Origin of the sequence: Vibrio sp. 1F263 (genome assembly GCF_041439035.1) — a bacterium.
GTDB classification, from domain to species: domain Bacteria; phylum Pseudomonadota; class Gammaproteobacteria; order Enterobacterales; family Vibrionaceae; genus Vibrio; species Vibrio tasmaniensis_A.
On record NZ_JBGONI010000001.1, the window covers coordinates 115,343 to 173,013 of the forward strand.

At 44.0% G+C, this 57,671-nt stretch carries 49 protein-coding genes (2 of these 49 running past the window's edge); 20 read left to right on the plus strand and 29 right to left on the minus strand.

What is annotated here, in order from left to right; genetic code table 11:
- The 5 genes from ACED25_RS00490 to ACED25_RS00510 all read right to left on the minus strand — a co-directional run.
- Positions 1–526: the start of an ImpA family metalloprotease gene (locus ACED25_RS00490; protein ID WP_065678767.1), read on the minus strand. The gene continues 2,210 nt to the left of window position 1, outside the view; 526 of the gene's 2,736 nt are visible here — the first part of the coding sequence; it begins with the start codon at positions 524–526; the stop codon falls past the left edge of the window.
- 199 nt (positions 527–725) lie between these two features.
- Positions 726–1,403, minus strand: a complete 678-nt coding sequence (locus ACED25_RS00495; RefSeq protein WP_009846321.1) for an ABC transporter permease — start codon at positions 1,401–1,403, stop codon at positions 726–728.
- 2 nt (positions 1,404–1,405) lie between these two features.
- Positions 1,406–2,146, minus strand: a complete 741-nt coding sequence (locus ACED25_RS00500) for an ABC transporter permease (protein ID WP_012603591.1) — start codon at positions 2,144–2,146, stop codon at positions 1,406–1,408.
- A 79-nt stretch (positions 2,147–2,225) separates the two neighbouring features.
- The gene (locus ACED25_RS00505) at positions 2,226–2,996 is read right to left on the minus strand and encodes an ABC transporter substrate-binding protein (protein ID WP_009846319.1); all 771 of its coding nucleotides are present in this window, start codon (positions 2,994–2,996) and stop codon (positions 2,226–2,228) included.
- Between the two features lie 136 nt (positions 2,997–3,132).
- Positions 3,133–3,903, minus strand: a complete 771-nt coding sequence (locus ACED25_RS00510) for an ABC transporter ATP-binding protein (RefSeq protein ID WP_004736532.1) — start codon at positions 3,901–3,903, stop codon at positions 3,133–3,135.
- A gap of 791 nt (positions 3,904–4,694) precedes the next feature.
- Here ACED25_RS00510 and ACED25_RS00515 point away from each other — a divergent pair.
- The 5 genes from ACED25_RS00515 (at position 4,695) to ACED25_RS00535 (ending at position 11,649) form a co-directional block, all read left to right on the plus strand.
- Positions 4,695–6,236, plus strand: a complete 1,542-nt coding sequence (locus ACED25_RS00515; RefSeq protein WP_016767646.1) for a DUF3360 family protein — start codon at positions 4,695–4,697, stop codon at positions 6,234–6,236.
- A 307-nt stretch (positions 6,237–6,543) separates the two neighbouring features.
- On the plus strand, positions 6,544–8,820 hold the full coding sequence (gene pflB / locus ACED25_RS00520; RefSeq protein ID WP_371694409.1) for a formate C-acetyltransferase: 2,277 nt from the start codon (positions 6,544–6,546) through the stop codon (positions 8,818–8,820).
- Between the two features lie 201 nt (positions 8,821–9,021).
- Positions 9,022–10,023, plus strand: a complete 1,002-nt coding sequence (locus ACED25_RS00525; protein WP_041472762.1) for a lipid A deacylase LpxR family protein — start codon at positions 9,022–9,024, stop codon at positions 10,021–10,023.
- A gap of 163 nt (positions 10,024–10,186) precedes the next feature.
- Positions 10,187–10,927 (plus strand): pyruvate formate lyase 1-activating protein, encoded by a 741-nt coding sequence (gene pflA, locus ACED25_RS00530; protein ID WP_009846312.1) that lies wholly within the window; start codon positions 10,187–10,189, stop codon positions 10,925–10,927.
- Positions 10,928–11,148: 221 nt separating this feature from the next.
- Positions 11,149–11,649: a YfbU family protein gene (locus ACED25_RS00535; protein ID WP_009846313.1), complete on the plus strand. Its 501-nt coding sequence runs from the start codon at positions 11,149–11,151 to the stop codon at positions 11,647–11,649.
- 102 nt (positions 11,650–11,751) lie between these two features.
- On the opposite strand, the gene ACED25_RS00540 is transcribed toward ACED25_RS00535, so the two are convergent.
- Positions 11,752–12,507 (minus strand): MipA/OmpV family protein, encoded by a 756-nt coding sequence (locus ACED25_RS00540; RefSeq protein WP_371694410.1) that lies wholly within the window; start codon positions 12,505–12,507, stop codon positions 11,752–11,754.
- Between the two features lie 354 nt (positions 12,508–12,861).
- On the opposite strand from ACED25_RS00540, the gene ACED25_RS00545 reads away from it, so the two are divergent.
- The 3 genes from ACED25_RS00545 (at position 12,862) to ACED25_RS00555 (ending at position 17,784) form a co-directional block, all read left to right on the plus strand.
- Positions 12,862–14,796 carry a PrkA family serine protein kinase gene (locus ACED25_RS00545; protein WP_029222896.1) on the plus strand — a complete coding sequence of 645 codons (1,935 nt, stop codon included), beginning with the start codon at positions 12,862–12,864 and terminating at the stop codon, positions 14,794–14,796.
- 142 nt (positions 14,797–14,938) lie between these two features.
- Entirely contained in the window at positions 14,939–16,210 is a 1,272-nt protein-coding gene (locus tag ACED25_RS00550) for a YeaH/YhbH family protein (protein WP_102512516.1), read from the plus strand.
- A gap of 11 nt (positions 16,211–16,221) precedes the next feature.
- Entirely contained in the window at positions 16,222–17,784 is a 1,563-nt protein-coding gene (locus ACED25_RS00555) for a SpoVR family protein (RefSeq protein WP_371694411.1), read from the plus strand.
- A gap of 219 nt (positions 17,785–18,003) precedes the next feature.
- Here ACED25_RS00555 and sohB read toward each other — a convergent pair whose 3' ends face one another.
- Positions 18,004–19,065, minus strand: a complete 1,062-nt coding sequence (gene sohB, locus ACED25_RS00560) for a protease SohB (protein WP_009849001.1) — start codon at positions 19,063–19,065, stop codon at positions 18,004–18,006.
- 143 nt (positions 19,066–19,208) lie between these two features.
- Between sohB and ACED25_RS00565 the strand changes: the two genes are divergently transcribed.
- From ACED25_RS00565 to ACED25_RS00580, 4 genes are all read left to right on the plus strand, one after another.
- On the plus strand, positions 19,209–19,949 hold the full coding sequence (locus tag ACED25_RS00565; protein WP_004736577.1) for a YciK family oxidoreductase: 741 nt from the start codon (positions 19,209–19,211) through the stop codon (positions 19,947–19,949).
- A 155-nt stretch (positions 19,950–20,104) separates the two neighbouring features.
- Positions 20,105–20,812 carry a translesion DNA synthesis-associated protein ImuA gene (gene imuA / locus ACED25_RS00570; protein WP_017102811.1) on the plus strand — a complete coding sequence of 236 codons (708 nt, stop codon included), beginning with the start codon at positions 20,105–20,107 and terminating at the stop codon, positions 20,810–20,812.
- Positions 20,813–20,815: 3 nt separating this feature from the next.
- Positions 20,816–22,303, plus strand: coding sequence for a DNA polymerase Y family protein (locus tag ACED25_RS00575; RefSeq protein ID WP_371694412.1), 1,488 nt, complete (start codon positions 20,816–20,818; stop codon positions 22,301–22,303).
- Between the two features lie 116 nt (positions 22,304–22,419).
- A complete protein-coding gene (locus ACED25_RS00580; protein WP_371694413.1) occupies positions 22,420–25,512 on the plus strand; it encodes an error-prone DNA polymerase in 3,093 nt (1,030 codons plus the stop codon).
- 309 nt (positions 25,513–25,821) lie between these two features.
- Here ACED25_RS00580 and ACED25_RS00585 read toward each other — a convergent pair whose 3' ends face one another.
- Together ACED25_RS00585 and ACED25_RS00590 are read right to left on the minus strand one after the other, a co-directional pair.
- Complete coding sequence (locus ACED25_RS00585; RefSeq protein WP_009848992.1) at positions 25,822–26,763, minus strand: chemotaxis protein CheV; 942 nt, start codon at positions 26,761–26,763, stop codon at positions 25,822–25,824.
- Between the two features lie 167 nt (positions 26,764–26,930).
- Positions 26,931–28,148 (minus strand): ROK family protein, encoded by a 1,218-nt coding sequence (locus ACED25_RS00590; protein ID WP_017097686.1) that lies wholly within the window; start codon positions 28,146–28,148, stop codon positions 26,931–26,933.
- A 584-nt stretch (positions 28,149–28,732) separates the two neighbouring features.
- Between ACED25_RS00590 and pyk the strand changes: the two genes are divergently transcribed.
- Entirely contained in the window at positions 28,733–30,181 is a 1,449-nt protein-coding gene (gene pyk, locus ACED25_RS00595; protein ID WP_012603578.1) for a pyruvate kinase, read from the plus strand.
- Between the two features lie 179 nt (positions 30,182–30,360).
- Here pyk and ACED25_RS00600 read toward each other — a convergent pair whose 3' ends face one another.
- Together ACED25_RS00600 and ACED25_RS00605 are read right to left on the minus strand one after the other, a co-directional pair.
- On the minus strand, positions 30,361–31,563 hold the full coding sequence (locus ACED25_RS00600; RefSeq protein ID WP_269334933.1) for a patatin family protein: 1,203 nt from the start codon (positions 31,561–31,563) through the stop codon (positions 30,361–30,363).
- A 41-nt stretch (positions 31,564–31,604) separates the two neighbouring features.
- Complete coding sequence (locus ACED25_RS00605; RefSeq protein ID WP_102248935.1) at positions 31,605–31,694, minus strand: YnhF family membrane protein; 90 nt, start codon at positions 31,692–31,694, stop codon at positions 31,605–31,607.
- Positions 31,695–31,839: 145 nt separating this feature from the next.
- On the opposite strand from ACED25_RS00605, the gene ACED25_RS00610 reads away from it, so the two are divergent.
- From ACED25_RS00610 to ACED25_RS00620, 3 genes are all read left to right on the plus strand, one after another.
- Positions 31,840–32,433 (plus strand): porin family protein, encoded by a 594-nt coding sequence (locus tag ACED25_RS00610; RefSeq protein WP_135383971.1) that lies wholly within the window; start codon positions 31,840–31,842, stop codon positions 32,431–32,433.
- 503 nt (positions 32,434–32,936) lie between these two features.
- Positions 32,937–34,397 (plus strand): sodium-dependent transporter, encoded by a 1,461-nt coding sequence (locus ACED25_RS00615; RefSeq protein ID WP_017102818.1) that lies wholly within the window; start codon positions 32,937–32,939, stop codon positions 34,395–34,397.
- A 2-nt stretch (positions 34,398–34,399) separates the two neighbouring features.
- Positions 34,400–34,498, plus strand: a complete 99-nt coding sequence (locus ACED25_RS00620; RefSeq protein ID WP_009848986.1) for a methionine/alanine import family NSS transporter small subunit — start codon at positions 34,400–34,402, stop codon at positions 34,496–34,498.
- Between the two features lie 59 nt (positions 34,499–34,557).
- Here ACED25_RS00620 and ACED25_RS00625 read toward each other — a convergent pair whose 3' ends face one another.
- The 15 genes from ACED25_RS00625 to yceD all read right to left on the minus strand — a co-directional run bounded on the left by ACED25_RS00625 (position 34,558) and on the right by yceD (position 47,832).
- Positions 34,558–34,962, minus strand: coding sequence for a hypothetical protein (locus ACED25_RS00625; protein WP_371694414.1), 405 nt, complete (start codon positions 34,960–34,962; stop codon positions 34,558–34,560).
- A 391-nt stretch (positions 34,963–35,353) separates the two neighbouring features.
- On the minus strand, positions 35,354–36,784 hold the full coding sequence (gene ptsG / locus ACED25_RS00630) for a PTS glucose transporter subunit IIBC (protein WP_009848984.1): 1,431 nt from the start codon (positions 36,782–36,784) through the stop codon (positions 35,354–35,356).
- Positions 36,785–37,228: 444 nt separating this feature from the next.
- Positions 37,229–37,996 (minus strand): TatD family hydrolase, encoded by a 768-nt coding sequence (locus tag ACED25_RS00635; RefSeq protein WP_371694415.1) that lies wholly within the window; start codon positions 37,994–37,996, stop codon positions 37,229–37,231.
- The gene (locus ACED25_RS00640) at positions 37,987–38,952 is read right to left on the minus strand and encodes a DNA polymerase III subunit delta' (protein WP_371694416.1); all 966 of its coding nucleotides are present in this window, start codon (positions 38,950–38,952) and stop codon (positions 37,987–37,989) included. The genes ACED25_RS00635 and ACED25_RS00640 overlap by 10 nt, the downstream gene beginning before the upstream one ends.
- A 6-nt stretch (positions 38,953–38,958) precedes the next feature.
- On the minus strand, positions 38,959–39,591 hold the full coding sequence (gene tmk / locus ACED25_RS00645; RefSeq protein WP_012603572.1) for a dTMP kinase: 633 nt from the start codon (positions 39,589–39,591) through the stop codon (positions 38,959–38,961).
- A gap of 10 nt (positions 39,592–39,601) precedes the next feature.
- Complete coding sequence (mltG, locus tag ACED25_RS00650; RefSeq protein ID WP_012603571.1) at positions 39,602–40,618, minus strand: endolytic transglycosylase MltG; 1,017 nt, start codon at positions 40,616–40,618, stop codon at positions 39,602–39,604.
- Positions 40,615–41,493, minus strand: a complete 879-nt coding sequence (gene pabC, locus ACED25_RS00655; RefSeq protein WP_371694417.1) for an aminodeoxychorismate lyase — start codon at positions 41,491–41,493, stop codon at positions 40,615–40,617. Before pabC ends, mltG begins: the two co-directional genes overlap by 4 nt.
- Before the next feature lie 103 nt (positions 41,494–41,596).
- Entirely contained in the window at positions 41,597–42,841 is a 1,245-nt protein-coding gene (gene fabF / locus ACED25_RS00660) for a beta-ketoacyl-ACP synthase II (protein WP_004736554.1), read from the minus strand.
- A gap of 93 nt (positions 42,842–42,934) precedes the next feature.
- Complete coding sequence (gene acpP, locus ACED25_RS00665) at positions 42,935–43,168, minus strand: acyl carrier protein (protein WP_012603569.1); 234 nt, start codon at positions 43,166–43,168, stop codon at positions 42,935–42,937.
- A 166-nt stretch (positions 43,169–43,334) separates the two neighbouring features.
- Positions 43,335–44,069, minus strand: coding sequence for a 3-oxoacyl-ACP reductase FabG (gene fabG / locus ACED25_RS00670; RefSeq protein WP_029222897.1), 735 nt, complete (start codon positions 44,067–44,069; stop codon positions 43,335–43,337).
- Positions 44,070–44,094: 25 nt separating this feature from the next.
- Positions 44,095–45,018, minus strand: a complete 924-nt coding sequence (fabD, locus tag ACED25_RS00675) for an ACP S-malonyltransferase (protein WP_371694418.1) — start codon at positions 45,016–45,018, stop codon at positions 44,095–44,097.
- An 80-nt stretch (positions 45,019–45,098) separates the two neighbouring features.
- The gene (locus ACED25_RS00680) at positions 45,099–46,049 is read right to left on the minus strand and encodes a beta-ketoacyl-ACP synthase III (protein ID WP_010437276.1); all 951 of its coding nucleotides are present in this window, start codon (positions 46,047–46,049) and stop codon (positions 45,099–45,101) included.
- 5 nt (positions 46,050–46,054) lie between these two features.
- Positions 46,055–47,080 (minus strand): phosphate acyltransferase PlsX, encoded by a 1,026-nt coding sequence (plsX, locus tag ACED25_RS00685; RefSeq protein WP_012603565.1) that lies wholly within the window; start codon positions 47,078–47,080, stop codon positions 46,055–46,057.
- Between the two features lie 9 nt (positions 47,081–47,089).
- Positions 47,090–47,260: a 50S ribosomal protein L32 gene (gene rpmF / locus ACED25_RS00690; protein WP_004737376.1), complete on the minus strand. Its 171-nt coding sequence runs from the start codon at positions 47,258–47,260 to the stop codon at positions 47,090–47,092.
- A 44-nt stretch (positions 47,261–47,304) separates the two neighbouring features.
- Positions 47,305–47,832, minus strand: coding sequence for a 23S rRNA accumulation protein YceD (yceD, locus tag ACED25_RS00695; protein WP_371694419.1), 528 nt, complete (start codon positions 47,830–47,832; stop codon positions 47,305–47,307).
- A gap of 149 nt (positions 47,833–47,981) precedes the next feature.
- Here yceD and ACED25_RS00700 point away from each other — a divergent pair, with 149 nt between their 5' ends.
- Entirely contained in the window at positions 47,982–48,563 is a 582-nt protein-coding gene (locus tag ACED25_RS00700; RefSeq protein WP_017099037.1) for a nucleoside triphosphate pyrophosphatase, read from the plus strand.
- Between the two features lie 273 nt (positions 48,564–48,836).
- On the opposite strand, the gene rluC is transcribed toward ACED25_RS00700, so the two are convergent.
- Positions 48,837–49,781: a 23S rRNA pseudouridine(955/2504/2580) synthase RluC gene (rluC, locus tag ACED25_RS00705; RefSeq protein ID WP_135380496.1), complete on the minus strand. Its 945-nt coding sequence runs from the start codon at positions 49,779–49,781 to the stop codon at positions 48,837–48,839.
- Positions 49,782–50,400: 619 nt separating this feature from the next.
- Between rluC and rne the strand changes: the two genes are divergently transcribed.
- Both rne and ACED25_RS00715 read left to right on the plus strand, forming a co-directional pair.
- A complete protein-coding gene (gene rne, locus ACED25_RS00710) occupies positions 50,401–53,526 on the plus strand; it encodes a ribonuclease E (RefSeq protein WP_371694420.1) in 3,126 nt (1,041 codons plus the stop codon).
- Positions 53,527–53,787: 261 nt separating this feature from the next.
- A complete protein-coding gene (locus ACED25_RS00715; protein ID WP_009848614.1) occupies positions 53,788–55,335 on the plus strand; it encodes a SulP family inorganic anion transporter in 1,548 nt (515 codons plus the stop codon).
- A 110-nt stretch (positions 55,336–55,445) separates the two neighbouring features.
- Here ACED25_RS00715 and ACED25_RS00720 read toward each other — a convergent pair whose 3' ends face one another.
- Positions 55,446–55,895, minus strand: a complete 450-nt coding sequence (locus tag ACED25_RS00720; protein ID WP_017099041.1) for a low molecular weight protein-tyrosine-phosphatase — start codon at positions 55,893–55,895, stop codon at positions 55,446–55,448.
- 84 nt (positions 55,896–55,979) lie between these two features.
- On the opposite strand from ACED25_RS00720, the gene cobO reads away from it, so the two are divergent.
- Positions 55,980–56,585 carry a cob(I)yrinic acid a,c-diamide adenosyltransferase gene (gene cobO, locus ACED25_RS00725; RefSeq protein WP_029224060.1) on the plus strand — a complete coding sequence of 202 codons (606 nt, stop codon included), beginning with the start codon at positions 55,980–55,982 and terminating at the stop codon, positions 56,583–56,585.
- A gap of 227 nt (positions 56,586–56,812) precedes the next feature.
- On the opposite strand, the gene ACED25_RS00730 is transcribed toward cobO, so the two are convergent.
- Positions 56,813–57,671 carry the 3' portion of an AsmA family protein gene (locus ACED25_RS00730; RefSeq protein ID WP_371694421.1) on the minus strand. The gene runs 1,304 nt beyond the window's last position, so only the last 859 of its 2,163 coding nucleotides appear in the window; the start codon falls outside the window, past its right edge; it ends in the stop codon at positions 56,813–56,815.

A 57,671-nucleotide genomic window follows, 5' to 3' on the forward strand; every position in this document is an offset into this window, starting at 1 on the left:
TTGTGCCTGATGCCCAACCCACCAAGTTTTTTAACCACACATCCATTTCTGCGTTGACTGAATCCGTTGAACGTTGCTTAGTTCGAAATGGGTTACTTGCTAACGCAGCGTAACGACTACCGCTCGATGTATAACCTGCAATACCAATCGCAAGCTCTTGGTCAGTATATCCACTCTGCATCGCTTTATTGGTTTGCAGGATGACATCGTTGAAGCCGTAAGTTGGTAAGATTATCGCGGCATCGTGTGTTGGATCCCAATGAAGATTGCGCAGCGGCGTGCCGTCTGAATTTTTAGACAGAGACTGTTTAATTTGACTGTAATCGGATTTGTATTGGGCAACGAGCGCTTGGCTGGCGTCAATAAACTCATTGGCATTAGATACAAGGGATGCATCTCCGGATTCAAGCGCTTTTTGTACCGCCGTTTTACTCGGAGGTTGAGCGGAATCACTAGAACCACCACATGCAGAAAGTAGTAGAGACGACGGCAAAATTAGACACAAAGATAAGATGTTTTTTTTCATTGTTATACGACACTCAAAAAAATTGGAGCAAGTGTATCTATGGGTTCACTTAAGTCAATTGATTCGACTAATGGGTTCGTAATTTATGGAGTGAATTTAACAAATACCACTTAAACTTATTGGTACCCGAACAATTGAATTGAAATTAAAAACGGCGCTACAAGAGCGCCGTTTGTCTAAGAAAATCTGTATCGTAGAGTTAACTTAACGGCCTTAGGTAAGCAAGGAAACGCTTCTCTGCGAATTTGAAAATCGCAATGATGATAAACGTTAGCGCCATGTAGAATAGACCTGCAGTTAGGAAAGACTCGAATGGAGCGTAGTAGCGAGAGTTGACCAAACGTGCAGCACCAGTTAGATCCATAATGGTTACGATACCTGCTACCGCTGAACCATGAAGCATAAAGATAACTTCGTTACTGTAAGCCGGTAATGCACGACGTAGAGCACTTGGTAAAATGATGCGGCGGTATGTCTTGGGTGTGCTCATACCATACGCTTTTGCTGCTTCAACTTCACCTTTCGGTAAGCCATTAATAGCACCACGAATGATCTCTGCAGTATATGCTGATGTGTTTAGAATAAACGCAACTAAAGCACAGAACCACGCGTTTTCCCATAGTGTATCTTTTACTGGGAAGAATTGGTCCATACCGTAGTAAATCAGGTACAACTGCACCAATAACGGCGTACCACGGAAGAAATAAATGAACGACCAAGCTGGTGCATTAATCATCATATTTGGACTGTTACGAGCGATAGCTAATGGTATGGCTACGAATAAGCCAACAATCAAAGCGACACAAACCATCCAAGCCGTTGTCCACAAACCACCAAGGTAAATCGGCAGGCTTTCAATTATCAATGAAAAGTCCATAACTACCTCGCGTGGATACTGAATTTACGTTCAACCAACTTAAGTAAGCCCGTCGAAACACTGGTGAAGAATAAGAAGATGATTGCTACCGTCATATAGAAGGTAAATGGCATTTTGGTTGAGCCCGCCGCCAGAGCGCTAACACGTACCATGTCTTCAAGGCCAATAATAGAAACCAGCGCGGTAGTTTTTAGTAAAACCAACCAGTTATTACCAAACCCCGGCAATGCGTGACGAATCATTTGCGGTAATAGAATACGACGGAATGCTAAAACAGGGCCCATGCCATAGGCCTTTGCCGCTTCCATCTCACCGCTGTCGACAGCCATTATCGCACCACGGAAGGTTTCTGCCATGTACGCGCCGAAGATGAATCCAATGGTTAAGACGCCAGCAATGAATGGGCTGACATCAATATAATCAGGTAGGTAAGCGGTCCATTCGTGGTTAGGGTCACTTGATGTGAACCACTCATTGAGCCACTCATTGATGGAATACAAACTGTTGTTTAAAAGGATTTGTCCACCAAAGAAAATTAGCATCATCAATACGAGATCGGGTATACCTCGAATAACGGTTGTGTAGAGGGTTGCAATTGCACGAGCCCAGCGATAAGGCGCGAGTTTAGCTAAGGCACCTAGCATACCAAGAACCATAGCTAAAATTAGCGACAGTAAGGCAACTTCGATTGTAAGCACCGCCCCTTTCAGGATCGACGCTTCATATCCTTGTAAATCAAACATAATGAATTCCAACAGAACTGCGAAAAAGTTGGTAAGACAGGGAGAGGTGAGCCTCTCCCTTAAGAAGTGACGCTAGAGATTACTTACCGTATACGTCGTAGTTGAAGTATTTAGCAGCGATATCTTGGTAGATGCCTTTTTCACGTAGTGAAAGGATTGCAGCATCTAATTGCTTAGTCAGATCTTTGTCTTGCTTACGTAGAGCAATACCAAAACCTTCACCGAACCATTTAGGATCAGTTAGTGATGGACCAACAAACTCGTAGTCTTCACCACCCGCTTTGTTTAGTACACCTTCTTCTAGAGCAGATGCATCACCCAGTACAGCAGCAACACGACCGTTAGCTAGATCAAGGTAAGCTTCGTCAAATGAACCGTAACGAACGATTTCTACTGTGTCGCCGTAGTTATCTGTTAGGTACTTGTCGTGAGTTGTTGCACGTTGAACGGCAATTTTTTGACCACTTAGATCATCAAAGTTAAGGCCTGCACCTTTTTTAGCGATGAACTTGTTCGGGATAAGTGCGTATTTACCTGTGAAATCGATCTTTTTCTTGCGCTCTTCCGTGATAGACATTGCCGCAATGATCGCATCATATTTACGAGCAAGCAGAGAAGGAATAATACCATCCCAATCTTGTGCAACGATCTTACACTTCACCTGCATTTCAGTACAAAGCGCGTTAGCCATATCGACATCGAAGCCTTTCAGCGAACCGTCAGCTTCTGTCCAGCTAAATGGAGGGTAAGCACCTTCAATACCGAAACGTACTGTTTTCCATTCTTTTGCTTGAGCTACGCCCGTTGCAGCAGTTGCAGCAAGTGCCGCGACTAATAACCACTTTTTCATATCCCTACTCCTGTGATTTAGGTTTTTATGTTTTGCTAATTTTAATATTGTGTTTGTTGTTACTTATTAACTTACTTGTTGTGTTTCATTGTTAACACTGTCGCCATTTACCTTAGCAACAGCATTTCAATTCTGATTAGTAAATCGATGAGATAAATTGTTGTAATCGCTCAGATTCAGGCTCAGTAAACAGTTTAGCTGGATCGCCCTGTTCTTCCACCAAGCCTTGATGTAAGAACATCACATGATTTGATACGTCACGAGCAAAAGCCATTTCATGTGTTACCACAAGCATGGTTCTTCCTTCTTCTGCTAGATCGCGCATTACACCAAGTACTTCCCCTACTAACTCAGGATCAAGTGCCGATGTTGGTTCATCAAAAAGCATCACTTCAGGATCTACCGCTAATGCTCTTGCAATCGCCGCACGCTGTTGTTGTCCGCCAGATAAATGACCTGGGTAGTAGTCTTTGCGTTCATATAGCCCTACTTTCTTCAGTAGCAGCTCAGCATTTTCAATCGCTTGTGCTTTAGGTACACCTAAGACGTGAACAGGCGCTTCGATAACATTTTCGAGAACGGTCAGATGAGACCACAGGTTGAAACCCTGAAAAACCATTGCTAAGCGAGAACGGATTCGCTGTACTTGTTTTTCATTGGCAGGAACAGAAACACCTTGGCGGTTATTTTTCATTTGAATTAATTCACCATTAACCCAAATCTCGCCAGCAGTAGGTGTCTCTAAAAGGTTGATACATCTAAGGAAAGTACTTTTACCCGACCCTGAAGATCCGATAATCGATACTACATCGCCTTTATGCGCAGAAAGTGAAATTCCCTTTAAAACTTCATTTTGACCAAACGTTTTGTGTAAATCCTTTATGTCCAGCGCTGGTACATCTTTCATGCGCTTTCTCTCCCAAGTTTGTGAAAATGCAAGGTACTCCGACCTTTTCATGCGATACAAACTAGCACCACACGAAACAACATGCAACAAATTATTAACCTAATAATTGAGAATAAATAGCGATTAACTCTGACTTATTATGCAATGAATAGCGTTTTAGTCTCAATTTACTGAATGAAATGTATCAACAAGCTGGAATTGCGACTCTGGCATTGTTTAAATAAAGTTAATCAAAATGAGATTCTCGTAGCTTGATGCCTCACAAGAAAAACACGTTTTGTGAACTTAAAAACGGCGCTTCCAACAAAATTTAATACCCGCAGTAGTACACCAAACTCACTATACGAGAACGTTATTAGAAGGTCGTTGAGTGGTTAAAACTTCATAGGCAACTAAGAGACCAGTTACTAATAGTGAAACCACTCAGTAAGTAAGAGGTATCCGGCTGATGCTATGTAGAGCAAGACATGAAGAAGATAGCTAACGTCAATTTGTGAAAACTAATTACACAATTCATCAACGGTACGTTAATGAATCGCTTCGTTTTGTAGCTTTCTTTCACATAAACTCATAAAGTGATCAAGATCAATCACCCTAAAGGGTAAGCTTGTTAGACTCAGCAGCAAAGAATAAGGCATTAAAAATGCCAAACATTTCTTTTAACTTAGCTGCATAAAGCACATCAAAACCGTGCAACATAATATTAATAAGTTATAACTAAGAAATAACGCAATTACGCGAAATTTTATAATTCAATTTTAGAATTACTAACATAAAAATATGAGGAATCTATGTCAGACGTTGTGAATAATGCGAACTCTGAAGTAGAAGAGAAAAGCTATAAAGAGCTACACCGCCCTGCTTCTGAATTTGAGAGCCGCTCAGATTACTTAGATCACGAACTTCAAATCATGAAGCCTCGTCGTTTTGGCCTAAACCTTCCAGGCCGTGATTTCCGTTTTGAACTTGAAGATCTTGTTCCTGCACTTGCTGGTACCATCGGTATCATCGCGATGTACTCTGCAGTAATGATGTCTTGGGCTGATGGCCTAACTCAAGCTTGGGATCACGTAAACCTAGGTAAAGACTTCGCGATTGAAGTTGCTCGTGTAGAAATGCTGATTCCTGCACTGCTGTTCTGTATCCTTGCTTCTGGTTTCTTCAACCCGAAAGCAAACCTTGCCGGTAACCACGGCCCAATGATTCCTCTTATTGGTACCATCGCTCTCGCTGGTGCTCACCCTCTTGCATTGGCTATCCTTATCGGTGTCTTCGGTCTAATCCTAAGTTTCCTAAAAGGCGGCTCCAAGCTGGTTAACCTGACTTCGGAAGGTACCGCTGGTGGCTTGCTCATTTTCTTAGGCCTAACGGGTACCATGAGCCAAATTAACTCGATTCAAGCATGGGCGGTTGGTCTTCAATCTTCTACTGTTGAAGCGGGTAGCATGGGTTACGTCGGTCTAATCGTTCTTGCTATTACTATTGCTATCTATGCTTTCTTAGCAAAAGTGAACAAGCGTTGGTTAGCTATCCCAGTTTGTGCATTCACAGGCCTTGCTATTGCATTAGCATTGGGCGCTGGTTTCGATATCGTATTCGAAACTGAAATGGGTATCCCAAACCTAAACCCAGTTTACTGGTGGGGTTCGACTTCTGAAGGTTGGATGCTTGGCTTGCCAAACGTTGAACACTTCATCGCTTCTCTACCATTTGCAATCCTAGCGGTAGCGATGTGGTCACCTGACTTCCTAGGTCACCGTATCTTCCAAGAACTAAACTACCCTAAACGTTCTGAAAAAGTTCTGATGGACGTTGATGACACTATGACTATGTGTTCAGTTCGTCAAATGGTGGGTACTGCGGTTGGTGGTGGTAACATCACTTCTTCTTGGGGTACTTACATGATCCCAGCAGCAATCGCGAAACGTCCAATTCCTGGCGGCGCAATCTTGCTTGGTTCTCTATGTATTATTGTTGCGATTCTTGGTTTCCCAATGGACGTTGCAGTATGGCCACCAGTGATGCGTGTTGCGCTACTTGTAGGTGTATCTCTACCTCTACTTGAAGCGGGTATGCAAATGGTTAAGGATTCAAAGGATTCTCAAGCAGCTGGTATCTGTATCTTCGGTTCAGCGGTTGTTAACCCTGTATTAGCATGGGCTCTGACTATGCTTCTTGATAACAACGGTCTAATTGGTGATAAAGAGCGTGCGAAGCGTCTATCATTTGTAGACAAGATTGTAATCCCTGTTGGCGTTTTAGTTATCTGTTTAGTAGCAATGCTTGCAGTTGGTATGCTAGAAAGTCAATATGGCCTAAAAGCTTGGCTATAATGCTCATTACTACACAAAAGTAGTATTGGGATTAAAAAAAAGTTTGGGTGGCAACCCCTGTCACTCAAATTTTTTCAACTTTTTTTGGCATTTATTGATTTAGTTTAAGGTTTGCAGAAATTTTTTAGCGTAGTCTTGAATACATAGAGTAAAGACAACATATAAAAGGTAGTGACAATATATATAACCATATGACGCTCATATGCTCATATATATTGTTATTAATAAGAGTGTACTACCCTTACGAGGGGCGCTGGCTCAACAGTGTTAATGTACGTATTTTTTCTACTAAAAAGGTAGGTATGTCATGGCAGAGCAATTTGCTAAAGCTTGGGAAGATTTTGCTGCAGGTGAGTGGCAAAGCGAAGTAAACGTTCGTGATTTCATTCAAAAGAACTACACGCCATATGAAGGCGACGAGTCTTTCCTAGTTTCTGAGGGTACTGAAGCAACTAACAAGCTTTGGTCTTCGGTAATGGAAGGTATCAAGCAGGAAAACGCAACTAAAGCACCTGTAGATTTCGATACTTCTGTTATCTCTACCATTACTGCTCACGATGCAGGTTACATTGAGAAAGATCTTGAGACTATCGTTGGTCTACAAACTGAGAAGCCACTAAAACGTGCAATCATCCCTAACGGTGGTGTACGTATGGTTGAAGGTTCTTGTAAAGCATACGGTGAAACTCTTGACCCAATGGTTTCAAAAATCTACTCAGAATACCGCAAAACACACAATGCTGGCGTTTTCGATATCTACACTCCTGATATCCTAAAATGTCGTAAGTCTGGTGTTCTGACTGGTCTTCCTGATGCTTACGGCCGTGGTCGTATCATTGGTGACTACCGTCGTGTTGCACTTTACGGTATCAAATTCCTAATGAAAGACAAAGCTGCTCAATTCGCTTCTCTACAAGAGCGTTTCGAGAACGGCGAAGATCTTGCTGCTACAATGCAATTGCGTGAAGAGATCTCTGAGCAACATCGTGCTCTAGGTCAAATCAAGCAAATGGCTGAGAAATACGGTTTCGATATCTCTGAGCCAGCTCAAACTGCTCAAGAAGCTATTCAGTGGACTTACTTCGGCTACCTAGCTGCTGTTAAATCTCAAAACGGTGCTGCAATGTCTCTAGGTCGTACTTCGACTTTCCTAGACATCTACATCGAGCGTGATATCGCTGCTGGCAAAATCACAGAAGACCAAGCACAAGAGATGATCGACCACTTCGTAATGAAGCTGCGTATGGTTCGTTTCCTACGTACTCCTGAGTACGATGAGCTATTCTCTGGCGACCCAATCTGGGCTACAGAGTCTATGGGGGGTATGGGTGTTGATGGTCGTACGCTAGTAACGCGTTCGAACTTCCGTTTCCTTAACTCTCTATACACTATGGGTCCTTCTCCAGAGCCAAACATCACAGTTCTTTGGTCTGAGCAACTACCTGACGGCTTCAAGCGTTTCTGTGCGAAGGTATCTATCGATACTTCTTCTATCCAGTACGAAAATGATGACCTAATGCGTCCTGACCTTGGTTCTGATGATTACGCAATCGCTTGTTGTGTATCACCAATGATCGTTGGTAAGCAAATGCAGTTCTTCGGCGCTCGTGCTAACCTTGCAAAAACTATGCTTTACGCAATCAACGGCGGCGTTGATGAGAAGCTTAAAATGCAAGTTGGCCCAGTTGGCGACAAGATCACTGACGAAGTACTTAACTACGATGACGTAATGGGTCGCCTAGACACATTCATGGATTGGTTAGCTAAGCAATACGTGACAGCTCTAAACAGCATTCACTTCATGCACGACAAGTACAGCTACGAAGCGTCTCTAATGGCTCTTCATGACCGTGACGTTCGTCGTACTATGGCTTGTGGTATCGCTGGTCTGTCTGTTGCTGCTGACTCACTGTCTGCAATCAAATTCGCGACTGTTAAACCAATCCGCGACGAAGATGGCATTGCAACTGACTTCGAAATCGAAGGCGATTACCCTAAATACGGTAACAACGACTCTCGTGTAGATGACATTGCTTGTGAACTAGTTTCTACGTTCATGAACAAGATCCGTAAGCTTAAGACTTACCGTGATTCAATCCCTACACAGTCAGTTCTTACTATCACGTCTAACGTGGTTTACGGTAAGAAAACAGGTAACACTCCAGACGGTCGTCGTGCTGGCGCTCCTTTCGCTCCTGGTGCAAACCCAATGCACGGTCGTGATGAGAAAGGTGCTGTAGCTTCACTAACGTCTGTAGGTAAACTACCGTTTGCTGATGCTCAAGATGGTATCTCTTACACTTTCTCTATCGTGCCAAACGCGCTAGGTAAAGAAGAAGATAGCCAACGTGCTAACCTTGCAGGCCTAATGGATGGTTACTTCCACCACGAAGCTGGCATTGAAGGTGGTCAACACCTTAACGTGAACGTTCTTAACCGTGAAACTCTAGAAGACGCAGTTAAGCACCCTGAGAAATACCCTCAGCTAACGATTCGTGTTTCTGGTTACGCTGTACGCTTTAACTCTCTGACTACAGAGCAGCAAGCTGACGTAATCGCACGTACATTTACTGAGTCTCTATAAGCTCACGCTCAATAGACAGTAAAAACTATTAGCCTCGCCAATGTGCGGGGCTTTTTTATATCTACTCTAAATCTCATCAATACCCCCTCCCCCAAGAAAGATTAGATTGGCCACAAAAAGCACACTCGCATTCACTTTTTTTCTACAAATCCACTCAAACTACGGTACTATTTCTGTTCATCATTTTAGAGTAACCGCTACATGAAATACCTTCGTTATTTACCACTGATTCTCCTCTCTTGTTCATCACTGGCATCTGAACGCTCTACGTTAACTTTTGCGTTAGACAACGATGGTATCTTTGGTGTCGACCAAGACTATACCAACGGTTTATTTCTGGGTTACACATCGTCAAGTATTACGCCATACGCTTGGGTAAAACCATTGAGCCTTTCCTATTGGGGCGCAAGCTCTTTAGATAAGTGGGAAATCACCATTGGTCACAAGATGTACACGCCTTCTGACATTGAATTAGAAAAACCATCAGCCAATGATCGTCCATACGCAGGTTACCTACATACAGAATTCAACTACATCAGCTTGAACCCACAACAAGCCCAGCGTTTTAACATCACGTTTGGTACTACAGGCGAGCGAGCACTTTCCGAAGACGCTCAAAAACTGGTTCACTCAATCACTAAATCAGACGAACCTATGGGTTGGAAGTATCAAGTTGATGATGAGTACGCAGGTAGCCTTGGTTACTTAAGTCATTTCAACCTAATGCGTAATCAAGCATTAGCGAATACTGACTTCGAGATATCTAACGTATCAGAGATCAACGTTGGTAATTTTAGAAGCGACATTTCTACTGGATTTATGTTCCGTTGGGGTACTGACTTGGGCGGCAACTTTGGCGCAGCGAACATCAGCACAGAAAACCCATTCAAAGCAGGCATGATAGGTGCTTCAAATACAGGTTGGTTTACTTACGCAGGTCTTGAAGGGCGTTACCGATTTAATGACCTGACTGTCGAAGGGGATCGTTCCGGTGTTAATGATTATGCAAAGAAAAATGACCAAGATCCTGCGATCTACGATGTCACTTTAGAGAACATTCAAGCGACAGCGATACTTGGTGTTGCTTGGTATAACCAATACGTTGGTGCATCTTTCGCACTTACCGCAAAAACACCCGATTACCAAGAAGCAACAAAGTCAGTGTACGGTACTGGTGGCATCACTATGTTTGCTTTCTTCTAGCCATAGAAAAGGCTTTCACCGCCTGCTTTTCAAGTTAAATAAAGGCAATCATCTTCACAGGTGATTGCCTTTATTTTTAAAGACCTAGTTACCATTTGACCCTATTTTATGTACCGTTTTTGTAATAAAATAAACGGTATAAATTCCTATACGAGAATAGCTCATGTCTACAACTGGTCGCATTCACTCATTCGAATCTTGTGGTACTGTCGATGGCCCTGGTATCCGCTTTATTGTGTTTCTTCAAGGCTGCTTAATGCGTTGTATGTACTGCCATAATCGCGATACATGGGATCTTCATGACGGAAAGGAAGTAACGGTCGAAGAGATCATTAACGAAGCAAAATCATACCGTCATTTCATGAAAGCCTCTGGCGGCGGTATCACCTGTTCAGGTGGCGAAGCGATGCTACAACCTGAGTTTGTTCGTGATTTTTTCCGCGCGGCTCAAGCTGAAGGCATCCACACTTGTCTTGATACTAATGGCTATATTCGTAAACACACTGAAGTGGTCGATGAAGTACTAGAAGCCTCTGATCTGGTAATGCTGGATCTTAAACATATGCGAGATGAAATTCACCACGATTTCATTGGTGTATCAAACCGACGTACTCTGGATTTTGCACGCTACCTACACAAAATAGGTAAGAAGACGTGGATTCGTTATGTGATTGTTCCTGGCTACACAGATACGCCAGAAGATGCGCATCTTCTGGGTGAATTCATTAAGGACATGGATAACATCGAAAAAGTAGAACTGCTTCCATACCACAAGCTAGGTGCTCATAAGTGGGAAGCATTGGGTCACGACTACCCTCTTGAAGGTACAAATCCGCCAAGCAAAGAAAAAATGGACGAGATTGTTGCTATCCTCAGTCAATACCATTCAAACGTAAAATACTAATTTAGACTTACGTTAATAGTGATTTCAAACGCCTCAATTTCAATTGGGGCGTTTTCTTTTTTGGTTAAAACAATCCTTTCACTTTTCTTTACAACTTTTGTTTATCAATTCAAAAAATCATATTAAATCCGTGTTGAGATCATGTTTCCACTCTTAGGAATGCTGTTACTCTTACTGCAACAAAATAATATAACATTTAGTTTTTTAGTGAGGTTCCTCCCATGGAAATGACCAATGCTCAGCGTCTAATTCTATCAAATCAATACTACCTAATGTCTCAAATGGATCCTGAGAACTCAGCTAAATACCAGCGTCTACAAACGATTGTAGAACGTGGTTACGAACTCCAAATGCGTGAGCTTAACAAAGAATTTGGTTGTTTAACTGAAGCAGAATGTCGCGAAATTATCGACATTATGGAGATGTACCATGCCATGCAAGAGTCGAATAAAATGCTTGCAGATCAAGAGCGTGCGGAAGTCGACCAACGTCGTCTACAATTCCTAGGTTTCGATATCGCTTCTGAAGCACAAATCGTACATTACGTGCGTTTCCTTGTTGACTCTGAAGGACTTTACCCTCAATTTGACAAAGCAGATCACCACTTCAATAGCCAAATGCCAATGTTAGAAAAGTACCGTCGCATGCTAACAACGTGGCGTAACTGCCCTCGTCAGTACCACCTATGTGCGACAGAGCTATCTCAAATATTTAGTGCTTAGAAGATTAGCTTTAAGTGGGCTTATAAAATTTCAAAAAAGGGGTTACTCATCATGAGTAACCCCTTTTTTAATATTCATATATGAAGCGATAAGCCGAAGCAACTAGAAGACGTAGGCAACACCGACGTTTGCGGCCATGTTGATGCCACTTTCAAGTATTGGGCTGTTCTCAATATCACCTTCAAGGTTGGTATAACGAACGCCACCAGTGACTCGGATATTTGGCGTCACATGCAAGTAACCACCTAAACCAATAAAGTACTGACCATCCCAGTCTGCATCGAACTCGTTCAAATTAGTTCTCGACGCTTCTGCTGAACTCACCCCGTACAGGTGGTTATTCAGGCGCTCACTGTTATAAGCATAACCAATAGAGGGTGTAATCGCCCACCCATTGCGACGAATCGGCAAACGCCATGCGGCTTCCGCATAGATACCATTATGCCTAAACCCTAAGTCAGATCCTGCTGTCGCTTCAAACATCCCGACCAAGGTGATCACTTGGTAGCTAATGCCACCTAATACTGATGCTTTACGCTCATCTAACTTTTGAATATCAACGTTATCAGAATCACCCGGCTTCAATGTCCTCGAATCATAAACCGCTCGAAACACAATATTCTGTGGTGAACCTGCAGGTAGCAAGCGATAACCCGCACTGAATCCACGCATGAAAAAATGCTCACCTTCATAACCAATCATGGGAATCACCGTACGATTTGACGGCGTCTCTTTATAGACAGCAGGAGAATAAGAGGCGGCAACGCCCAGTGACCACTGCGATATTTTTGCATGCGTTGCTGTCGAAGCCAGTAACGCCACACTGATAGCCACTATTTTTAACCCATTATTCTTCACTATATTTACCTATTTATTGAGCAACTTTGGATAACGCTGCGCATTATATGGTACTTCATTCCAAAAAATCAATAGAGCTCAGTTATACATCTAACACACATAAATCCAGTGTGAGTATTGTTAAGCGACCTAAAATCACAAAACAAATGGTTAGATCCGCTCGAATGTAAAATAATTCGATTCCACACGCCTCAAGTTGCCTATTGCGCTCGCTACGTTTTTCACACGCAAAATTGTAAATAAATACATAATTGTTAAGCAAAATTGTCGAAGCGGGTCTAACCTTAAAATGTAGGGAGAGCCTATTTTTCAATCGCTCGTCAGTTTTGACTGGTTAACAAGGGGAATGTGACTATGAGTATTTTTGACCACTATCAATCACGTTATGAAGCAGCCAAGGAAGAAGAGCTGACATTGCAAGAGTTCTTAGGGCTGTGTAAAGACGATAAAAGTGCTTACGCGAATGCTGCCGAGCGCTTATTACTCGCCATTGGCGAACCGGAGGTCATTGACACTGCTCAAGACCCTCAACTAAGTCGTATTTTCTCGAACCGTGTCATCTCACGCTACAGTGAATTTAAAGATTTCTACGGCATGGAAGACGCGATTGAACAGATTGTTTCTTATCTAAAACATGCAGCGCAAGGTTTAGAAGAACGTAAGCAAATCCTTTATCTACTTGGCCCTGTGGGCGGTGGTAAATCATCCCTTGCTGAAAAACTCAAGGCACTGATGCAAAAGCTACCAATCTATGTGCTGTCTGCCGATGGTGAGCGAAGCCCAGTGAATGATCACCCCTTCTGTCTATTTGACGTAAACGAAGATGGCGATCTTTTGAAACAAGAGTACGGAATAGAGAAACGTTACATACGCTCTATCATGTCACCTTGGGCAGCGAAACGCCTCCATGACTTCGGTGGTGACATCTCCAAATTCAAAGTCATCAAACTGCGCCCTTCTATTCTCGACCAAGTTGCAATTGCGAAGACAGAGCCTGGTGATGAGAACAACCAAGATATCTCGTCTCTGGTTGGTAAAGTCGATATTCGTAAGCTTGAGCACTTCTCTCAAGATGATCCCGATGCCTACAGTTACTCTGGTGCACTGTGTAAAGCAAACCAAGGTGTGATGGAATTCGTAGAGATGTTCAAGGCGCCAATCAAAGTCTTGCACCCACTTCTAACGGCAACACAAGAAGGTAACTTCAACGGTACCGAAGGGCTTTCTGCACTGCCATTTGACGGTATGATTCTGGCTCACTCTAATGAATCTGAGTGGCAGACCTTCCGTAACAACAAAAACAACGAAGCCTTCCTCGACCGTGTGTACATTGTAAAAGTCCCTTACTGTCTGCGCGTCTCTGAAGAAGTTAAGATCTACCAAAAACTGCTTGAGCACAGTGAGCTGTCCAAAGCCCCTTGTTCGCCAAGCACACTCGATCTGCTATCGCAATTCAGCATCCTATCGAGACTGAAAGAGCCAGAAAACTCTTCTCTGTTCTCAAAAATGCGGGTTTACGATGGTGAAACTCTAAAAGACACCGATCCAAAAGCGAAGAGCTACCAAGAGTACCGAGATTATGCGGGTGTTGACGAAGGCATGTCTGGGCTATCAACGCGTTTCGCCTTTAAGATCCTGTCTCGTGTGTTTAACTTCGACCAAGCCGAAGTAGCCGCAAACCCAGTGCACCTGTTCTATGTGATTGAACAGCAAATCGAACGTGAGCAATTCCCTCAAGAGACCGCCGAGAAGTATCTAGAGTTTTTGAAAGGATACCTAGTGCCACGCTACGTAGAGTTCATCGGTAAAGAAATTCAAACCGCTTACCTAGAGTCTTACTCTGAGTACGGTCAGAATATCTTCGACCGCTATGTCACCTACGCGGACTTCTGGATTCAAGACCAAGAGTACCGCGATCCAGAAACAGGACAGCTATTTGACCGTGCTTCTCTGAATGGTGAACTAGAGAAAATCGAGAAAACAGCTGGGATAAGTAACCCTAAAGACTTCCGAAATGAGATTGTGAACTTTGTGCTTCGTGCCAAAGCCAACAATAACGGTCAAAACCCAGTTTGGACAAGCTACGAGAAACTGCGCACTGTGATTGAGAAGAAAATGTTCTCTAACACAGAAGAGCTACTTCCTGTTATTTCGTTCAATGCTAAGACCTCAACGGATGATCAGAAAAAACACGACGACTTCGTTGCTCGTATGATGGAAAAAGGCTACACCGAGAAACAAGTGAGACTGCTATCTGAGTGGTACCTAAGAGTTCGTAAATCCTCATAACCAAACTGTATTGAGCTGCTCAATTGGGCAGCTCGTACAAACCAATAACTTTATACCCTAACGAACGAATAGCTTTAGTAAACCAATAACTCTTACAACCTATAAAAAGTAGGATCGCGACATCAGCTGAGAGGGAGTTCTTATGGCACAATTTATCGATCGGAGGCTCAATGGCAAGAATAAGAGTGCTGTGAACAGACAGCGTTTCTTACGACGCCATAAAGAGCAAATCAAAGAATCTGTGGCCGATGCAGTCAACCGACGCTCAATCACCAATACTGAAACCGGTGAAGACGTCACTATTCCCCATAAAGACATCAAAGAGCCAAGCTTTCACCAAGGTCAAGGCGGCGTAAGAGAACGCGTTCACCCAGGTAATGACCAGTTCATCACGGGCGATAAAATTGAACGTCCTAAAGGTGGCGGTCAAGGTGGTGGCGCAGGCCAGGGTGACGCAAGCCCTGATGGCGAAGGCCAAGATGAATTTACATTCCAAATTTCAAAAGATGAATATCTTGATATTCTCTTTGAAGATTTAGCTCTTCCTAATCTAGAGAAGAATCAGGTCAACAAAATCACCGAATGGAAGACACATCGCTCTGGTTATCAAAGCGCGGGGATTCCTTCCAACATCGCAATCGTTCGTTCACTGCAACAATCTCTGGCTCGTAGAACCGCGATGACAGCAGGTAAAAAGCGCGAGCTCAACCTACTGATGGAGCAACTTGACCAAGTAAAAATGACAGAACCAGCACAACCTTTCGAAGAGAGTCGCTTAAAAGAAGAGATTGCTGAGTTACGTAAAAAAATTGAAAGCGTGCCGTTCATTGACACCTTCGACCTGCGTTTTAAAAATTATGAGAAGCGCCCTATTCCATCTAGCCAAGCCGTTATGTTCTGTCTAATGGATGTATCTGGCTCAATGGATCAAGCTACCAAGGACATCGCAAAACGCTTCTACGTACTGCTTTACTTATTCCTCAATCGCACATACGAAAACGTCGATGTTGTGTTTATTCGTCACCATACTCAGGCTAAAGAAGTTGACGAACATGAGTTTTTCTATTCACAAGAAACCGGTGGCACCATCGTTTCCAGTGCACTGAAACTGATGAAGGAAATTGTCGCAGACCGCTACCCTGCTAATGAGTGGAACATTTATGCAGCACAAGCTTCTGATGGAGATAACTGGGCGGATGACTCACCTCGCTGTAAAGAACTGTTGGTCAATACGCTATTGCCGACTTGCCAATATTACTCTTACATCGAGATTACGCGCCGTTCACACCAAACGCTTTGGCACGAGTACGAGAAGCTAGAAGCGAGCTTCGATAACTTCGCCATGAAGAACATTAAAACGGTGGATGATATTTTTCCTGTGTTTAGAGAACTGTTCCAGAAAGAGACTGCGTAAGGGAGTTTGCCATGACAGCGAAATCAAACGTTGCAGAGAAAGACAAATCTGCACAGAAGAAAAACGACAAGATGCTGCCTGATGGTCCAGATTGGACGTTCAACCTCTTGGAACAATATCACGTAGAAATTAAGCGTGTGGCGCAGCATTACCGTTTAGACACTTACCCGAACCAGATTGAAGTGATTACCTCTGAGCAGATGATGGATGCTTACTCCAGCATTGGTATGCCCATCAATTACAACCACTGGTCTTTTGGTAAGAAGTTCATCCAGACAGAGCAAAACTACAAACACGGCCAAATGGGCTTAGCGTACGAAATCGTGATCAACTCAGATCCGTGTATCGCTTACTTAATGGAAGAGAACACGGTCACGATGCAAGCGTTGGTAATGGCGCATGCCTGTTACGGCCATAACTCGTTCTTTAAGGGTAATTACCTGTTCCAAACCTGGACTGATGCAAGCTCGATTATCGACTATCTATTATTCGCGAAAAAATACATTACCGATTGCGAAGAAAAATACGGTGTAGCTGAAGTCGAGAAACTTCTCGATTCTTGTCATGCTCTCATGAACTACGGCGTAGACAGATACAAACGCCCTGAGAAGATTTCCATAGCTGAAGAGACAGCAAGGCAAGAAGAACGTGAAGCGTATCTGCAATCTCAAGTCAATGAGCTGTGGAGAACTGTGCCTAAAAATCAAGACAAGGAAAAAGAGACCAAAATTCGCTTTCCTAGCGAACCTCAAGAAAACATTCTCTACTTTATCGAGAAGAACGCCCCACTGCTTGAACCTTGGCAACGTGAGTGTGTTCGTATTGTTCGCAAGGTAAGCCAATACTTCTATCCTCAGAAACAAACTCAAGTAATGAATGAGGGCTGGGCAACCTTCTGGCATTACACCATTCTTAACCACCTTTACGACGAAGGCTTGGTGAGTGATAAGTTCATCTTAGAATTCCTACACAGCCACACCAGTGTGGTTGCTCAACCCGCCTACAACAGCCCTTATTTCAGTGGGATAAACCCTTATGCGCTTGGCTTTGCGATGTTTAGAGACATCCGACGTATCTGTGAAGAACCAACCGATGAAGACAAAGAGTGGTTCCCTGAGTTAGCCGGAAGTGATTGGTTAGAAGCGGTGCACTTTGCCATGCACAATTTCAAAGATGAAAGCTTCATCAGCCAATACCTCTCACCAAAGATCATTCGAGACTTTAAACTATTTTCTGTGCTCGACGACGACCGCAAAAACACCATTGAGATAAGCGCTATTCACGATGACCCAGGCTATCGCTTGATTCGTGAAAAGCTTGCGGCGCAATACAACCTAAGTAACCTTGAGCCGAATATTCAGGTGTTTAACGTCGATGTTCGTGGTGATCGCTCGATGACACTGCAGTATGTGCCTCACGGCCGTATACCGCTTGATAAAGGCTACGACGAAGTGATGAAACATCTCTATCGCTTATGGGGCTTTGATGTAATTTTGGAAGAGCTCAAAGGTACGGGTCATAGAGAGATTCTGACTACTTGTCCAAAACGTAATGATTATGGAGCCAAGATTTAATATCAATCACAGTAAGTCAGTGCTTGGTATAAAACTCCGCTCCCCCTACAACATAGTGGTCACCCGCTCGGAAGTGGAGCAATAAAAAAGCGCATAAGTCTGATGACTTATGCGCTTTCTTTTTAAGGCTCAAACGTCTTCAATAGACGCAAGGCACTAAACCTAGATACTAGATACTAGATACTAGATACTAGATACTAGAGCTAAAACTAAATAAGCTTAAACAATCGGCTTTTGGCCGCGTTCAATCAGCTTCATCAGCACGCTGTCTGCAGATTTACCTGCCACGCCCGCTAGTTTGTCTGACAGCTTTTTCTTCTGTACGTAGTGAATCGCTAGAACCGTTTTGTCCTTACATGCCGCTACGACTAAATCATCAGAAGTGCTGATCTCATCCACCAGCCCAAGCTCATGTGCTTGTGTACCAAACCAGTGCTCACCCGTTGCTACTTTTTCAAGATCGAGTGCTGGACGATGGTCACGGATGAAGTCTTTGAATAGGCCATGTGTCTCTTCGAGCTCTTCTTTAAACTTCTCGCGTGCTTTATCGCTGTTCTCACCAAACATAGTAAGCGTGCGTTTGTACTCACCTGCCGTTAGCTGTTCGAATTCAATGTCGTGCTTTTTAAGCAGTTTGTTGAAGTTTGGCAGTTGAGCGATAACACCAATAGAACCAACAATAGCAAACGGTGCAGATACGATTTTGTCTGCGATACATGCCATCATGTAACCGCCACTTGCTGCGACTTTATCTACCGAGATAGTCAGAGGCAGACCTGCCGCTTTGATACGGTCAAGTTGAGAAGACGCCAGACCATAGCCGTGAACCATGCCACCGCCAGACTCAAGCTTAAGCAATACTTCATCACCTTCACGAGCAACAGCCAGAACCGCCGTTACCTCTTCACGTAATGAAGCCACTTCTTTCGCATCAATGCTGCCATTAAAATCAAGAACGAATAGATGTGGTTCACGCTTGCTATCAAGCTCACCCTCTTTCGCTGCTTTTTTCACTTCTTTGCCACGTGATTTTACTTTTTCTTTTTCCGCTTTCTTTTCTGCTTTATCACGGGCTTTGATGAAAGCATCATCGTGTAGATGGTGCTCTAATTGTTCAATCGTCTGTTTATGGTGCTCAGATAGGTTCGTGATTTCCAGCTCACCTTTAATCGCGCTTGATTTTCCACCCACCGATTTAGCAATCACTAAAATTGCAATGATGGCGATTACAACGGTCGCAATCTTGGCTAAAAACAAGCCGTAGTCCAACAAAAATTCCAATGTCATATCCCCTAATGTATGAATTAGTGTATTGTAACCATCTTGTCACGATTACCAAGAATTTCTCATCATTCCTGCGTTTATCTGTGTGATTAAACACCAATGGAATGACGAACATAATAAAAGAAAGAAGGATAAGCACAGTGGATTACCCAATCTCTACAGATGCCCTCAAAGATAAAGTAATTTTGGTTACAGGTGCCGGTGCTGGCATTGGTCGCCAAGCCGCACTAAGCTTCGCTCAACATGGTGCAACTGTCATTCTGTTAGGCCGCAATGTTAAAAACCTTGAATTCATTTACGATGAAATCGAAAGTGCTGGTTACCCTCAGGCTGCGATCATTCCGCTAGACCTCAAAGGAGCAACAAAGCAGAACTACATTGATATGGCTGAAACCATTGAATCACAGTTCGGTCGTTTAGACGGCCTACTGCATAACGCAGGTGTGCTTGGCACGTTAAGCCCATTTGATCAAATCGATGAAGAAACATTTGATGGCGTTATGCAAATCAACGTTAAAGCTGAATTTCTAATGACTCAAGCATTACTGCCTGTCATTAAAAAAGCTGAAGCCGGTCGTATCGTATTCACCTCTTCTACAGTTGGTCACTCTGGCCGTGCGTTCTGGGGCACTTACGCGATTTCTAAGTTTGCGACTGAAGGCATGATGCAAATCCTAGCGGACGAGCTTGAAGACACCAACATCCGTGTAAACGCGATCAACCCTGGCGGCACTCAAACACGCATGCGTGCAAAAGCGTACCCAGGTGAAGATGCGAACAAGCTAAAAACGCCACTCGACATCATCCCGTTGTATCTACACTTAATGAACCCAAGTGTGACAGACATTAATGGCCAATGTATCGATGCTCAACCTAAGTAACTGATATCATTAATCAATAGTAAAAAGTCGCTTCCATAGCGGCTTTTTTTGTATCTAAATCAATCAACTAACACTTACTTCCGCTAATTTTCATCATTTCTCTTTGCATCTTTTTCATTGTTAAATATACTGTATAAATACACAGGTATTTAATTATGCATGAACTAATAAAAAACTTACAAGACCGCCAGCTAATCTGGACAGGGTTACAATCAACAGCGCAAGGAAGTACTACTTCAACAGGCTATCCTCAACTGGATAAACAGCTTGATGGTGGCTTTCCGACGCATGGTGTTATTGAGGTTGAATCGCAACAAGGGATCGGCGAACTTCGCCTGCTTACACCCTATTTAGCTCAACAAAACTCACAAAAATTGGCCATCTTCATTAACCCACCGGGGAAGATCTGTGCCGAATTTTTTAGCAGCCAAGGTATTGAACTAGAGAACATCCTCGTTATCCAACCTCAGCGCGATCTCGATGCATTGTGGGCAGCAGAGCAGTGCCTTAAAAGCGGCGCCTGTCACTCGGTATTGCTATGGGGAGCCGATCTAGAAATACACCAAACCAAGCGTCTGCAAGCAGCAAGCGAAACCGGTAAGTGTCTGCAATTTCACTTTAAGGCCACCAGCCATAATCAGTTATCTCTACCCGTTTCTCTAAGCATGAAGCTATCTTCTCACGCCCAAGGGTTAAAGGTTGAGGTCACAAAAAGGAAAGGCAGCTGGTCATATGGCAGCTTTATTCTAGACATGAGCCAAAATTGGCCGTTACTCACTGAAAAAATTATCCTTCAAAACAGTTCACATAGTGCTTTATCAAATAACACCGTGCTGGCTTTTCCTATTGCGAAACAAGGCTAGCGTATGTTATGGCTTTATCTGCACTTTCCATCTCTGCAGTTGGATACCTTGTTTAATTCTGAGCTATCTAACTCCGAGAAAGTTCACTTTAATGAAGAGTTACACGAGCAACCTATTATCATCGTGGATGAAAAAGATCACCGTGTGCTGCAAGCTAACCAAGCTGCGCTGCAATCGGGAATTTCACTTGGTATGGGGCTAGGGTCTGCGGCGGCGCTGTGTCACAACTTACACGTCCACCCTTACAGTATTGAGCTAGAAAAAAGTAAGCTCAAAGAGATCGCTCAATGGGCGTATTTGGTCACTTCTGACATGGCTTTACTACCACAGAATGGTTTGTTGATTAAGGCATCTAATATGCTGTCACTTTACGATGGGCTAGATAACTACTGGCATGAGCTCAAAAGCCACTTAGAAACGCTCAATATCCAGTTCAGCTTCGCGACGGGTTACTCGCCACTTTCTGCAATCCTTTTGGGTAAGCAATCCATCAACCAAGTCACTAATAATGTTGAGCAAATAAAAGCATGGGTCAATCAACAAGCATTAAGTTCCAGCGAGCTGCCAACTAAGCAAGTGGAACGTCTGAACCGTGTCGGCATTAACTTAGTGGATGACCTATTGAAACTGCCTTTGCAAGAGGTCGCACGTCGCTTTGATATCGATTTGGTGAATTATGTCGGTCGCCTTAACGGTCAGTTCAAGCACCCGATTGATTTCTACCATCCACCGGAGAATTTTCAGCAATATCTCGAGCTATTGTTTGATATTGAAAACATCCTGTTTATCGAAAAGCCGTTACTGAAATTATTAAATCAACTCGAGTGTTTTTTGAAGCTACGCGACCGAGTTGCTTTCGAGTTAACGCTGACTTTGCATCTGAGAGATAAAGACGACCACCCTGTCTCTTTCTATTCAGCACAAGGCGATTACCTTGCTGCAAAGTGGGCGAACCTGACTCATCTAACCTTAGAATCACTGAAGATCACGGCACCGATTCAGGGGCTGACCCTTTCCGTAATTCGTCATGGAGAACCGCAAATGGCCTACCGTGATCTTTTTGATGGTAATACAGGAACACTTGCCGCGTTAGATTTGCTCTCATTACTTCAAGCCAAGTTAGGACAAGCTTGTATTCAGACTCCCAAAATACAGCATGACCCAAGACCAGAGAAGGCCAACCAATATTCACTACCAACACTGGGGAATACGGTAAAAAAGGGACAAATTCCCCAAGAGGTCACGCAACAAACTGCGACAACTCCCAACATCAGCCAACAACGACTCCGACCGAGTATTTTATTGCCAGAACCAGAAGCCTTAACCGAGAGTATCACTTTATCTCAAGGCCCTGAGCGCATTGTTTCTGGATGGTGGGATGGCGAGAAAATCATTCGTGACTACTTTATTGCTCATAGTGAAAACGGCCGATGGCTATGGGTATTCAGAACGCCCGATAAGCAATGGTTTTTGCACGGCTTATTTAGCTAGTCTGTAAGAAAGTAAGTCAGTAAGACAATTTAGTCGCTCACTCCGTACGACTTACTGACGATTTCAACGCCCCTTTTCAATCATGTTCACTCGCAATGGTTAAGTGAGATTACGTTATGTCTCTGCAATACTCAGAGCTTTTCTGCCAAAGTAATTACTCCTTTCTTGAAGGAGCTTCGCATGCGGAAGAGCTTGTTTTACAGGCCGACTTCTTACGTTACAAAGCACTCGCGGTTACTGATGAGTGCTCAGTCGCGGGCATCGTTAAGGTTCACTCAGCAATCAAGCAACATAAACTGTCGCTCAAGCAAATTGTCGGGAGCATGTTTTGGTTAAATGAAGAGTGCCAAGTGGTTTTGCTATGCCCAAATAGAGAGGCCTATGCCGAGCTGTGTCGTATTATTACCAACGCGAGACGTCGTAGCAGTAAGGGACATTATCAGCTCTCTGAGTGGGATATCATGTCGGCTAAGCACTGCTTCATTCTTTGGCTTCCTCAACAGAAAAATGAAGACGCACATTGGGGGCAATGGCTTTCTCAACACCACTCCGGTCGATTATGGATTGGCTTACAACGACACCTAGAACAAACCGACCAGCAGTACACGGATTACTGTGTTGAGCTGTCACAACATCACCAACTGCCGATTACTGCCTGTGGTGGCGTGCTGATGCACAACGCGAATCGCTTACCCTTGCAGCATTCACTCACTGCGATCAAATACCAACGTCCCATTACTGAAGTGGGCAGTCACTTACTCGCCAATGCCGAGCGCTGTTTACGCAGCATCAATAAGATCTCTCATATATTCAAAGCTGAGTGGCTAGAAGAGAGCAACCGAATCGCTGAGCTGTGTGAATTTGATTTAGCCAGCTTGCGCTACGAATACCCAAGCGAGCTGATCCCTCAAGGTGAGACACCCATGAGCTACCTACGCATGTTAGTCGAAAAGGGAAAACGAGCTCGCTTCCCGCAAGGTGTACCTAATGACATTCAACAAATCATAGATAAAGAATTGAGGCTAATTGACGCGCTTGACTACCCTTTCTTTTTTCTCACCATTCACGACATCGTCATGTTTGCCAAAAGCCAAGGCATTCTTTACCAAGGTCGAGGTTCAGCGGCCAATTCCGTGGTCTGTTACTGCCTAGAGATCACCTCTGTCGACCCAAGACAAATCTCAGTGCTATTTGAACGCTTCATCAGTAAAGAGCGCGATGAGCCGCCCGATATTGATGTCGATTTTGAGCACGAGCGCCGTGAAGAAGTCTTCCAATACATCTACAAAAAATACGGTAGAGAACGTGCAGCACTTGCCGCAACTGTCATTTCATATCGCTTTAAAAGCGCGGTCAGAGATGTCGGCAAAGCTTTAGGGCTACAAGAAACTCAGCTTGATTACTTTATAAAGAACACCAATCGCAGGGACAAAAGCTTAGGTTGGCAGGCTCAGCTCACTCAATTGGGGCTACAGCCTGATTCTTTGAAGGGACAGCAGTTTATCCATTTGGTTAATGAGATCATCGGCTTTCCACGTCACCTGTCTCAGCATGTTGGCGGCTTCGTGATCTCTTCTGGGCCTTTGTATGAATTGGTTCCCGTCGAAAATGCGGCTATGCACGATCGAACCATAATTCAATGGGATAAGGATGATCTTGAAACATTGGGGCTGCTGAAAGTTGATGTACTCGCGTTAGGTATGCTCTCTGCGATTCGTAAATGTTTCGACCTGATCAAACGCATTCACGGGCGATCACTGACCATTGCTGAGATCACCCGCCTTAAGGATGACCCTCAGGTTTACGGCATGATTCAGCGAGCAGACACCGTCGGGATCTTCCAAATAGAGTCACGCGCGCAAATGAGCATGCTGCCAAGGCTCAAACCAAGGACTTATTACGACTTGGTGATTCAAATTGCTATCGTACGTCCTGGGCCTATTCAAGGCGATATGGTTCACCCATTCTTAAAGCGCCGAGATGGTATTGAGCCAATCAGTTATCCATCTAAAGACGTGGAGTCGGTACTGTCGCGCACTTTGGGTGTGCCGATATTCCAAGAACAAGTGATTAAGCTCGCGATGGTTGCCGCAGGATTCACAGGTGGAGAGGCGGATCAGCTCAGACGCGCGATGGCCGCTTGGAAGAAAAATGGCAACGTCTTTAAGTTTAAAAACAAACTCATCGAGGGAATGCAAAAGCGTGGCTATGAGACAGAATTTGCTGAGCAGATCTTTAAACAGATATGCGGCTTTGGCGAATACGGTTTTCCTGAAAGTCACTCGGCTTCGTTTGCGGTGTTAGCGTATTGCTCAGCTTGGTTGAAATGCTACTACCCAGAATGCTTCTATGCTTCCTTGCTCAATAGCCAACCTATGGGGTTTTATAGCCCATCACAGTTGGTACAAGACGCACAACGACACAATGTGGTAGTTCTTCCGGTCTGTGTGAACGCCTCACAAGACAACCACACTGTCATCGCTCATCAGAATGGTTTAGCGATTCGCTTAGGGCTGCGACAAATCAAAGGATTCAGCGAACATGGGATTCAAAGCGTGCTCGCCAATCGGCCACAATCCGGTTATCGCCACCCTAGCCAGGTGAAACAGTTATCGATGAATAAGAAAGATATCGAGCTACTGGCATCGGCCAATGCGCTACATAACGTATCGGGAGACCGCTTCCAGACTCGCTGGGCAATCATGGACTCCGCTTCTGATTTACCTCTGTTTAGCCAAGTCTATGACGATGTTGGGGATGGACATGACGAACATGCACTGCACAAACCCAATGAGATGCAAGATCTACTCGAAGACTTCACCAGTGTCGGAATTTCATTGAACAAACACCCAATCACTTTGCTAGAAGAAGCGGGACGATTAGGTCGATTCACACACATGAAAGATTTAATACAGCAAAGACACAAATCTATGGTCACGGTTGTTGGATTGGTCACTGGAAAACAAGCTCCCGGAACCGCGGCAGGTGTTACCTTTGTCACATTAGAGGATAACACGGGCAATATTAATGTCGTGGTATGGGGAGCAACCGCGCGCGCTCAACAGCAAGCTTATCTGACAGCCAAAGCGTTAAAAGTACAAGGAATATTAGAAAAGGAAGGCGAAGTTGTGCATGTTATAGCGGGTAAACTCATCGATATTACCGATGACATTATTGGTTTGAACACCAAATCCCGAGATTTTCATTAACGAATCAAGTTGCCCTCCAAGAAACGCTAGAAACGAAAAAGAGAAGCATCCGCTTCCCTTAAATTCAAGTTGTTGAGTTATACCTCAACGTCCGCTTCCGTACGTCTTTTCTTAAATTCCCTATACAGTAATAAGCTCAAAGTCATGACGACTTTAGACGTTAACCATATCATTCAGAGGAACTACCTTAGATTGTGCATGAAAAGTTACGTTAGTAGTTGAGCATATTTTGTTAAAAAACATGCTGTATCAAATACTAGCAAACGTTTTCACCAAGGTCATTCGAAACAAACCGTACAGCTGCATTAATTACAAAATCTGACGCATTCGCTCTTGAGTTACTTCAACTAAGAGGTCTGGTTGGAATTTAGAAATAAAGCGATTACACCCTACTTTCTCAACCATGGCTTCATTGAAACTACCACTTAATGAAGTATTTAGCGTAATAAACAAGTCATGCATTCGAGGATCAGTTCGAACTTCATGAGTCAGTTTGTAGCCATCCATTTCTGGCATTTCGGCATCGGTGATCATCAACAGTATTTCTTGATTGATGTCTTTGCCTTCATCACACCACTTCTTAAGTAAAGTCAGTGCTTCTAAGCCGTCACAACATTCGATAATGTTCAAACCAAGTTGCGACAAGGTGCCTTTGATCTGGTTGCGTGCTGTTGAAGAGTCATCCACGATAAGCACATTACGGCCAACCATTTCATTCGCTAACTGCTGATCTAGAACACCGTCAGAAATCGACACATCGTAGTCGATGATCTCCGCTAACACCTTTTCAACATCGATGATCTCAACGATTTTGTGCTGCTCTTCTTCTTGGATATGCGTGATAGCAGTTAAATAGTTTGCTCGACCCGTAGTCTTTGGTGGCGGTTGGATTTCTGTCCATGTCGTATTCACGATATTGCGAACTTGTCCAACCAAGAAGCCTTGTACGGTTCGGTTGTATTCGGTAATGATCAAGTTGTTTTCTTGAGTCTCATCACGTGATGGTGGGAAACCAATCGCACTGCGTAAGTCAATCACAGGTACAGATTCACCACGTAAAGAAGCAACACCCGTAATATGATGGTGAGAGCCTGGCAAGCGAGTGAGTACAGGCACTTTTAAGACTTCTTTCACTTTAAATACGTTAATCGCAAATAGTTGGCGACTATTTAAGCTAAATAACAAGAGTTCCAGACGGTTTTCACCGACGAGTTTAGTTCTCTGATCAACAGAATTTAAAACGCCAGACATACAACACCTTAGTGACAAATAATAACTGTGGCTACAATAGCCTAATTCGATAGGTTAAAGCAAAGCGCAAATACACAGATGCTTAAACTAAGTACAACAAATGCTGTTATACATAGTTTAAGTGCATGGAAAGGGTTAAAGGAAGGCTAAAAACGATAAAAAAAGGGTTAGCCTTCAATCACTTTCATTAACAATTGGCCATCATATAAAGCTTGTTTAACAAGCGCAGCACCTGGCATGGTGGCTTGTTTATAGAATCGAGATTCCACCAGCTCTAAATCTTGATGGTAAACCGATAAACTCTGCTCTTCGATACACTTTTGAATCGCAGGATACAACACGCTTTTAGCCTGATTGATAACACCACCTATCAAAATTTTCTCAGGATTGAACAGGTTGATCACAATCGCTATCGCGGCACCTAAGTAACGACCTAACTGCTCAATCACTTCAACAGCCAGTGGATCACCATCAGCAGCAGCAGCGCAGATCTGTTCAATTGTGACATCTTCAAACGCCGTTAGTGATGATGCCTCGCCATTAGCCAGTCTTTCTTTGACTTGCTCACGGAGAGCCTGTGAACTCGCAACCGTTTCTAAACAGCCATGATTACCACAATGACAAAGCTTGCCTTGTCTATCGATCTGAATATGACCCAGCTCACCGATGTTACCGTGGCGACCTTGCAATACTCGGCCGTCGAGAATGATCCCTGCGCCTACTCCGTGGTGAATCGAGATCAAAACGGAGTTATCGTTATCTTGAGAGTGACCAAACAGCTTCTCTGCTAATGCCCACGCTCGGGTATCATTGGCAATAAAGACAGGTAGACCTGTTTCTTTGTAGATCTCAGGACCCAACGCTAAGTTTTTAACGTTGTAGTGTGGCATCTGCAACACAATCCCCTGCTCAGAATTCACAAGCCCCGGTAGCGTAACCGCAATACTTGTTACCCTATCGAGTTGCTCGGCATAAGTTTGGAAAAACTCATCAATTTCATGCAGAAGACGCGCAAGTACATCGTCTTGGTCACGTTCATGAATATCAATCTTAGTATCGATAAGTACATCGCCGCCCAATTCATGGAGCGCGATCGTTAAGTATCCGCGACCAAGACGCATCGACAGAAACTGCCAACCTTCGTTATTGGTTTGCAGACCGACAGCAGGACGCCCACGAGTCGTGGCTTCTTGAACCGTCGTTTCGTGAATAAGGTGAGCTTCAATGAGTTCACGGGTAATTTTAGTAATACTCGCCGGGGCCAACTCACTTTGCTTGGACAGATCGATACGAGAAATAGGACCTTTAAGGTCAATTAGTTTATATACACGACCAGCATTGACCTGTTTGATATGATCAATATGGCCCGGTTGAGCCATGTACATTTTACGCTCCAGAAATCATCAACGCGGTAATTTTTTTACTTTGCGAAGTAATTGTGAAGTCACTTGGTATATCGCCGTGACCCGTATCACGTATATACATGAATCTTTGTGTATCTAGTCAAATAGTTCGAGAAAAATTAGTACCTACATCGATAAATTGAGACTTAATTTTCTTAATGAAACATCGTTATTGAGTCCTGAATACAATAATTGGATACAAATAAAGAAATATCCTTCTAGCTCCCAATAAATAATCAATTAATGCATATACTTAATTAAGGCGCGTTGACCTTTCGTGGTTAAACTTTGTTCGAGATAAAAGCGTTTTAATCGCGGCGAGGGAGAAGTAGCCTAGTCATTCTAAGCAAATCTCCCTCAACAAAGAGTAAAACGCTTTTAGCCGAACCCTTCGGGCAGCGTTTGCTGGTCATTTCTACTACGTTATCGGCTTCTCATGTAGGCTAACTACACATCAAAGCCTCTGCCTTGTATAAATACCCAGCAACTCGCTGCAAAAATCAGCTCGAAAGATCAACACGCCCTAGTCTTTTAATAGATTACTTGGCCTCACTCTAGGAGTATTCATGACAGCCGAATTAAGAAAAACGAAAATCGTCACAACGCTAGGCCCTTCTACTGATAAAGGTAACGTGCTTGAAGAGATCATCAAAGCCGGTGCCAATGTCGTCCGTATGAACTTCTCTCACGGCACTAGCGACGACCATATACAACGTGCAGAAAATGTCCGAGCAATAGCCAAAAAACTTGGCACTCAGATCGCTATTCTCGGTGACTTACAAGGTCCCAAGATTCGAGTGTCAACATTCAAAGATGGCAAAATCCAACTTGCCGTTGGTGACCAATTTACTCTCGACAGTAGCCTTGGTTTAGGCGAAGGCAACCAACAAGCGGTCGGTCTTGATTATAAAGAATTACCTAACGACGTTTCAGCTAACGACATCCTGTTGCTCGACGATGGTCGTGTGCAGCTAAAAGTAACCGAAGTGGAAGGTTGTCGCGTTCATACCGAAGTCATCATTGGCGGCCCTCTCTCGAATAATAAAGGCATAAACAAGAAAGGCGGCGGCCTTTCCGCAGAAGCGCTGACAGAAAAAGACAAACGCGACATCGTCACCGCCGCACAAATCAAAGTGGATTACCTCGCGGTGTCTTTCCCACGCAATGGCGAAGACATGCACTACGCTCGTCAGCTCGCACGAGAAGCAGGTTTAGAAGCTCACCTTGTAGCAAAAGTAGAGCGAGCAGAGACGGTAGCCACTGTTGAGAACATGGATGACATCATAATGGCCTCAGATGTGGTCATGGTGGCTCGTGGTGACCTCGGAGTCGAAATTGGCGACCCTGAATTGGTCGGAGTACAAAAACAGCTTATACGCCGTGCTAGAGCGCTTAACCGAACGGTGATCACCGCAACCCAAATGATGGAATCGATGATTTCAGCGCCAATGCCAACCCGTGCCGAAGTCATGGACGTTGCCAATGCGGTACTTGATGGAACAGATGCGGTCATGCTTTCAGGTGAAACAGCTGCAGGTGATTACCCGGTCGAAACCGTAAAATCGATGGCTGAAGTGTGTATTGGTGCTGAGAAAATGGCGGGGATTAACAACCAATCCAATTACCGAATTGATCGCACCTTTGTGACCGCCGAAGAAACCGTTTCAATGGCGACTATCTACTCGGCAAACCATATGGAAGGTATTAAAGGCGTAGTCACTCTCACAGAATCAGGCCGTACTGCACTGATGATGTCTCGCCTAAGTGCTGACATGCCTATCTACGCACTATCTCGTAACGAAGGAACACTTAATCGCTGCACCTTGTACCGAGGTGTAACACCTATCTACTTCGAGACAGAAGCCAAAGACAGTTTTGACATTGCCCTATCTACGCTCACCTGCCTAAAAGAGCAAGAGCATCTTAAGTTTGGCGATCTCGTTATCGTCACTCAAGGCGACATTATGGATGTGGCGGGATCAACCAACTGTATGAGAATCTTGCCTGTCACCTAATGTTTGCCCGTAAGGCGAAACGATTTGCCTAATCTCGAGACAAAAAAGGGTTATCGAACCAAGTTCAATAACCCTTTTTCATTTCAGAACACGACTCACTAACGATCGGCTTAAACAGCACGATCAGCTCACAGCATGCTAACTCATCAACTTCAAATATTACTCATCAACCTCAAGCATTACTTCTCAGCAGCAATGGTTGCCAACTGTGGCATGTGTGAACTGCGGGCATTTTTCGTAGAGGTATAAATTTCAACAAATCGGTAACCGGCTTCTAAACCCAATTCATAATCGTGCAGTAAATCTTCTTTATTACTCATTAATGAATTGGATTTCAGCGGCTTACTCGGGGCAATTTGCACTACAAACGCATCGTCTGGTGGGGAGTTCAAAAAATCCTGAGTCAATGAGTAAGTTTGGTAATGCACCATCAGCATATCTGCTAAGCCGGAATCAAACTTATCACCAATTAAATGACTTAATCTATAGATGTCATCCGCCCCGAATAACCATCGACCACCATTCAGTAAATCCAAATGTGACCTGTCGCGCTTCTGTTCTTTTGAGCTGAGAATTTGTTGTTGAAAGAACGAGCTCCAATCGGTTTTCCACTGTTCCACTTTTTGTTGCCAATGGCCTTGAACACTGTCAAAAGATTCGCGGAACCATTCCAGCTCTTCGGCTGATATCGGTTTGGGTGTTTTTAATCGCGTACTGTTAGCTTGAACCTCGACCTCTTCCTCTAACGCTGGCTCAGTTCGGATCACAACAATGGAACGGGCTTGTCTACGCCACGCTTCTTGAACCGGAATGCAAGCTGATACACCACCATCTACATAAGCATTGTCGCCAATAAAGATTTCATCATTGTATAAGCGAGGGATCGCACAGGTTGCAATCATCACTTTGTACCAATCTTCACCCAATACTGGGAAGTAGTGATCTCGTAAGTCTTTAGAATCCGTGACGGCTGCATAGAAATGGCGTTCGCCTAGCGTTTGTCGTCCTAAATCCAAATCAAGCTTATATGGGTAAGCCATGATTTGTTCTAAGGCCCATTCTAATCCAAGGTTCTTTCTGTGTCGTATATAAGAAAAGAGATTGAAGAATTCAGGTGATGTTGTGAGGTCGAGAAGGAAAGAACGGCCAAGGCCTTTATCGCGGCACAGATAAGCACACAAATTAAGAGCACCTGCAGAGGTACCAAAAAACTCGTCGAAGGGATCAAAATTTGAAAGAAGAAAGGCATCCAGCACTCCAGAAGTAAAAATACTTCTCTGTCCGCCACCTTGGGCGACCAGTGCTGTTTTTCCAGCAATAAACTTAGCGTAATAATCTAAGTCTATTGCTGTATCAATATTGGTTATAATCCCACTATTCATTATTCCCTGAGTATAAAAACCCAGCCTCGCAATAGATGGTATTAACTACCAATTGCAATAAAGCCAAATGAGAGAATGATTGCGTAGATGACAACCGTTATTTGTAGGGCATTTTTCAGATTATGGTCCATAGACACCTCTGTCTTATTATTAATTTGTCGAGTCTCTATTTAAGTACTATCAGGTGTGTGAAGTATCTTCAAGAATCGTCGAAATTAGTCGCACAATATTGATGTAACCATCACAATTAGTAAGTGTAAGGATAAGGATATACTCATGAATAACAAAGCAAATATATTGGCACTGATTACGCTTCTCTCCGTTTCGAGCGTACATGCCTCGCCGGAGATCATCATTACTCCGATGGTGGGCTATACAGGCGGTGGCAGTGTCGAAGACCAGGACGGTAAAACCTATGATATGAAAGGGTCTGAAAACTACACCTTTGCGATTGAAACGCCATTTGAAAAAGGACGCATCGGCTTTTTCTATTCTAATCAAAGCTCTGAATTAGAAACGCTCAACCTAAGCTCCTCCATCCAATACCTGCACTTTCAAAGTAGCATTTACTACCCAGCTTCTTCTGTGTTGTCTGGTTATTTGGGGTTAGGCCTTGGTGCTTCTTACGTCGATGTAGACTGGGCAAAAGATAAGTATGGGTTCTCAACCTCTATCTTTGGTGGTTTAGAGTACAAATTTAGTGACCGATTAGCGCTAAACACACAACTACGTTGGCTAGGTACCGTTGTCGATAACGACACCTCCGGTGTTTGTAACATCCCAAGTAACGGCCAAGAGTGCATCATCCGCTTTGATACCGACTGGATGAACCAATTCCAAGCCAATGTCGGACTGAGTTTTACTTTCTAAGTATCGATGACCATAAGCATCTCATACCAATAGAACCTCCGAATAGTTGGTCAGTTCAACTATAGAGTGTATGAATTTCAGTCATACGCTCTACTTTTAAATAAAGTCACATAACCTAATAAAACAGAAAAAATTAGACACATAAACCAACAAGAAAACCCCAAACCAATTCATACCTCTAAAATAACCATCATTTAACATCTTAAAGACCAAAAGCCCACAGTTATTAAACATACCTAATCTATTGCTTTAACCATTCTAACTAGGTAGGCTCATTAGCACGCATCAGCTGAATATTTCAGGTTATGCAAACACACATCAAACAATTAAGAATTATCCGCTGAGTTCTCCAATCGCTAACAACATAATAATCTAAACTTTTGCTTAATCACGGAAGATAAAGTAAACAGTCAAACCGTTTGCCTGTTTTAACTATCATCTCCTTACCAAGCACAGCGTGACGAGAAGCTTCATACCTCAGGGAAGTTGTAAAGGAGTTAAATATGAAGCGAGAACAGTGGGGATCCCGAGCAGGATTTATCCTTGCCGCAGTAGGATCTGCTATTGGTTTAGGAAACATTTGGCGTTTTCCATATATGGCTTATGAAAATGGCGGCGGTGCTTTTTTCATTCCATATCTATTTGCCATGCTTACGGCTGGTATCCCATTTATGATCCTAGAGTTCAGTATGGGTCAAAAATATCGTGGCTCTGCACCTGCAACCTTAGCGCGCATCAACTCAAAATTTGAGTGGCTTGGTTGGTTCCAAGTGGGTGTAGCGGCTGTCATCGCGGTCTACTATGTTGCCGTTATCGGTTGGGCAATTTCATACTTCGGTATGTCATTCAATCAAAGCTGGGGAACAGACACTAACGCATTCTTCTTCAGTGAATATCTAGCTCTAGGTGATAACTCACCGACGAACCTAGGTAGCATCCAATGGGGCATCGCTGGCGCAATGTTACTCGCTTGGGCAATCACTTATGCAGCTATCGTGGGTGGTGTTAAAGCTGGTATCGAACGTGCTTCTAAAGTAATGATGCCAGTGTTGTTCATAATGGTGATTTTGCTTATCGGACGCATGGTTTTCCTTCCTGGTGCTCTAGATGGTGTGAACTACATGTTCGAACCTGATTTCAGCAAGATCTGGGACGTAAAAGTATGGGCTGCTGCTTATGGACAAATCTTCTTCACGCTAAGTATCGGTTTTGCGATCATGCTGGCTTACTCAAGCTACCTGCCTGAAAAATCAGATATCACGAACAACGCGTTCATGACGGTTCTTATCAACTGTGGTTTCTCAATTCTTGCGGGTATTATGATTTTCTCTGTTCTTGGCTACATGGCTCAAGAACAAGGTAAACCATTAACTGAAGTAGTATCCGCAGGCGTTGGCCTTGCGTTTGTTACGCTACCTGCTGCGATTAATTTACTTCCAGCACCGTATATTCTGGGTCCACTATTCTTCTTTGCACTTGTTGTGGCTGGTTTAAGCTCTCATATCTCAATTATGGAAGCAGTAACATCTGCAATTATGGACAAGCTGAACTGGAGCCGTAAAAAAGCAGCAAGTATTGTTATTGGCGTTGGTGTTGTGGTGTCTATGGCATTTGCAACTAACGGCGGCCTACTTCTACTAGACCTAGTCGATCACTTCGCTAACAACGTCGGCATCATGGTAGGCGGATTCATTGAAATCCTTCTAATGGCATGGCTACTAAACAAAGTTAGCGATGTACGTACGTACGTCAATGAGATTTCAGATTTCTCTATTGGCGTATGGTTTAACGTATGTTTACGCTTCGTCACTCCAGTTATGCTTGCAATCATTCTTGCAACAAAACTAAGCGCATTGTTTACAGACGGTTACGGTGGCTACGACCTGACTCTTGGTTGGGCAATGATCGCAGGATTACTAGCGATTGGCATTATCATAAATATGACAAGTAAGAAGGAAGCATAATCATGACAACGAGTGCGATTATTATGATGGTTCTTGGTCTTGGTATCACTTGGGGTGGTGCTGCAATTTGCATAAAGCGTGCAATGGACAAACAGAAATAACCTTATTTAAACCATTCAAAAATGCCAGCGACTAAGCTGGCATTTTTTTGTCTCATCACCTAGAACTTGTAAGTGATACCTAGCGCACCACCCACTTGTAACTCAACACCTTTATACATGTCGAGTTCAGGGTGAACTTGAGCGTAAGCATTCCAACCTTCGTAGAAATTCACTTTCACGCCTAACGGCAAGCGTAAGCCAAAGTCGTCATTCCATTCAGTCCAAGCACCCGCACCGACATACCAACTCAACGGAGCTTCAGTCTCAAACTGACCACGCTTCAAAATGTAGTCAAATGCAGCACCGTCGTTGCCAATCGTGGCACGGTATTTCTGATCAAATTCGACAACGACACTCAGGTCTTGGTCAATGGCTAATCCAACTTCCAAATCTGGTGCTTCAGAAGCATGCACAAACGCGGCTCCGCTGCAGCACATAAGGCCGATCAAATAACGATGTTTCATAATATTCTCAGACTGTTTTTAAAAATGGTAGTGTACTGGGTTCACAAAGAGAGGTGTCATCGCTAGGTAAAAGCGAACTGGCGCTCAAGGTTCGGTATTGGCCTTCAACACATAGAGTTGAGTAGAACTAGTTGAGTAAGAAGAGCTTATACCAATCACAGTAAGTAAGTGTTCAGGAATAGCGCAGGAAAAAACCTTGAGAACAAGGCATAATTTTTTGATAAGTAGTTGTTCTACAATCAAAAATTCTAACGAAGTTATCGAGATTTTTAACAAGCTAGGATGACCAGTTATTTACTACGATTGGTATTAAACGTGAGGATATTTTGCATATTGCAGAAAACAAAAAAGGAGGCCGTAAGGCCTCCTTTCAATTTATTGAATCAGCGAATTAACCGTTGTTACGGATCCACTCATCCATGTCTGTCTTAAGGTTGTCAGACTTAGTACCGAAGATAGCTTGTACGCCACCAGCAACTACAACAACACCTGCAGCGCCTAGTTTCTTCAGTTTGTCTTGGTCAACAAGAGCGGTATCAGCTACTGCAACACGTAGACGAGTAATACAAGCGTCAAGACCAGTGATGTTCGCTTTACCACCGAATGCAGCAACTAGCTCACCAGCAAGTTCAGAACCTGTAGCAACTACTTCTTCTTCAGATTCGTCTTCACGGCCCGGAGTTTTAAGGTCAAGTGCTTTAATCACAGTGCGGAATACGATGTAGTAAATTGCAGCGTAAGCAACACCACATACAACCATTAGACCCATCTTAGACGCATTGCCAGATAGAACTAGGAAGTCGATTAGACCGTGTGAGAAAGATGTACCGTGTACAAAACCTAGAGTGTTCGCAAGAACGTATGCAGAACCAGCTAATAGAGCGTGGATTGCGTACAGTACAGGAGCAACGAATAGGAATGAGAATTCGATTGGTTCAGTGATACCCGTTAGGAATGAAGTCAACGCAGCAGAAGCCATGATGCCCATTACTTTAGCGCGGTTTTCAGGTTTAGCTGAATGTGCAATCGCGATTGCAGCAGCAGGTAGACCGAACATCTTGAACATGTAACCACCAGCTAGCTGACCGAAGCCATTGCCCGCTGCACGAGATGCGTCATCAGCAACTAGGTAACAAGTAAGAACACCGTTTTGAGTTTCGCCAGCAGCGTTTACACAAGTACCAGCTTCGAAGAAGAAAGGTACGTTCCAAACGTGGTGAAGACCAAATGGAATCAGAGAACGCTCAACGATACCGTAGATACCAAACGCCACTTGTGGGTTTTGGTGAGCAGCCCAATCAGAGAACGCAGAGATAGCGCCGCCAACTGGTGGCCATACTACAGATAGTAGGATTGCTAGACCAATCGCAGAGAAACCTGTGATGATTGGCACAGCACGCTTACCAGCGAAGAAGCCAAGGTACTCAGGTAGTTGAATACGGAAGAAACGGTTGAATGCCCAAGCAGCAACACCACCGACTAGGATACCACCTAGTACACCAGTGTCGATTTTATCAACGCCCATTACACCAGCCATTACGCCTAGTGTAGCAGTCATGATGCCGTAACCAACGATAGCAGCTAGACCAGCTACACCGTCGTTATTAGTAAAGCCAAGTGCTACGCCTACTGCGAACAGTAGTGCCATTTGACCGAATACTGAACCACCCGCTTGTTCCATTAAGTTTGAAACGATTTCTGGAATGAAAGGAAGGTCTGCTGCACCGACACCTAGCAAAATACCCGCAACTGGTAAAACTGATACTGGTAGCATCAGAGACTTACCAACTTTCTGCAGGCTAGCAAAAAGGTTCTTAAACATGTTTATGCTCCTGATAAAGATAAAATAATTATATGGGTCCTAACGGCACACCCCCGTAGCCTATATGTTAGCACCCAGTGAAAATGTAACCATGTATTGCATTATATTTTCTGCCGCTAAATATATATTGATGGGGAACTAACTTTCTAGTCACTTACGAAATTTAGTTTCAAAACACGTCTTGGATCACATGTCAAACATAGAAATGCAATGCTTTACAAGCCACTAACTAGCTGAAAAATAAATAAATTATAATCCATCCCTATTATTTTACTGAGTAAATAAAATAGAGGGTAATGTTATTTTTAGTAACAAAATTACAAATGTTGTAATTCACGCTCTCAAGTTCAACATATTCCGTAAACATTAAAAAAAAACGCATTTTTGGTGATCAAAAACACAAAAAGGGAGCTTTCGCTCCCTTTTGTTTGTTTAGTTAGATTTCTATCGCAAAAAAAGTTTTTGGTAATTTTTGGTCGTTTGTTCAGCAACCTCTTTCATTGATACCCCTTTTAACTGGGCGATATAAGCCGCAACTTCGACTACATATGCAGGCTGATTCTCTTTACCACGATATGGAATTGGCGCCAAATATGGCGAATCCGTTTCGATCAGCAACCTATCTAGAGGTAGTTTTTTCACAACGTCTTTAAGTTCTGTGGCTTGTTTAAAGGTCACAATACCTGAGATCGAGATATAGAAACCTAATTCCATTGCCGCTTCAGCGAACGCTTGATCTTCAGTAAAGCAGTGAATCACACCACCACACTTCTCTGCTCCGCCATCGCGTAAAATAGCTAACGTATCTTCACGCGCGTTACGCGTGTGGATGATCAAAGGTTTATTAAGCTCAACAGCCAACTCAACGTGCTGCTTGAACCTGAGCTGTTGTAGCTCTGCAGTCTCTGGTTGGTAATGATAATCTAGGCCAGTTTCACCAATCGCCACCACTTTAGGGTTGCTCGCGTACTCACGCATTCTTTCTAAACAGAAGTCGCTCTCTACGTCGAGAGGGTGAACGCCACACGAAGCCTTAACATTATCAAACGGCGAGATCATCTCGATCATATTTTCAAACGAATCCAGCGTCACACCGACAGAAAGCAGTTGGTCAACGTTGGCTGCTTTCGCCTTATTAACCACGTCTTCTACGCTGGTGTGTAAATCTTGGTAATCCAGTTTGTCTAAATGACAATGGGAATCTACGAACATGTTTCCTCGCAAGTGGCTATCAGCCAATTCATTATGAGTAGCTCCGTATTGAGCCCAGGGTGTTGCTTTAACTGCTCAATCAATATCAGTAGTTTATTCGACGCTGCATAAGCACTTTGATAAGACATCACCTCACACAGTGCTTTCGCACTCGGAATGATAGCCTGATTAGCTAAACCAAAATGCAGCTTTTGTACATCTGACAATAAATGCCAAAGCCAGCTAAGTTGAATCAAAGGGTCTTTGCTAAGCTCTGTAGAGAACTTCAGCATGTCGGGTTGAGTGCCTTTTATCACATTCACAAAGCCATCGAGCGCTTTTGTTGAAGCTTCGACGCCACCTTGATCATACATTGCTTTCGCTTTCAGGGGGGCGTTGTCGTTCAATGTCAGTATGTACTGAGGAACCGTTTTACCAACTTCTCCATTTAACCATGCCGATCCTGCATCTAATTGTGGACACACCACATTAAATTGCTGGCAACGGCTAAGAACAGTTGGCATTAAGCGATTACTGTTGCGCGTTGAAAGGATGAAAATACAATTACTCGCAGGTTCTTCCAGTGTTTTCAACAGCGCATTAGACGCCGATTCATTCATCGCTTCAGCCGGACTCAGCAAGATGACACGCAGGCCACCTAACTGGGACGATTGTTGAGCCCAGCGGTTACTCGCACGCACTTGGTCAACCGTAATCGATTTACCTTCTTTCTCAGGTTCAATCACATGGAAATCTGGGTGACTCCCCGACTTCATCAGTTCACAACTGTGGCAAAATCCGCACGCTTCACTTTCGTAATTAACACACATCAATGCATCGGTAAGTTGGCTAACCAGCGCTTCCACACCAAGCCCTTCCGGCGCATTAACGATCACAGAGTTAGGAAAACGTTCTGCATCGAGACTTTTTTTCCACTCACTCCATACCGGTGTGAGCCAAGAATAAACTTCAGCCATGACTACCTACTGTTTATTGAGCCAAGCACTGAGCGCGACTTTAATATCAGCGGCTACTTGCTCAATTTCTTGCTGCGCATTAATCACGAGTACAGAATCGTCTTGCCCTGCAATTTCTAAGTAACGCTCACGCGTGCGATCGAAAAATGAGATGTCCATCTTTTCAATTCTATCAAGCTCACCACGACCTCTAGCGCGTTCAAGCCCGACTCTAGGGTCTAGGTCCAAATATAGTGTTAAATCTGGCTTAAAGCCGCCTAGCGTGGTTGCTTTCAGTGATTCCATAGTGCTACGAGCGATCTGACGACCACCACCTTGGTATGCTTGAGAAGACATATCATGGCGATCACCCAACACCCATTTACCACTGTCTAGTGCAGGCTTGATGACGTTTTCTACTAATTGAACACGCGCTGCGTACATCAGCAGCAACTCAGTCATGTCTTGAAGCTTCTCGCCCTCGTGTTCTTCTTTGACCAACGAGCGCATCTTCTCGGCAAGCACGGTACCACCGGGTTCACGAGTATTAACGATGTCAGCGACACCAGCTGTTTTCAATGTCTCAACGATGGCATTGATTGCTGTACTTTTGCCAGCACCTTCAAGGCCTTCAACCACGATAAATTTCGACTGATTCATAATTCTTTCTTTATTTGTTTTTTCTTAATTGCTTTAAGTAAGCTCGTACTGCACGGTTATGCTCAGTCAAACTCTTTGAAAATACGTGACCGCCGGTTCCACTCGCAACAAAATAAAGGTAGTTGCTCTTCTCTGGATTCAGAGCCGCGTTGATAGACGCTTTACCCGCCATCGCGATCGGTGTTGGCGGTAAACCGCTCATTGTATAGGTGTTGTACGGCGTTGGTGTGCGTAGATCTTTCTTACGAATATTGCCTTTGTAGCTATCGCCCATGCCGTAGATAACCGTTGGGTCAGTTTGCAAACGCATACGCTTGTTCAAGCGGTTAACGAATACAGAAGACACACGCTCACGCTCAGAAGCGACAGCAGTCTCTTTCTCGATGATAGACGCAAGAATTAAAGCTTCATAAGGCGATTTAAGAGGCAGTTTATCGGCTCTATTTTCCCACTCATCATTGACCACGTTCATTAGATCTCGGTGGGCACGTTTCAACAAATCTAAATCCGTTGTGCCATAGGTGTAGTGGTATGTTTCCGCTAAGAAAAGGCCTTCTAGCTTTTCATTTTCAATACCAAGCTTTTGTGCGATCTCTTTTTCAGAGACATCATTCAACGTCTGCTGAATGAATTCGTTGTCTTTTAGCTGAACAAGCCACTCGTCAAAACGACTGCCTTCTACAAAGGTAATGGTAAATTGGTGCTCCTTCCCTTCTACAAGCACTTGTAGCGCCTGCTCTAAGGTTAAACCCGGTTCAAGCAGGAATGTACCCGCTTTTACGTCTACAAGCTCAGGATGTAACTTACGGATTAATTTCTCATAAGGAGAAGCCTCGAAAAGCCCCTCGTTAATCAACTGGGCTAGAACGCGGTTAAAGCTGCTACCTGAAGCAACAGTCACGACTTGTGGTTTTTCTAATTGAATAACTTGTTTCAGGTTATCTTGCGCTTGGTTGTAAACATAAAAACCAGCAGCCGCGGCTGCGATTAGGCACAAGATAATAAAAATAAATAACTTTTTGATCACGAGTTTAGTTGTCCTTGAAGGCTACGAGTAACGGTTCCAATGTTGAATTGGGTATCACTAATACGGGTAACTGGGGCAACCCCTAAAATGGAGTTGGTCATGAAAACCTCATCAGCTTGCATGAGTTGAGATAAGCAGTAGTCACTAATAGTAACGGAAAGTTCAGCTTGATTCAGTGCGGTTAACACTTGCTTACGCATAACCCCTGCAACGCCACTTTTCGTCAGTTGAGGAGTGTGAATCGTCTGCCCTTTTCGCCAAAACAGATTAGCCATGGTGGTTTCAATCACGTTACCTGATATATCCAGAACCACACCATCCACTTCACCGGCCTGATCCATTTCATCTTTCATCAAGATTTGCTCAAGGCGATTATTGTGCTTATGACCGGCCAATAATGGGCTCAAACCCAGTGCTTGTTGGCAGATACCGAGTTCTACACCGGAATCTTGCCACGCGAAATAATGACTTGGGTAATCAAATGTACTGATAGTTATCGTTGGCTTGGCGATATTCTTGGTACTGTAGCCACGACCGCCTGCCCCACGGCTAACGTGCAGCTTGAGCCCTGCTTTTTCATTATGAGGCTTGTTTTTGTCTTGAAGATTCGTTGAACCATCAAGGCTCTTTGTACCAGGAAACGCATTGTGTTGGATATGTTCAAGTGCATTATCGAGCCAAAGGTTAACCGTATTCCAATCAAGTTCGGAAATGCGTAACGCTTTAAGACAATCATCAACACGACGCTGATGATCGTGAAAATATTGAATCTGGCCATCTTGAACAAGCATGGTAGTAAAACAGCCGTCTCCATACTGAAACGAGCGATCTAAGATATCGACAGTTTGCTGACTTTCTCCATCAACCCAAAACATGTTTTTCCCCATAAAAAGAAACGGCTCAATGCTAAAGCATCGAGCCGTTTAAAAACAGTTCTAATTATGACTATCTACGATGTTTGACTCTTATATAAGATGATTAAATCTTTTTGAAGATCAAACAGCCGTTAGTACCACCGAAACCGAATGAGTTACATGCAGCATATTCCATACCGCTAACTTTACGCGCAGTGTGAGGTACTAAGTCAATATCTAAGCCTTCTTCAGGATCATCTAAATTGATTGTTGGTGGAACAATTTGATCAATTAGAGACATCGCAGTGATGATCGCTTCAGCAGAACCCGCAGCACCTAGAAGGTGGCCAGTCATTGATTTCGTAGAAGAAACCAAGACTTGCTTGCTGCCTGCTTCGCCAAGAGCACGCTTGATGCCCTTAACTTCCGCTACGTCACCTGCAGGAGTCGAAGTTCCGTGTGCATTAACATAACCGATTTGTTCACCAGTAATGCCAGCATCACGCATAGCCGCTTCCATTGCTAGTGCACCACCAGAGCCATCTTCACTTGGAGATGTCATGTGGTAAGCGTCACCCGACATACCGAAGCCAACTAGCTCACAGTAAATCTTAGCGCCACGAGCTTTAGCATGTTCATACTCTTCAAGAACCATCATGCCAGCACCGTCACCAAGAACGAAGCCGTCACGGCCTTTGTCCCATGGACGAGAAGCTTTTTGAGGCTCATCGTTACGAGTAGACAGTGCTTTAGCCGCACCAAAACCGCCCATACCTAGTGGTGTCGATGCTTTTTCAGCACCACCCGCTAGCATTGCGTCAGCATCGCCGTATGCAATCATACGAGCCGCGTGGCCAATGTTATGTAGGCCAGTCGTACATGCTGTAGAGATCGCGATGTTTGGACCGCGTAGGCCACGCATGATAGACATGTGACCCGCAATCATATTCACGATCGTCGACGGTACGAAGAACGGGCTGATTTTACGAGGGCCTTTTTCAGTTAGAGCCTTGTGACCGGCTTCGATCAAACCAAGACCACCAATACCAGAACCGATAGCAACGCCTACACGAGGAGCGTTTTCTTCAGTAATAGTTAGGGCTGAATCATCTAAAGCTTGAATACCTGCTGCGACGCCGTACTGGATGAACAAGTCCATCTTACGAGCATCTTTTTTAGTCATATACTCTTCGCAGTTAAAGTCTTTAACTAGACCTGCAAAACGAGTTGAGAAATTGGTTGCGTCAAAATGATCGATATTAACGATACCACTTTGACCAGCTAGCAGGGCTTTCCAAGAAGATTCTACAGTGTTGCCTACCGGCGACAACATACCCATGCCAGTGACAACTACACGACGCTTGGACACGATATTACACTCCGGGGATTGAGGTGATTTAAGATGAGGATAGATGAGTTAGATAAAACACAGGCGGTCGAGGTGACCGCCTGGGAGAGATTATTACTGAGCGCTAGTTACGTAGTCGATAGCAGCTTGAACAGTAGTAATTTTCTCAGCTTCGTCATCTGGAATCTCAGTGTCGAATTCTTCTTCTAGAGCCATTACTAGCTCAACTGTGTCTAGAGAATCTGCACCTAGGTCATCAACGAAAGAAGCTTCGTTTTTAACTTCAGCTTCGTCTACACCTAGCTGTTCAACAATGATTTTCTTTACGCGTTCTTCGAGGTTGCTCATTTTTTCTTTTCCTTTACAGAGTTCGCTTTATGCGATGTTTTCCGTAGTTTATTCAATCTATTGAAAGTTGCAAGGTCAACTTTTCTGGTCAAACCACAATTTTCACGATTTTAACCGAAATTACGTATGATCTTGACTTAAATCATGCACAAATGTTGCACATAATTTACACCATGTACATACCGCCATTGACGTGAAGTGTTTCACCTGTGATATAAGCTGCCGCAGGTGACGCCAAAAATACCACAGCTTCAGCGATTTCGCGAGGGTCACCTAGTCGACCTGCTGGTACATTCGCCAAAGTTACTGCACGTTGGTCATCATTTAGCGCTTTAGTCATGTCAGTTTCGATGAAACCAGGTGCTACAGTGTTCACTGTAATACCACGAGACGCAACTTCACGAGCCATTGATTTAGTAAAACCAATTACGCCTGCTTTTGCAGCTGCGTAGTTAGCTTGACCAGCGTTACCCATAGTACCGACTACAGAACCAACGTTTACGATACGTCCTTGACGCTTCTTCATCATGCCACGCAATACAGCTTTAGACATGCGGAAGATAGGCGTTAGGTTAGTATCGATGATGTCATTCCATTCATCGTCTTTCATACGCATAAGTAGGTTATCACGAGTGATACCTGCGTTGTTAACCAGAATGTCAATCGCACCGAATTCATCGTTGATGGTTTTCAGTGTAGCTGCAATTGAGTCAACATCCGTTACATTAAGAGCAAGACCTTTACCGTTCTCACCTAGGTACTCACTGATTGCAGCAGCGCCGCCTTCAGACGTAGCAGTACCGATAACTTTAGCACCACGCTCAACTAAAAGTTCAGCGATTGCACGACCGATACCACGGCTTGCGCCTGTAACTAGTGCAACTTTGCCTTCTAAATTCATCATAACTTCTCTATTAAGTGTTTATTTACTTAGCAGCTTCTAGTGATGCAGTGTCATTAACTGCAGCAGCTGTCATAGTTTTTACGATTCGTTTTGTTAGACCGGTAAGAACTTTACCTGGGCCTAATTCTAGTAGCTTCTCTACGCCTTGCTCATTCATAGCTTGTACACCTTCAGTCCAACGAACTGGGCTGTACAGCTGGCGAACAAGTGCGCTTTTGATTTTTTCCGGGTCTGTTTCAGCAATAACATCAACGTTATTGATAACAGGCAGTGCCGGCGTGTTGAACTCTAGAGCTTCTAGAGCAACCGCTAGCTTGTCTGCTGCAGGCTTCATAAGGGCACAGTGAGACGGCACAGATACTGGTAAAGGAAGTGCACGTTTAGCGCCCGCTTCTTTACATAGTGCACCAGCGCGCTCTACTGCTGCTTTGTTACCCGCGATAACAACTTGGCCAGGTGAATTGAAGTTAACTGGAGACACAACTTCGTCTTGTGCCGCTTCTTCACACGCTTTAGCAATCGCTTCATCATCTAGACCGATGATTGCGTACATTGCACCAACGCCCGCAGGAACCGCTTCTTGCATCAGTTGACCACGTAGCTCAACTAGCTTGATCGCTTCTTTAAAGTCGATAACACCCGCACACACTAGTGCAGAGTATTCGCCTAGGCTGTGGCCGGCTAGGTTTGCAGGTTGCTCTAGACCAAGCTCTTGCCATACACGCCAGATTGCAACAGACGCTGTTAGTAGAGCCGGTTGAGTACGGAAAGTTTCATTTAGATTTTCTACTGGACCATCTTGAACCAATGCCCATAGATCGTAACCAAGTGCTTCTGAAGCTTCAGCAAATGTCTTTTTAACAACATCATACTGTTCGCCTAGGTCAGCAAGCATACCGATAGCTTGAGAGCCTTGGCCTGGGAATACGATAGCAAATTTGCTCATAGTAATTTTCCTTTAAGCAAAGCAAAAAATTGAATAAGGCACATAAGTTATGTGCCTTGTTTGTTGATTATCGCTTGGGGTTAGAATTTAACTAACGCAGAACCCCAAGTGAAGCCGCCACCAAACGCTTCAAGTAGAAGCGTTTGACCACGTTTAATTCGCCCGTCGCGAACAGCCTCATCAAGGGCCGTTGGTACGGTAGCTGCCGACGTATTGCCGTGCTTATCAAGAGTAATCACAACTTGATCAAGCGACATCGTCAGCTTTTTAGCGGTTGCCGAGATAATACGGTAGTTCGCTTGATGTGGAACTAACCAATCAAGCTCTGACTTATCCATATTGTTCGCCGCTAATGTGTCTTTCACTAGCTTAGAAAGCTGAGTTACCGCCACTTTAAATACTTCGTTGCCCGCCATGTGCAACCATTTGTCCGCATCACCGCCACGCTCTGGAACTTCTAGGCTTAGAAGCTCACCATATTTACCATCAGAGTAAATGTGAGTAGACAAAATACCTGGCTCTTCGCTTGCGCCAACAACCACCGCACCTGCAGCATCACCAAATAAGATGATAGTAGAGCGGTCAGTCGGATCACAGGTTTTTGACAGTGCATCCGCACCGATTACCAAAACGTTCTTACACATGCCAGTCTTGATGTGTTGATCAGCAACAGACAGTGCGTAGACAAAACCAGAACACGCCGCAGCCAAATCAAACGCAGGGCAGCCTTTGATACCAAGCTTGCCTTGTACCTGACATGCCGAAGACGGAAATGTGTGGCTACTGCTGGTTGTCGCAACGATGATTAAATCAATATCTTCTTTGTCGATACCTGCCATCTCAATGGCATTCTCAGCAGCGTAAAACGCCATATCCGCAACAGTTTCGTTTTCCGCTGAAATACGACGCTCTTTAATACCTGTTCTAGCAACGATCCACTCATCGCTAGTCTCTACCATTTTCTCTAAGTCTGCGTTAGTACGCACCTGAGATGGCAAGTAGCTGCCAGTACCTAAAATTTTGCTATACATGAAGACTAATAATGCCTCTCGAGTAAAACCGCTTCCAAACGATCGCTAATGCGACTGGGGACTTGTCGTTTGACCTCGTGTACTGCCTCACCAATCGCGTTGACGACTGCAGACACATCAGCACTTCCATGGCTTTTAATGACAATGCCGCGCAATCCTAACAAACTTGCGCCGTTATACTGGTCGGGGTTCAAGGTTTTTAATTCAGTAAATAGCTCAGAAAACAACATTCTGGCGATCCAACCCTTTATTGTTGAAGCCATCATGCGCGTTTTTAGCTTATCAATAAAGAGCTGAGCCGTACCTTCACACGTTTTTAAGCAGACATTGCCCACAAAACCATCACATACGACGACATCAGCCGCATCTTGAAGTAATTGATTACCTTCAATATAGCCTATGAAGTTCACAGACTGAGTATTCGACAACATTTCAGCGCATCGTTTTACAAGGTCATTGCCTTTGATTTCTTCAGCGCCGATATTCAAGATAGCGACACGAGGCACGCGACCTAAATGTTGTTCTGCTAATGCACTGCCCATTACGGCAAACTGAAACAGTGAATCCGCGTCACTAGAAACGTTCGCTCCTAAATCGAGCATCCATGTACGGTTGCCAGAAGCGGTAGGCAAAGCTGAAACCAATGCAGGCCTATCAATACCAGGAAGGAGTTTGAGTCGGAAACGAGATAACGCCATCAGTGCGCCGGTATTGCCACCACTCACACAAGCATCAGCTTGTGACTCGGCAACCAGATCGATAGCAGCACGCATAGAGCTACCCTGACTGTTGCGTAGGGCCAGTGAAGGTTTTTCAGAATTGGAAATGACTCGATCACAATGCTGGATACTCAAACGAGAATCAGGCATTCGACCTAATGAAGATAATTGAGATGTGATCGCGTTTCGATCACCTATTAGAATGACTTTTAGCTCTGGGAAATACGACAGTGCCTGCACGGCGGCAGGCACTGTAACACGAGGACCGAAGTCCCCGCCCATTGCATCAAGCGCAACGGTTAGATTTTGCAAAGGTCAACCTTACTTGTTGATAACCTTTTTGCCGCGGTAGAAACCTTCGGCAGTCACGTTGTGACGTAGGTGAGTTTCACCTGAAGTTGCGTCTACAGAAAGTGCAGCTGTAGTTAGCGCATCGTGTGAACGACGCATGCCACGCATTGAACGTGATTTCTTGCTCTTTTGTACGGCCATTGACCCTACTCCTATGTAAATTCTTAAAGATACTTACTAATAAGTTACTTCTTTAAGTTTTTTAAAACATCAAATGGATTCGGCTTTTTATCTTCCTCAATTTCTTCAGGAAGTTCACCAAACACCAAGTTATTTGAGTTAACGCTACATTTCGCATCGTCGTGCATTGCTATTTGTGGCAATCCAAGGATGAACTCGTCTTCAACTAATTGAATCAGGTCTAACTCACCGTACTCGTTCAGATCTACCAAATCGTACTCTTCCGGTGCTTCCTCTTCACTTTTCTCGCTGTAAACAGGAGTATAAGTAAATTGGACATCGCACTCATGTGCGAAAACCTCATTACAACGTTGACACTCTAAATCGACTTCGACGTTAGCTTTACCAGAGATAACGACTAATCGTTGTTCATCAAGCCCAAATGACATTGAGACTTGCGCGTCACGTTTTACGCCTTCAGTTGTTTCGGTTAAACGCTTTAAAAGACTGATTTGAATGATACCATCCATATCGAGTCGTTTTTGAGCCGTTCTTGCCGGATCAACTGTACGCGGTATTTTTTCCTTTTGCATAGGGCGCGAATCTTATCTTCCAAATCGTGTTTAGTCAAAGGAAATGGCAAAAAAAATGTACTTTCCTACCTTTCCTGTTCAGAGCATTATGAATAGCAGGCTAAGTTACGTTATCCTGAACTAAATGCTTACACGAATTGTAAATTAAAATGAGAAATTACCAACTAGTTTTAGCTTCTACATCTCCATTTAGGCAAGAGATCCTCAAAAAACTACAGTTAGACTTTGTCACAGCGAAGCCTGACTGCGATGAAACGCCACTTCCAGAAGAGACTCCTCAACAATTGGTAATGCGTCTTGCTGAAACCAAAGCCAAGTCTTGTGCTGTCGAACAACCAAGCCTAGTGATTGGTTCCGATCAAGTATGTGTGATTGACGAAGAAATCATTGGCAAACCTCATACTCGTGAGAAAGCGATTGAGCAATTGTCTCGTCAAAGTGGTAAGAGCATCACTTTCTATACTGGGATAACGGTATGGAACAGCGAGACCAATAAAGCTGACACGCGTCTCGACACCTTTGTTGTGCATTTCCGCGATTTAACTGAGCAACAGATCATTTCTTATGTTGAGAAAGAGCAGCCTTATTACTGCGCGGGCAGTTTTATGTGCGAAGGGTTAGGTATTGCATTGTTTAAACAGATGGAAGGTAAAGACCCAAACACGCTGATCGGCTTACCTCTGATCGATTTAGTCGATATGCTTGAGGCACAAGGAATGAACGTGTTGTAAGCGATACTTACCACTCTATTGGAAATTCCCTCCCCCTTCCTTCGTCAGTCTAGGGAATGACGATGATATCTATATTATCCAATCAGATCATGATGTAGAGCCTGACTTTGAAAAATCGTCATCCTCAAGAGCAAAGAAGGTGGAAGGAAGAAGGAAGAAGGAGCGAGTTGGGGATCTTCTGCAACATATGAAAACAAAAAAAGGTTGACGATATTCGTCAACCTTTTCCATTTGATGCATCGATACTCAATTCACGAAATATCTCGTATATTCTTAAAGCTTACGTAAACCAGTTAAGGCTTTCTCTAGCCTTCTTTCCATTGGCGCCGAGATATCCATCTTCTCTTCGCTACCCGGGTGGGTAAACTTGATGTTGGCTGCATGTAAGAACAGACGATTCAGTCCTACTTTACCCGTATAAGCATCGAAACGACGATCACCGTAACGATCATCCCAAGCTATTGGATGACCAGTATACTGAGCGTGCACACGGATTTGGTGTGTACGGCCTGTAATTGGGCTAGCTTGAATCAACGTCGCCTCTTGGAATTTCTCTAAAACCTTAAAGCGGGTTTCAGAAAGTTTACCATTCGGGTTCACTCGAACAATGCTATTCACTTCATTTTTTAACAACGGTGCGTTGACGACTTTACAGCTGTTCTTCCATTCGCCCATCACTAGAGCGAAATAGTATTTTTGAACCGTTTTTTCACGGAACTGTGCTTGAAGGTGTCTTAGCGCCGAGCGCTTCTTAGCAACAAGCAAAATGCCAGACGTATCTCTATCAATACGGTGCACTAACTCAAGAAAACGAGCATCAGGGCGAAGAGCACGCAATGCTTCAATCGCGCCAAACTTCAAGCCGCTGCCACCATGAACCGCAGTACCTGATGGTTTATTGAGAATCAGCATGTGATCATCTTCATAGATGATGCACTGTTCCAATTCCGAAACCTTATTGAGTTTCGTGCTTGGCACGTTCTCTTCTGTTTTCTCTTCAATAGTGACTGGCGGGATACGAACTAAATCACCTGCTTTTAGTTTGTATTCAGCCTTGATGCGTTTTTTGTTTACGCGGACTTCGCCTTTACGCACGATTCGATAAATCATGCTTTTCGGGATGTTTTTTAATTGGTTGCGTAAGAAGTTATCAATACGCTGACCAGCCATATCTTCGTCAATGTCGACAAATTGGACTTGGGTTCTAATTTCGCTCATTAGGCCATTGTATCACTGTCACTTTTGATAATTGAGATTTTCTTAACCCTATTCTGAACTTATTTATCTATAATCCCTGCCGATCTATCCCTAAAAGGTCATTGAAGTTCTATATTTCTTTGATTCTTCGAACAAAAAAGCACCAAGCTTCCTGCAAATTAAAATATCAATTGATAAATTATTTATAGACAGTGAGTTAGAGCTATCAAAACCCAAACAAAAACTGTTTTTTTTACCGCATTACGACAAAGCAGATTGCTGTGTTTACCGACCGCTGCTATAGTTCACAGCTGCTATCAATGGATTGACTAATATTTAAACAGCTAACCATTCATAAGCAAGTAAATGAGTAGATGACTCAGATTAGACAGTGCTGCAATCGGCGTAAGACACGGTCAACTGAGTTCCTTATCGCTCTACTCACGTACACTCATGTTGAGTATTCACCGCCACATCGCGGATCATAGGCTAACTCCCTATGATGACTGACGTGCCCCAGAGCATCCCTACTCCAGCCGGGAGGCTGCACCGATAAAGCCATGGGATCTGGCACCATGAGAAACGAACTAAAGCGATAAGACCAATGATGAAAATAAGAAAAGACAATGAGAATTTCTAAATGAAAAGAATGTTAATTAACGCAACTCAAAAAGAAGAGTTGCGTGTCGCTTTGGTTGATGGCCAGCGACTGTTCGATCTAGATATCGAAAGTCCAGGTCACGAATCAAAGAAAGCGAATATCTACAAAGGACGTATTACCCGTATTGAACCAAGCCTAGAAGCGGCATTTGTTGATTACGGCGCAGAACGTCACGGTTTCCTCCCTCTTAAAGAAATTGCCCGCGAATACTTCCCTGAAGGTTATACATACCAAGGCCGTCCTAGCATTAAAGAAGTGCTAAGAGAAGGACAAGAAGTAATCGTACAAGTTGAGAAAGAAGAACGTGGTAGCAAAGGCGCTGCACTGACAACTTTCATCTCTTTGGCGGGTAGTTACTTAGTTCTTATGCCAAATAACCCTCGCGCTGGCGGTATTTCTCGTCGTATCGAAGGTGATGAACGCACTCAACTGAAAGCAGCATTAAGCACTCTTGAGCTTCCTCAAGGTATGGGCTTAATTGTGCGTACAGCGGGTGTAGGCAAAAGTGCAGAAGAGCTAGAGTGGGACTTGAACGTTCTATTGAATCACTGGGGCGCTATCAAGCAAGCTTCTGATTCAAATGCAGCTCCTTTCCTTATTCACCAAGAAAGTAACGTTATCGTTCGTGCGATTCGTGACTATCTACGTCGTGATATTGGCGAGATTCTAATCGACAGCAATACTATTTTTGAACGTGCACAAGCGCACATTCAATTAATACGCCCAGATTTCATGAATCGCGTTAAGAAATACGATGGTGAAGTACCACTATTCAGCCATTACCAGATTGAAAGCCAGATCGAATCTGCTTTCCAACGTGAAGTTCGTCTTCCATCTGGTGGTTCTATCGTAATCGACCCAACAGAAGCTCTGACTTCTATCGATATCAACTCTGCTCGTGCAACAAAGGGCGGCGATATCGAAGAAACAGCACTTAACACTAACCTAGAAGCAGCCGATGAAATTGCACGTCAATTACGTCTACGTGACCTAGGTGGTCTTGTTGTTATCGACTTTATCGATATGACTCCGGTTCGCCACCAACGCGAAGTAGAAAGTCGTCTACGTGATGCCGTTCGTTTAGATCGCGCACGTGTTCAGATTGGTCGTATTTCTCGCTTTGGTCTTCTAGAGATGTCTCGTCAACGTTTGAGTCCATCACTAGCAGAAGCAAGCCACCACATTTGTCCTCGCTGTACAGGTACTGGTGTTGTTCGTGATAACGAATCTCTAGCACTATCTGTTCTACGTCTGATCGAAGAAGAAGCTCTAAAAGACAACACTGCGCAAGTTCTTGCTGTAGTCCCTGTTCCTATCGCTTCTTACCTATTGAACGAAAAACGTCGCTCAGTAAACCACATCGAGAAGAACCAAGAAGTTAAGATCACTGTAGTTCCTAACTCTGACATGGAAACACCGCACTTTGAGGTTATCCGTGTTCGTGAAGGTGAAGAGTTCGACCTACTGTCTTACTTGCTGCCTACCAAGCTAGAAGCTCTAAAAGAAGCAGAAAGCAAAGAGCCTGCAGAACAGACTATTCGTCCTAAGAAGATCGAAGAGCCAGCTCTTAAAGGCTTCGCAGCTCCTGCTCAATCAGCACCGACTCCAGCTCCAGCACCTAAAGCTGTAGAAGAGAAAAAAGCTGAATCAGCAGCGACTCAAGAACCAGGTTTAGTTGGTCGTTTCTTCAAAGCTATCGGTAGCTTCTTATTTGGCTCTTCAACTCAAGAAGAGAAAAAAGAAGAAGAGAAGCAAGAAGAGAAACCTAAGAACAATCGCAACAACGGCAACCGTCAACGCCGTGATCGTAACGATAACCGTCGTCGTAACCAACGTGGTGACCGTGGTGAACAACGTGGTGAGCGTGGTGACAATCGTAACGAAAACCGTGACAACAAACGCCGTCGTAAACCAGTTCGTGATGAGAAACCTGAAGAGCAGAAAGAAACTGCTCCACAGCAAAATCGCCAGCCTCGTAAGCCTAAGCAAGACCGTCGCAATAAGTCACGTGATGAGCAGAAGCAACGCGAAGAGCTAGCACCATCTAAATTAGCAGAAGAAGGTCTACAGCTAGCGGCAGAAGCTCAAGCTGATAAACTAGAAGCGCCTAAGGCTAAGCCAGAAGCGAAAGCAGCTAAGATTAAAGAGCGTCGTCAGCGTCGTAAACTGAACAAACAAGTTCGTATTAAAGACCAACAAGCTGAAGCTTCAGAAAACTCGTCAAATGAGTCTGCTGTTGCTAAAGAACAGTCTATTGCGAAAGAACAATCAGTAGCTCAAGAGCAAAAAGTTGCGGAACAAGTAGAAGCAACTCAAGCAAACGCTGATGAACAAACAGAACAGGAAGAGCCGAAGCAACGTCGCAACCGTCGTTCTCCACGTCACCTACGTGCAAGTGGTCAACGTCGTCGTCGCGGTCGTGATCGTCGTCCTAACCCATTCCGCCTACGTAAAGGTGGTGTAGCTTCTCCAGAGATGGCTATGGGTAAAGTGATGCCTCGCTTCATTCCAAAACCTCACCATAATCAGGCAAAACCTGAAGTGGCTGAAGTTCAAGTAGCTGTTGAAACTCAAGTTGCTGTACAAGAGCAAAACGTAGCTCAAGAGACGGCACCACAAAGTAACACAGCTATGGCTGGCGGCTTTGCATGTCCTGAACTTGCGATGGGTAAAGTCATTATCCGCCGTGAAGAAGCTGAAACTGTCGTTGAAACTCAGGTAACTGAAGCTCCTGCGGTAGTTGAAACTGAGAAAGTTGAAACTCCAGTGATTGCTGAAACTGCGAAAGTTGAATCGCCTGTTGTAGCAGAAGCTGTGCAAGTAGAAGCAACACAAGTTGTTGAAGCTGAAGCACCTAAAGCTGAAAGTGTAAAAGTAGAAGAAGCTCCTGTGGTAAAAGTAGAAGCTCCTAAAGCGGCACCAAAGGCAGCGGTTGCTAAAAAACAAGCAGGTTCACCAATGACTAAAGCTCCTGGTCCTCAAGAGATCAAAGAGATTCAAGTTGTTGCGGCTCCATTCCGTACTGAGCGTTTTGTATCGAAAGGTGCAGGTAGCCAAGCAGCGTCAAATAAAGCCGGCGCAGGCATGACTAAACCTCAATACTAATGAGCTTCGCAGAGTAATCTGCAGAGAACTATCTAAGGGCGACTTATTCATAAGTCGCCCTTTTTTTATATCCACAGTTCCGATTAGTTATAATAGATATATTACTCAAAATAGGGTTCAACCTTGAACTTAATCACATTTTTGGGTAGCATTCGCGCACTTATATTTTCGACACTTAGCTATTGCCGCTCTTTTTCATCACTGTTTGGCTACGCAATACACTCGTGTCGGTAAACCCATTTTAAGCATAGCTGAGCAAACATGTTCGAATTCCCACAATTTTCAAAGCACTCTGTAAAAAATGATGTGCTTTCAGGTCTTACCGTAGCCTTAGCTCTGGTACCTGAAGCCGTAGCATTCGCCTTCGTTGCAGGCGTTGACCCAATGGTTGGTCTTTACGCAGCATTCATCGTAGGTTTAATTACTTCTGTCTTCGGCGGTCGTCCAGGTATGATTTCTGGTGCAACAGGCGCAATGGCTGTAGTAATGGTGAGCCTAGTAGCAACCCACGGCGTTCAATACCTCTTTGCGGCAGTTATGCTAGCCGGCCTTCTGCAAATTGCAGCGGGTGTATTCAAGCTAGGTAAATTTATCCGTATCGTTCCACACCCAGTAATGATTGGTTTCGTGAACGGTTTGGCTATTGTTATCTTCCTTGCTCAGCTTGGTCAATTTAAAGCGCCAGACGTAACAGGTGCCTTAACTTGGTTACCAAGCGGTCAAATGACACTAATGCTAGGTCTAGTAGCCCTTACAATGGCTATCATCCACTTCCTACCTAAGCTAACAACAGCAGTACCATCTTCATTGGTTGCTATTGTTACAGTAACAGCTTTGGTTGTAGGCCTTGATCTTGAAACTCGCACTGTTGTTGATTTCCTACGCACTATGTCTGGTGACGAAGCTGCAACACTAGCGGGCTCTCTACCAACATTCTCTATTCCAGCAGTACCGTTTAGCCTAGAAACGCTATACATCATCCTGCCTTACGCAGTGATTCTTGCTGCGATTGGTCTAATCGAATCACTACTAACGCTAACCGTACTAGACGAAATGACAAACACTCGTGGTCAATCTAACCGAGAATGTGTTGGTCAAGGTATGGCGAACGTGACGTGTTCAGTATTTGGCGCGATGGGTGGTTGTGCGATGATCGGTCAATCGATGATCAACGTAAACTCAGGTGGTCGTGGTCGTCTTTCAGGTATCGTAGCGGCAGTTGCACTACTGATGTTCATCCTGTTCGGCTCTGCACTGATTGAAATGATTCCTCTAGCAGCACTTGTGGGCGTAATGTTCATGGTTGTTATCGGTACGTTTGAATGGGCAACCTTCAAGTTGGCACGTCGCGTTCCTAAGCAAGACTTCTTCGTTATCGTTCTTGTAACTGTAGTTACAGTACTAACTGACCTTGCGGTAGCAGTTGGTGTGGGTGTTGTTGCTTCTGCACTAATGTTTGCATGGCAACATGCTAAGCACATCTACGCAGACACATCGGTTAACGCTGAAGGCTCTAAAGAGTACAAAGTTAACGGTCCAATCTTCTTTGGTTCAACCGCTAACTTCCTTGAGTTGTTTGACTCATACAACGATCCACAAGATGTTATCGTTGATTTCGCAAACTCACGCGTCACTGACCACTCTGCTATTGAAGCGATCGACACGATTGCTGACCGTTACGCGGCACTAGGTAAAACTCTTCACCTTCGCCACCTAAGCCAAGACTGTGTTGCTATGCTGCACAAAGCCGGTAGCTTAGTTGAAGCGAACGTTGCAGAAGACCCAATCTACAAAGTAATGTCTAAGTAAGCTTAGTCATAGCTTAAAGCTAGATTTAGAAAGGCCGACATTCAATGTCGGCCTTTTTTATATCGATGAACCTTGATACTTTATCGCCCACCAAGAACACAGCCTCTACACTATATTGAACGCAGTATCGCTTCGCTCGACTCTTCGATTAAATCCAACACTAATTCAAAGCCATTCCCCTCACCATAATAAGGATCGGGAATTTCTTGATATTGTGACTCTCCAAAACTCAAAAATAACGCGAGCTTGTATTGGAGGTGAACTGGACACTGGCTCACTAAGTCATCTAAATTCGCCTTGTCTGCCGCAAGTATCAGGTCAAACTCTTCGAAGTCATTATCTACCACTTTACGAGAAGTAATCCCTTTAAAGCTGTAGCCTCGCTTCTCTCCTGCTGATTTTGAACGTGAGTCTGGCGCGTTGCCTTGATGAAAGCCAATTGTCCCAGCGGAGTCGACCGTTACATTAATATCCATCTGCTGAGCTTTCTTTCTCAGCACCGCTTCACCTGTTGGTGAACGACAAATATTCCCCATACAAACCACGAGTATCTTTTTCATCCATAATCACCTGTTCTTCCGATGGTTTTTGCTATCGTTAAGTTAGGCTATGATAGGCGTAATCACAACTTAAAAGGATTTGTTATGTCGACCGAAGACAACAAAGAACAACGCCACAAAGCAAGACAGCAGAAAGTAAAAGAGCAAGTCGATGCACGTGTTGCAGCAGCGCAAGAAGTGAAAGGACTGTTATTGGTTATTACTGGTAACGGGAAAGGGAAATCGACATCAGGTTTCGGTACGATTACACGTGCAGTCGGTCACGGTAAGAAATGTGCCGTTGCTCAGTTTGTAAAGGGAACCTGGGATAACGGTGAAAAGAACGTTCTTCAAAAACTCGATGTAGAGTTCCAAGTGATGGGTACAGGCTTTACTTGGGAAACTCAAAATAAGGCGAAAGATATTGAAGCCGCACAGCGCGTATGGAAAGAGTGCCAACGCATGCTAGCTGATGAGTCGATTGATGTAATTCTGTTTGATGAGCTGACGTACATGGTGAGCTATGGCTACATTGAATTGGATGAAGTGGTAGAAGCTCTGAATAACCGCCCTAAAATGCAATCAGTGATCATCACAGGCCGTGGAGCGCATCGAACTTTAACGGACATGGCCGATACCGTGTCTGAAGTTCGTAACGTTAAACACGCTTTTGAATCTGGTGTTAAAGCTCTGCAAGGCGTTGACTGGTAATTGCATTCAACCAGAGATCCCCGACTCGGTCATTCTTCCCTCTCGAGGATGACGACCACTAGACTGTCACGCCCTTGAACAAGGCACTAATACCTATCGTCATTCCCTAATGCGAGGGGCGAGCTTCATAGGGAATCTCTCTTGGGTATTATCGGCAGCCAAACAAAAGCGCCATTCCTCGTAATAAGGAATGGCGCTATTTATATGCTATTTATTTAAAATGGCGATTAGTTAAACAAGCCTTTGAGTAAACCATTGACTGCATCTCTAGTTTTCTCATCTTTGATCTTGTCACCGTATTTTTCTTCAAGTTTCTTAATACCGCGATCAATCTCTTTTTCAGCTTTCTGTTTCAACACATCATCAAAAACAAGCCCAAATTTCGGGTCAGCCCACTGGCCGGTTACCTTAATTGGAATCGTCACATCTTTGAGATCATCAATGCTCTTACCACCCTGGCCTTCAAGCGAACCAACAATTGACGTGCGAACCAGGAAGTCGACCGTTTCATTGATGAAGTTTGCTTTACCTTGACCTGTCACGCGTAAAAGAGGCGACTGTGCCGATAAGTCGTTCGTTGAAACCCAACCTTTATCAACCTTGAGTGTTGCTTTCATTGCACTAAAATCTGTCTTTTGAGACTCATCTTTGCTTTCGACTTTTTCGCCTTTGATCTTAGCGTAGTTTTCTCTAATCAGTTGCGCGATGTTGATGCCATTAACCGCACCATCTTCAAAGTTAATCGCAATAGTACCTACCAAGTTCTTCTTGATTCCTGTTGGCGTCAAGCTCTTACCTTTAACGTTAACATCGATATTACCGGTACCTTCCAGCGTATCGTTGTTCGCTACGTCAACCAGTAACGGTTGTACTTTTACGCCTTTAATCTTTTTCTTAGCCGTGTAAGTCGCAGGCGTCTTGCGTGCATCTAATCGTGCTGTTGCCGAGATAGAGCCTTGGTAAAGATTCGAGGTAAACGATGTCAGATCTGCGATACCACGGTTAACTGAGAACGCAGTTTTCACGTTCTGCATTTTTGCGTTGTTCGCCTTGAACTTATCGATTGTGATATTACCTTTCACATCG

Excerpts from the sequence above, each read along its gene's own strand:
- ACED25_RS00495 (WP_009846321.1), bottom strand. The coding sequence starts at position 1,403 with ATGGACTTTTCATTGATAATTGAAAGCCTGCCGATTTACCTTGGTGGT.
- ACED25_RS00500 (WP_012603591.1), bottom strand. The coding sequence starts at position 2,146 with ATGTTTGATTTACAAGGATATGAAGCGTCGATCCTGAAAGGGGCGGTG.
- ACED25_RS00505 (WP_009846319.1), bottom strand. The coding sequence starts at position 2,996 with ATGAAAAAGTGGTTATTAGTCGCGGCACTTGCTGCAACTGCTGCAACG.
- ACED25_RS00510 (WP_004736532.1), bottom strand. The coding sequence starts at position 3,903 with ATGAAAGATGTACCAGCGCTGGACATAAAGGATTTACACAAAACGTTT.
- ACED25_RS00515 (WP_016767646.1), top strand. The coding sequence starts at position 4,695 with ATGTCAGACGTTGTGAATAATGCGAACTCTGAAGTAGAAGAGAAAAGC.
- pflB (WP_371694409.1), top strand. The coding sequence starts at position 6,544 with ATGGCAGAGCAATTTGCTAAAGCTTGGGAAGATTTTGCTGCAGGTGAG.
- ACED25_RS00525 (WP_041472762.1), top strand. The coding sequence starts at position 9,022 with ATGAAATACCTTCGTTATTTACCACTGATTCTCCTCTCTTGTTCATCA.
- pflA (WP_009846312.1), top strand. The coding sequence starts at position 10,187 with ATGTCTACAACTGGTCGCATTCACTCATTCGAATCTTGTGGTACTGTC.
- ACED25_RS00535 (WP_009846313.1), top strand. The coding sequence starts at position 11,149 with ATGGAAATGACCAATGCTCAGCGTCTAATTCTATCAAATCAATACTAC.
- ACED25_RS00545 (WP_029222896.1), top strand. The coding sequence starts at position 12,862 with ATGAGTATTTTTGACCACTATCAATCACGTTATGAAGCAGCCAAGGAA.
- ACED25_RS00550 (WP_102512516.1), top strand. The coding sequence starts at position 14,939 with ATGGCACAATTTATCGATCGGAGGCTCAATGGCAAGAATAAGAGTGCT.
- ACED25_RS00555 (WP_371694411.1), top strand. The coding sequence starts at position 16,222 with ATGACAGCGAAATCAAACGTTGCAGAGAAAGACAAATCTGCACAGAAG.
- imuA (WP_017102811.1), top strand. The coding sequence starts at position 20,105 with ATGCATGAACTAATAAAAAACTTACAAGACCGCCAGCTAATCTGGACA.
- ACED25_RS00575 (WP_371694412.1), top strand. The coding sequence starts at position 20,816 with ATGTTATGGCTTTATCTGCACTTTCCATCTCTGCAGTTGGATACCTTG.
- ACED25_RS00580 (WP_371694413.1), top strand. The coding sequence starts at position 22,420 with ATGTCTCTGCAATACTCAGAGCTTTTCTGCCAAAGTAATTACTCCTTT.
- ACED25_RS00585 (WP_009848992.1), bottom strand. The coding sequence starts at position 26,763 with ATGTCTGGCGTTTTAAATTCTGTTGATCAGAGAACTAAACTCGTCGGT.
- ACED25_RS00590 (WP_017097686.1), bottom strand. The coding sequence starts at position 28,148 with ATGTACATGGCTCAACCGGGCCATATTGATCATATCAAACAGGTCAAT.
- pyk (WP_012603578.1), top strand. The coding sequence starts at position 28,733 with ATGACAGCCGAATTAAGAAAAACGAAAATCGTCACAACGCTAGGCCCT.
- ACED25_RS00600 (WP_269334933.1), bottom strand. The coding sequence starts at position 31,563 with ATGAATAGTGGGATTATAACCAATATTGATACAGCAATAGACTTAGAT.
- ACED25_RS00605 (WP_102248935.1), bottom strand. The coding sequence starts at position 31,694 with ATGGACCATAATCTGAAAAATGCCCTACAAATAACGGTTGTCATCTAC.
- ACED25_RS00610 (WP_135383971.1), top strand. The coding sequence starts at position 31,840 with ATGAATAACAAAGCAAATATATTGGCACTGATTACGCTTCTCTCCGTT.
- ACED25_RS00615 (WP_017102818.1), top strand. The coding sequence starts at position 32,937 with ATGAAGCGAGAACAGTGGGGATCCCGAGCAGGATTTATCCTTGCCGCA.
- ACED25_RS00620 (WP_009848986.1), top strand. The coding sequence starts at position 34,400 with ATGACAACGAGTGCGATTATTATGATGGTTCTTGGTCTTGGTATCACT.
- ACED25_RS00625 (WP_371694414.1), bottom strand. The coding sequence starts at position 34,962 with ATGAAACATCGTTATTTGATCGGCCTTATGTGCTGCAGCGGAGCCGCG.
- ptsG (WP_009848984.1), bottom strand. The coding sequence starts at position 36,784 with ATGTTTAAGAACCTTTTTGCTAGCCTGCAGAAAGTTGGTAAGTCTCTG.
- ACED25_RS00635 (WP_371694415.1), bottom strand. The coding sequence starts at position 37,996 with ATGTTCGTAGATTCCCATTGTCATTTAGACAAACTGGATTACCAAGAT.
- ACED25_RS00640 (WP_371694416.1), bottom strand. The coding sequence starts at position 38,952 with ATGGCTGAAGTTTATTCTTGGCTCACACCGGTATGGAGTGAGTGGAAA.
- tmk (WP_012603572.1), bottom strand. The coding sequence starts at position 39,591 with ATGAATCAGTCGAAATTTATCGTGGTTGAAGGCCTTGAAGGTGCTGGC.
- pabC (WP_371694417.1), bottom strand. The coding sequence starts at position 41,493 with ATGTTTTGGGTTGATGGAGAAAGTCAGCAAACTGTCGATATCTTAGAT.
- acpP (WP_012603569.1), bottom strand. The coding sequence starts at position 43,168 with ATGAGCAACCTCGAAGAACGCGTAAAGAAAATCATTGTTGAACAGCTA.
- fabG (WP_029222897.1), bottom strand. The coding sequence starts at position 44,069 with ATGAATTTAGAAGGCAAAGTTGCACTAGTTACAGGCGCAAGCCGTGGT.
- fabD (WP_371694418.1), bottom strand. The coding sequence starts at position 45,018 with ATGAGCAAATTTGCTATCGTATTCCCAGGCCAAGGCTCTCAAGCTATC.
- ACED25_RS00680 (WP_010437276.1), bottom strand. The coding sequence starts at position 46,049 with ATGTATAGCAAAATTTTAGGTACTGGCAGCTACTTGCCATCTCAGGTG.
- rpmF (WP_004737376.1), bottom strand. The coding sequence starts at position 47,260 with ATGGCCGTACAAAAGAGCAAGAAATCACGTTCAATGCGTGGCATGCGT.
- yceD (WP_371694419.1), bottom strand. The coding sequence starts at position 47,832 with ATGCAAAAGGAAAAAATACCGCGTACAGTTGATCCGGCAAGAACGGCT.
- ACED25_RS00700 (WP_017099037.1), top strand. The coding sequence starts at position 47,982 with ATGAGAAATTACCAACTAGTTTTAGCTTCTACATCTCCATTTAGGCAA.
- rluC (WP_135380496.1), bottom strand. The coding sequence starts at position 49,781 with ATGAGCGAAATTAGAACCCAAGTCCAATTTGTCGACATTGACGAAGAT.
- rne (WP_371694420.1), top strand. The coding sequence starts at position 50,401 with ATGAAAAGAATGTTAATTAACGCAACTCAAAAAGAAGAGTTGCGTGTC.
- ACED25_RS00715 (WP_009848614.1), top strand. The coding sequence starts at position 53,788 with ATGTTCGAATTCCCACAATTTTCAAAGCACTCTGTAAAAAATGATGTG.
- ACED25_RS00720 (WP_017099041.1), bottom strand. The coding sequence starts at position 55,895 with ATGAAAAAGATACTCGTGGTTTGTATGGGGAATATTTGTCGTTCACCA.
- cobO (WP_029224060.1), top strand. The coding sequence starts at position 55,980 with ATGTCGACCGAAGACAACAAAGAACAACGCCACAAAGCAAGACAGCAG.